Origin of the sequence: Pseudomonas sp. HAR-UPW-AIA-41, assembly GCF_002304225.1 — a bacterium.
In the GTDB taxonomy this organism is placed as follows: Bacteria; Pseudomonadota; Gammaproteobacteria; order Pseudomonadales; family Pseudomonadaceae; genus Aquipseudomonas.
Genome location: NZ_NSLB01000011.1, coordinates 1 through 54308, shown reverse-complemented (window position 1 = coordinate 54308; position 54308 = coordinate 1). Strand labels below are relative to the sequence as shown.

The 54308-nt window shown below is 64.2% G+C and carries 56 protein-coding genes (1 of these 56 running past the window's edge); 29 read left to right on the top strand and 27 right to left on the bottom strand.

Features of this window, described 5'->3' with window-relative positions:
* The 4 genes in view from CK486_RS16065 to CK486_RS16050 are tightly spaced (at most 57 nt apart) and all read left to right on the top strand, a layout consistent with a single transcriptional unit that may run on beyond the window.
* Positions 1-830: the 3' portion of an NAD-dependent epimerase/dehydratase family protein gene (locus CK486_RS16065; protein WP_095941324.1), read on the top strand. The gene continues 121 nt to the left of window position 1, outside the view; the window shows 830 of its 951 coding nt (coding positions 122-951); the start codon falls outside the window, past its left edge; the stop codon is at positions 828-830.
* Positions 823-2601, top strand: a complete 1779-nt coding sequence (locus CK486_RS16060) for a lyase (protein ID WP_095941323.1) — start codon at positions 823-825, stop codon at positions 2599-2601. The genes CK486_RS16065 and CK486_RS16060 overlap by 8 nt, the downstream gene beginning before the upstream one ends.
* A gap of 49 nt (positions 2602-2650) precedes the next feature.
* Complete coding sequence (locus CK486_RS16055; RefSeq protein WP_095941322.1) at positions 2651-3841, top strand: MFS transporter; 1191 nt, start codon at positions 2651-2653, stop codon at positions 3839-3841.
* Positions 3842-3898: 57 nt separating this feature from the next.
* Entirely contained in the window at positions 3899-4684 is a 786-nt protein-coding gene (locus CK486_RS16050; protein WP_095941321.1) for an ABC transporter substrate-binding protein, read from the top strand.
* Here CK486_RS16050 and cysD read toward each other — a convergent pair.
* Genes cysD through CK486_RS16035 form a run of 3 tightly spaced genes read right to left on the bottom strand, consistent with a single transcriptional unit; the run spans position 4675 to position 7877 of the window.
* Complete coding sequence (gene cysD / locus CK486_RS16045) at positions 4675-5595, bottom strand: sulfate adenylyltransferase subunit CysD (protein ID WP_256574448.1); 921 nt, start codon at positions 5593-5595, stop codon at positions 4675-4677. The genes CK486_RS16050 and cysD overlap by 10 nt on opposite strands.
* A gap of 22 nt (positions 5596-5617) precedes the next feature.
* The gene (locus CK486_RS16040) at positions 5618-6427 is read right to left on the bottom strand and encodes a DUF6671 family protein (RefSeq protein ID WP_095941319.1); all 810 of its coding nucleotides are present in this window, start codon (positions 6425-6427) and stop codon (positions 5618-5620) included.
* Positions 6428-6437: 10 nt separating this feature from the next.
* Positions 6438-7877 carry an NADP-dependent isocitrate dehydrogenase gene (locus CK486_RS16035; RefSeq protein ID WP_095941318.1) on the bottom strand — a complete coding sequence of 480 codons (1440 nt, stop codon included), beginning with the start codon at positions 7875-7877 and terminating at the stop codon, positions 6438-6440.
* A gap of 98 nt (positions 7878-7975) precedes the next feature.
* On the opposite strand from CK486_RS16035, the gene CK486_RS16030 reads away from it, so the two are divergent.
* Positions 7976-8896: a LysR family transcriptional regulator gene (locus CK486_RS16030; protein ID WP_095941317.1), complete on the top strand. Its 921-nt coding sequence runs from the start codon at positions 7976-7978 to the stop codon at positions 8894-8896.
* A gap of 78 nt (positions 8897-8974) precedes the next feature.
* On the top strand, positions 8975-9274 hold the full coding sequence (locus tag CK486_RS16025) for a hypothetical protein (protein ID WP_095941316.1): 300 nt from the start codon (positions 8975-8977) through the stop codon (positions 9272-9274).
* Here the strand turns inward: CK486_RS16025 and CK486_RS16020 are convergent, their stop codons facing one another.
* On the bottom strand, positions 9275-10222 hold the full coding sequence (locus CK486_RS16020) for an L-threonylcarbamoyladenylate synthase (protein ID WP_095941315.1): 948 nt from the start codon (positions 10220-10222) through the stop codon (positions 9275-9277). It abuts the gene before it with no gap.
* 202 nt (positions 10223-10424) lie between these two features.
* Here CK486_RS16020 and CK486_RS16015 point away from each other — a divergent pair, with 202 nt between their 5' ends.
* Positions 10425-11429 (top strand): TerC family protein, encoded by a 1005-nt coding sequence (locus CK486_RS16015; RefSeq protein WP_095941314.1) that lies wholly within the window; start codon positions 10425-10427, stop codon positions 11427-11429.
* Positions 11430-11504: 75 nt separating this feature from the next.
* Here the strand turns inward: CK486_RS16015 and CK486_RS16010 are convergent, their stop codons facing one another.
* The 7 genes from CK486_RS16010 to CK486_RS15980 all read right to left on the bottom strand — a co-directional run bounded on the left by CK486_RS16010 (position 11505) and on the right by CK486_RS15980 (position 17177).
* Positions 11505-11864: a type IV secretion protein Rhs gene (locus CK486_RS16010; RefSeq protein WP_095941329.1), complete on the bottom strand. Its 360-nt coding sequence runs from the start codon at positions 11862-11864 to the stop codon at positions 11505-11507.
* A gap of 44 nt (positions 11865-11908) precedes the next feature.
* Entirely contained in the window at positions 11909-12640 is a 732-nt protein-coding gene (locus tag CK486_RS16005; protein ID WP_095941313.1) for a hypothetical protein, read from the bottom strand.
* 50 nt (positions 12641-12690) lie between these two features.
* Positions 12691-13071, bottom strand: coding sequence for a RidA family protein (locus CK486_RS16000; protein ID WP_095941312.1), 381 nt, complete (start codon positions 13069-13071; stop codon positions 12691-12693).
* 80 nt (positions 13072-13151) lie between these two features.
* Positions 13152-15260, bottom strand: a complete 2109-nt coding sequence (gene spoT / locus CK486_RS15995; protein WP_095941311.1) for a bifunctional GTP diphosphokinase/guanosine-3',5'-bis pyrophosphate 3'-pyrophosphohydrolase — start codon at positions 15258-15260, stop codon at positions 13152-13154.
* Positions 15261-15313: 53 nt separating this feature from the next.
* The gene (rpoZ, locus tag CK486_RS15990) at positions 15314-15577 is read right to left on the bottom strand and encodes a DNA-directed RNA polymerase subunit omega (protein WP_095941310.1); all 264 of its coding nucleotides are present in this window, start codon (positions 15575-15577) and stop codon (positions 15314-15316) included.
* An 89-nt stretch (positions 15578-15666) separates the two neighbouring features.
* Complete coding sequence (gmk, locus tag CK486_RS15985) at positions 15667-16281, bottom strand: guanylate kinase (RefSeq protein WP_095941309.1); 615 nt, start codon at positions 16279-16281, stop codon at positions 15667-15669.
* A 32-nt stretch (positions 16282-16313) separates the two neighbouring features.
* The gene (locus CK486_RS15980) at positions 16314-17177 is read right to left on the bottom strand and encodes a YicC/YloC family endoribonuclease (RefSeq protein ID WP_095941308.1); all 864 of its coding nucleotides are present in this window, start codon (positions 17175-17177) and stop codon (positions 16314-16316) included.
* 137 nt (positions 17178-17314) lie between these two features.
* Between CK486_RS15980 and rph the strand changes: the two genes are divergently transcribed.
* Together rph and CK486_RS15970 are read left to right on the top strand one after the other, a co-directional pair.
* The gene (rph, locus tag CK486_RS15975; RefSeq protein ID WP_095941307.1) at positions 17315-18034 is read left to right on the top strand and encodes a ribonuclease PH; all 720 of its coding nucleotides are present in this window, start codon (positions 17315-17317) and stop codon (positions 18032-18034) included.
* Positions 18035-18047: 13 nt separating this feature from the next.
* Positions 18048-18407 carry a DUF4870 domain-containing protein gene (locus tag CK486_RS15970; protein ID WP_095941306.1) on the top strand — a complete coding sequence of 120 codons (360 nt, stop codon included), beginning with the start codon at positions 18048-18050 and terminating at the stop codon, positions 18405-18407.
* Here CK486_RS15970 and CK486_RS15965 read toward each other — a convergent pair whose 3' ends face one another.
* Both CK486_RS15965 and CK486_RS15960 read right to left on the bottom strand, forming a co-directional pair.
* Complete coding sequence (locus tag CK486_RS15965; RefSeq protein ID WP_095941305.1) at positions 18408-19466, bottom strand: TrkA family potassium uptake protein; 1059 nt, start codon at positions 19464-19466, stop codon at positions 18408-18410.
* Positions 19467-19472: 6 nt separating this feature from the next.
* Entirely contained in the window at positions 19473-20252 is a 780-nt protein-coding gene (locus CK486_RS15960) for an exodeoxyribonuclease III (RefSeq protein WP_095941304.1), read from the bottom strand.
* A gap of 82 nt (positions 20253-20334) precedes the next feature.
* On the opposite strand from CK486_RS15960, the gene pyrE reads away from it, so the two are divergent.
* Together pyrE and CK486_RS15950 are read left to right on the top strand one after the other, a co-directional pair.
* Positions 20335-20976 carry an orotate phosphoribosyltransferase gene (pyrE, locus tag CK486_RS15955; protein ID WP_095941303.1) on the top strand — a complete coding sequence of 214 codons (642 nt, stop codon included), beginning with the start codon at positions 20335-20337 and terminating at the stop codon, positions 20974-20976.
* A gap of 18 nt (positions 20977-20994) precedes the next feature.
* On the top strand, positions 20995-21588 hold the full coding sequence (locus CK486_RS15950; RefSeq protein WP_095941302.1) for a DUF4124 domain-containing protein: 594 nt from the start codon (positions 20995-20997) through the stop codon (positions 21586-21588).
* Between the two features lie 66 nt (positions 21589-21654).
* On the opposite strand, the gene argB is transcribed toward CK486_RS15950, so the two are convergent.
* Together argB and algC are read right to left on the bottom strand one after the other, a co-directional pair.
* Entirely contained in the window at positions 21655-22560 is a 906-nt protein-coding gene (argB, locus tag CK486_RS15945; RefSeq protein WP_095941301.1) for an acetylglutamate kinase, read from the bottom strand.
* Between the two features lie 44 nt (positions 22561-22604).
* Complete coding sequence (gene algC, locus CK486_RS18230) at positions 22605-23999, bottom strand: phosphomannomutase/phosphoglucomutase (RefSeq protein ID WP_218192111.1); 1395 nt, start codon at positions 23997-23999, stop codon at positions 22605-22607.
* An 878-nt stretch (positions 24000-24877) separates the two neighbouring features.
* On the opposite strand from algC, the gene CK486_RS18225 reads away from it, so the two are divergent.
* Positions 24878-25102 carry a hypothetical protein gene (locus CK486_RS18225; RefSeq protein WP_218192110.1) on the top strand — a complete coding sequence of 75 codons (225 nt, stop codon included), beginning with the start codon at positions 24878-24880 and terminating at the stop codon, positions 25100-25102.
* 110 nt (positions 25103-25212) lie between these two features.
* On the opposite strand, the gene dut is transcribed toward CK486_RS18225, so the two are convergent.
* Both dut and coaBC read right to left on the bottom strand, forming a co-directional pair.
* Entirely contained in the window at positions 25213-25668 is a 456-nt protein-coding gene (dut, locus tag CK486_RS15935) for a dUTP diphosphatase (protein WP_095941300.1), read from the bottom strand.
* Between the two features lie 2 nt (positions 25669-25670).
* The gene (gene coaBC / locus CK486_RS15930) at positions 25671-26879 is read right to left on the bottom strand and encodes a bifunctional phosphopantothenoylcysteine decarboxylase/phosphopantothenate--cysteine ligase CoaBC (RefSeq protein WP_095941299.1); all 1209 of its coding nucleotides are present in this window, start codon (positions 26877-26879) and stop codon (positions 25671-25673) included.
* A 151-nt stretch (positions 26880-27030) separates the two neighbouring features.
* On the opposite strand from coaBC, the gene radC reads away from it, so the two are divergent.
* From radC to rpmG, 3 genes are all read left to right on the top strand, one after another.
* On the top strand, positions 27031-27705 hold the full coding sequence (gene radC, locus CK486_RS15925) for a DNA repair protein RadC (RefSeq protein ID WP_095941298.1): 675 nt from the start codon (positions 27031-27033) through the stop codon (positions 27703-27705).
* A 256-nt stretch (positions 27706-27961) separates the two neighbouring features.
* The gene (rpmB, locus tag CK486_RS15920) at positions 27962-28198 is read left to right on the top strand and encodes a 50S ribosomal protein L28 (protein WP_095941297.1); all 237 of its coding nucleotides are present in this window, start codon (positions 27962-27964) and stop codon (positions 28196-28198) included.
* 10 nt (positions 28199-28208) lie between these two features.
* Positions 28209-28364 carry a 50S ribosomal protein L33 gene (gene rpmG, locus CK486_RS15915; protein ID WP_014854577.1) on the top strand — a complete coding sequence of 52 codons (156 nt, stop codon included), beginning with the start codon at positions 28209-28211 and terminating at the stop codon, positions 28362-28364.
* A gap of 97 nt (positions 28365-28461) precedes the next feature.
* Here the strand turns inward: rpmG and CK486_RS15910 are convergent, their stop codons facing one another.
* A complete protein-coding gene (locus CK486_RS15910; RefSeq protein ID WP_095941296.1) occupies positions 28462-28821 on the bottom strand; it encodes a cupin domain-containing protein in 360 nt (119 codons plus the stop codon).
* Between the two features lie 286 nt (positions 28822-29107).
* On the opposite strand from CK486_RS15910, the gene CK486_RS15905 reads away from it, so the two are divergent.
* Both CK486_RS15905 and CK486_RS15900 read left to right on the top strand, forming a co-directional pair.
* Positions 29108-30601 (top strand): aldehyde dehydrogenase, encoded by a 1494-nt coding sequence (locus CK486_RS15905; protein ID WP_095941295.1) that lies wholly within the window; start codon positions 29108-29110, stop codon positions 30599-30601.
* A 121-nt stretch (positions 30602-30722) separates the two neighbouring features.
* Positions 30723-31871, top strand: coding sequence for an MFS transporter (locus CK486_RS15900; protein ID WP_095941294.1), 1149 nt, complete (start codon positions 30723-30725; stop codon positions 31869-31871).
* Here CK486_RS15900 and CK486_RS15895 read toward each other — a convergent pair.
* The 4 genes from CK486_RS15895 to CK486_RS15880 all read right to left on the bottom strand — a co-directional run bounded on the left by CK486_RS15895 (position 31868) and on the right by CK486_RS15880 (position 36002).
* Entirely contained in the window at positions 31868-33199 is a 1332-nt protein-coding gene (locus CK486_RS15895) for an ATP-binding protein (protein ID WP_095941293.1), read from the bottom strand. The two genes, CK486_RS15900 and CK486_RS15895, sit on opposite strands and share 4 nt — an antisense overlap.
* Complete coding sequence (locus CK486_RS15890; protein ID WP_095941292.1) at positions 33196-33873, bottom strand: response regulator; 678 nt, start codon at positions 33871-33873, stop codon at positions 33196-33198. The genes CK486_RS15895 and CK486_RS15890 overlap by 4 nt, the downstream gene beginning before the upstream one ends.
* A gap of 61 nt (positions 33874-33934) precedes the next feature.
* Complete coding sequence (locus tag CK486_RS15885; RefSeq protein ID WP_095941291.1) at positions 33935-34540, bottom strand: outer membrane beta-barrel protein; 606 nt, start codon at positions 34538-34540, stop codon at positions 33935-33937.
* Positions 34541-34679: 139 nt separating this feature from the next.
* The gene (locus CK486_RS15880; RefSeq protein WP_095941290.1) at positions 34680-36002 is read right to left on the bottom strand and encodes an FAD-binding oxidoreductase; all 1323 of its coding nucleotides are present in this window, start codon (positions 36000-36002) and stop codon (positions 34680-34682) included.
* 185 nt (positions 36003-36187) lie between these two features.
* Between CK486_RS15880 and CK486_RS15875 the strand changes: the two genes are divergently transcribed.
* Complete coding sequence (locus CK486_RS15875) at positions 36188-36541, top strand: YkgJ family cysteine cluster protein (protein WP_095941289.1); 354 nt, start codon at positions 36188-36190, stop codon at positions 36539-36541.
* Between the two features lies 1 nt (position 36542).
* Here CK486_RS15875 and CK486_RS15870 read toward each other — a convergent pair whose 3' ends face one another.
* The gene (locus tag CK486_RS15870; RefSeq protein ID WP_095941288.1) at positions 36543-37031 is read right to left on the bottom strand and encodes an Lrp/AsnC ligand binding domain-containing protein; all 489 of its coding nucleotides are present in this window, start codon (positions 37029-37031) and stop codon (positions 36543-36545) included.
* A gap of 155 nt (positions 37032-37186) precedes the next feature.
* Between CK486_RS15870 and dadA the strand changes: the two genes are divergently transcribed.
* The 5 genes from dadA (at position 37187) to CK486_RS15845 (ending at position 41210) form a co-directional block, all read left to right on the top strand.
* Positions 37187-38485: a D-amino acid dehydrogenase gene (dadA, locus tag CK486_RS15865; RefSeq protein ID WP_095941287.1), complete on the top strand. Its 1299-nt coding sequence runs from the start codon at positions 37187-37189 to the stop codon at positions 38483-38485.
* Positions 38460-38807, top strand: a complete 348-nt coding sequence (locus tag CK486_RS15860; RefSeq protein WP_095941286.1) for a RidA family protein — start codon at positions 38460-38462, stop codon at positions 38805-38807. The genes dadA and CK486_RS15860 overlap by 26 nt, the downstream gene beginning before the upstream one ends.
* Positions 38808-38920: 113 nt before the next feature.
* Complete coding sequence (gene alr, locus CK486_RS15855) at positions 38921-39994, top strand: alanine racemase (protein WP_095941285.1); 1074 nt, start codon at positions 38921-38923, stop codon at positions 39992-39994.
* A 119-nt stretch (positions 39995-40113) separates the two neighbouring features.
* Positions 40114-40662 carry a cupin domain-containing protein gene (locus tag CK486_RS15850; RefSeq protein WP_095941284.1) on the top strand — a complete coding sequence of 183 codons (549 nt, stop codon included), beginning with the start codon at positions 40114-40116 and terminating at the stop codon, positions 40660-40662.
* Positions 40663-40784: 122 nt separating this feature from the next.
* Positions 40785-41210 carry a cytochrome c5 family protein gene (locus CK486_RS15845; RefSeq protein WP_095941283.1) on the top strand — a complete coding sequence of 142 codons (426 nt, stop codon included), beginning with the start codon at positions 40785-40787 and terminating at the stop codon, positions 41208-41210.
* 66 nt (positions 41211-41276) lie between these two features.
* Here the strand turns inward: CK486_RS15845 and rep are convergent, their stop codons facing one another.
* Positions 41277-43286 (bottom strand): DNA helicase Rep, encoded by a 2010-nt coding sequence (rep, locus tag CK486_RS15840; protein ID WP_095941328.1) that lies wholly within the window; start codon positions 43284-43286, stop codon positions 41277-41279.
* A gap of 304 nt (positions 43287-43590) precedes the next feature.
* Between rep and CK486_RS15835 the strand changes: the two genes are divergently transcribed.
* Positions 43591-45234 carry a bifunctional diguanylate cyclase/phosphodiesterase gene (locus CK486_RS15835; RefSeq protein ID WP_095941282.1) on the top strand — a complete coding sequence of 548 codons (1644 nt, stop codon included), beginning with the start codon at positions 43591-43593 and terminating at the stop codon, positions 45232-45234.
* Between the two features lie 139 nt (positions 45235-45373).
* On the opposite strand, the gene CK486_RS15830 is transcribed toward CK486_RS15835, so the two are convergent.
* Positions 45374-46768, bottom strand: a complete 1395-nt coding sequence (locus tag CK486_RS15830; RefSeq protein ID WP_095941281.1) for a NorM family multidrug efflux MATE transporter — start codon at positions 46766-46768, stop codon at positions 45374-45376.
* A 136-nt stretch (positions 46769-46904) separates the two neighbouring features.
* Between CK486_RS15830 and CK486_RS15825 the strand changes: the two genes are divergently transcribed.
* Positions 46905-47831 carry a LysR substrate-binding domain-containing protein gene (locus CK486_RS15825; RefSeq protein ID WP_095941280.1) on the top strand — a complete coding sequence of 309 codons (927 nt, stop codon included), beginning with the start codon at positions 46905-46907 and terminating at the stop codon, positions 47829-47831.
* 18 nt (positions 47832-47849) lie between these two features.
* Positions 47850-48305 (top strand): SRPBCC family protein, encoded by a 456-nt coding sequence (locus tag CK486_RS15820; protein ID WP_095941279.1) that lies wholly within the window; start codon positions 47850-47852, stop codon positions 48303-48305.
* Here CK486_RS15820 and gcvA read toward each other — a convergent pair.
* Entirely contained in the window at positions 48280-49197 is a 918-nt protein-coding gene (gcvA, locus tag CK486_RS15815) for a transcriptional regulator GcvA (protein ID WP_095941278.1), read from the bottom strand. The two genes, CK486_RS15820 and gcvA, sit on opposite strands and share 26 nt — an antisense overlap.
* 186 nt (positions 49198-49383) lie before the next feature.
* Between gcvA and CK486_RS15810 the strand changes: the two genes are divergently transcribed.
* Entirely contained in the window at positions 49384-50565 is a 1182-nt protein-coding gene (locus CK486_RS15810; RefSeq protein WP_095941277.1) for an acyl-CoA dehydrogenase, read from the top strand.
* A gap of 71 nt (positions 50566-50636) precedes the next feature.
* Positions 50637-51860, top strand: a complete 1224-nt coding sequence (locus tag CK486_RS15805; RefSeq protein WP_095941276.1) for a CaiB/BaiF CoA-transferase family protein — start codon at positions 50637-50639, stop codon at positions 51858-51860.
* Between the two features lie 72 nt (positions 51861-51932).
* Here the strand turns inward: CK486_RS15805 and CK486_RS15800 are convergent, their stop codons facing one another.
* Positions 51933-52790 (bottom strand): metal-dependent hydrolase, encoded by an 858-nt coding sequence (locus CK486_RS15800; protein ID WP_095941275.1) that lies wholly within the window; start codon positions 52788-52790, stop codon positions 51933-51935.
* Positions 52791-52933: 143 nt separating this feature from the next.
* Here CK486_RS15800 and CK486_RS15795 point away from each other — a divergent pair, with 143 nt between their 5' ends.
* Positions 52934-53983: an AraC family transcriptional regulator gene (locus CK486_RS15795; protein ID WP_141248919.1), complete on the top strand. Its 1050-nt coding sequence runs from the start codon at positions 52934-52936 to the stop codon at positions 53981-53983.
* Positions 53984-54308 lie beyond the last annotated feature (325 nt).

The window sequence follows — 54308 nt, the reverse complement described above, 5'->3', positions numbered from 1 at the left end:
ACAACATCCATCCGCTGCACCTGGATATCAGCCAGCGGGCCGAGGTGCACAAGGTCGTGGGCCAGTGCCGTCCGGACGCCATCGTCCACCTGGCCTCGGTGGTCAGCCCGCCGCCGGGCATGAGCGAGGAGACCCTGCACGCCATTGATGTCGGCGGTACCGAGGCCATTGTCGAGGCGGCCGTGGCCAATGGCGTGGGTCAGCTGATCGTCACCAGCTCCGGCGCGGCCTACGGCTACTACCCGGAGAACGCCGAGTGGATCGACGAGCACGACCCGCTGCGTGGCCACGCCCGCTTTGCCTATGCCAAGCACAAGCGCGAGGTCGAGGAGCTGCTGGTGCGCGTGCGGATCAATCACCCGGAGCTGCGTCAGCTGATTCTGCGTCCGGGCACCATCCTCGGCAGACGGGTCAACAACCAGATCACCGACATGTTCAAGAAACGCGCGGTGCTGGGCATTCAGGGCAGCGACAGCCGCTTCGTGTTCATCTGGGATCAGGACGTGGTCAGCATCATCCGCAAAGGGCTGGAGAAAGGTGCCAGTGGCATCTACAACCTGGCCGGCGATGGTGCCCTGAGCCTGCGCGAGATCGCCGAGATCCTGCGCAAGCCCTACCGCCCGCTGCCGGCCGGACTGATCCAGGGCGTGCTGCGCGTGCTCAAGCCACTGCGCCTGTCGCAGTACGGCCCTGAGCAGGTCGATTTCCTGCGTTACCGCCCGGTGCTGGCCAACCGCCGTCTGAAGGAAGAGTTCGGCTACACCCCGCGCTACACCAGCCGCGAAGCCTTTATCGCCTTTCTCGATGCCCAGGGAGTTCCGCATGCGTAATGCCGTTGTTGCCCTCGCCCTCACTGCCGCGGCCCTGCCCGCTCAGGCCCTGCAGGTAAGTATCCGGGATGCCGCCGGTGCGCCTCTGCCGCTGGCCATGGTCACGCTGAAGGCCGAGCGCCCGCTGCGCGCCGCCGGTGACGACAACGGCTATCCACGCGAGCGTACCGAACAGCGCATCAGCCCGGAGATCACCGCCTTCGCCGGTGCCGACGGCCGCGTGCAGGTCGATTACCCGGAAGCCGTGCCGCTGAATCTGCGCGTGCGCGTGCCGGGCTATAAGGACCTGAGCCAGGCCGGTGTCAGCGCCGATGCCACCCTGGAGCTGCGCCTCACTGCCGAGACCGATCCGGCCGCGCTGGCTGCCCAGCAGCCGGCCAACGCCTGGTTTGCCGCGCTGGATTTCGGCGGCGACGCATCGCTGAAGAAAACCGCCATGGAGCAGTGCAGCTTCTGTCATCAGCAGGGCAGCTTCTTCATGCGCCGCGAGCGCAGCGAGGAAGAATGGCAGCAGGTGATGGAACGCATGATCGGCTATGGCGCGCGTCCGTCCAGCGAGCACCAGCCGAAACTCATCGAGGTGTTCCAGAAGGGCTACACCGACCTGCGCCAGCACCCGGAGAAAGTCCTGCGCGCCAAGCCGTGGGAAACCCATCTGGCCGGTGCCCAGGTGCGCGAGTGGCCGATCGGCGACCCCTTCTCGCAGATGCATGACCTGCTGCTGCACAGCAGCGGCAAGATCTATGTCGGCGACAACCTGCAGGACCGCCTGTGGGAGATCGACCCTGGGACCGGCCAGACCGTGGTTTACAAGACGCCGGTGGACGAGGGCGACGAGATCGGCGGGCTGTTCAGCGGCCGGCTGAAGACCTACCCCAAGCTGGAAACCACCGCCGGTATCCACTCCTTCGCCGAGTCGCCGAAGGATGGCCACATCTTCATCACGCCCTCGCTGCAGCAGCGCCTGTTCGAGTTCGACCCGGTCAGTAAGACCTTCACCACCCACTACTTCGATGACGGTCTGTACCCGCACACCGTGCGTATCGATGCGCAGGACAACGTCTGGTTCACCCTGGCGCTGTCCAACCAGGTCGGCCGCTTCGACCGCCAGACCAAGAGCTTCCGCACCTACGGGCTGCCGGCGCGCAGCACCAAGGAGGAAGTGGGTCTGGCGCTCAATGGCGTGGTGCGCAAGCTGATGAACTGGGGCATGCCGATGCACTGGTTGCCGGTGGATAAGCGCGTGACCGGCATGCCGCTGCCCTACGGCATCGACGTGGCGCCGGATGGCCGGGTGTGGTTTGCCCGCCTGCATGCCGACTCCATCGGCGTGATCGATCCCAAGACCGACAGCGTGCAGGTCATCGACACGCCGTTCCAGGGCCCGCGCCGCCTGCGCGCCGATGCCGTGGGCGATGTGTGGATCGCTGCCTTCCCCGAGGCCAAGATCGTCCGCTATCGCCCGGCTGACGGCAGCTTCAAGGATTACCCGCTGCCCACCGCGCTCAATGGCGCCGAGACGCCCTACTCGCTCAACGTCGACCGCGCCCGCCAGCAGGTGTGGGTCACCGGCACCGCTTCGGACAACCTGATGCGTCTGGATATCGCCAGCGGCCAGTGGCGCACCTTCCCCATGCCGCGCAAGGTGACGTTCACCCGCGACATCGAGATCGCCGCCGACGGCCGGGTGTTCACCAGCAACGGCGCCTTCCCCAGCTGGCAGATCGAGGACGGTCAGCCGACCCTGATCGAGCTCAAGCCGGGCCAGTGAGGCCTTCGCGGCGGCCTGCCCCGGGCCGCCGCCTTCCGGAGTACCTGTCTTGTCTGCATCTCCCTACAGCCGCTGGGACCTGATCCGTTTCTTCGTGGCCTGTCTGGCCGGCTTTCTCGCCGGTCACCTGACCAACTACACGGTGATCCTCTACGCCCAGGACGTCTGGGGGCGCGATGCCCTGGCCGGCGCCGGCTTTGCCCTGTGCTTCGGCGTGCCGCTGCTGCTCGGCTGGCCGGCCGGTGCCTGGTGCGATCAGCATTCGCCGCAGCGCATCGCGCAGATCGCCCACGGCGCCTTTCTCGCCGCCCTGCTCTGGCTGGTGGCGGCCAGCCGCAGCGAGCACTGGGGCGTGGGCTTCTATCTGCTCGGTGCCACCTGTGCCGGTATTGGCTGGTCGCTGTTGGCGCCGGCGCGCATGGCTCTGCTCGGTCGGCTGGCCGGTGAGCGTCAGGCCAAGCTGGCGGTGCTGTTCAATGCCCTCGTGATGCTCGGTTTCGGCCTGGCGCCGCTGCTGCTGGCACTGGCCCGCACCCAGGGCGGCTGGCCGGCGGTGCAGGCCAGCGGTCTGGCGCTGTTCATGCTCGCCAGCGCGCTGCTGCTGGGCCTCAGGGTGCCGGCGCTGGGCGGGGAGGGCCATGTGCTGGCGCGTATCCGCCAGGGATTCGCCTACGCCCTGGGTACGCCGCTGCTGGCGCAGGCGCTGCTCACGGCGGTGCTGATCTATCTGGCCATGGGGCCGATTCAGGTGATGCTGCCGCGCTTTGCCCAGCAGACGCTGATGCTGTCCGAGATGGGCCGCGGTCTGTTTCTCGGTGCGCTGGCGCTGGCGCTGCTGCTCGGTGGCGCGCTGGCGCTGCCGCTGGCGCGGCGCTTCGGTCAGGGTCGCAGCCTGTTGGTCGCTGCCGTGCTCAGTGGCGTTGCCCTGAGCCTGTTGGGGCTGCAGGAGAGCCTGCTTGGCGCCCTGCTCTGCCTCGGCGCCAACGGCATGGGCGCGGGCCTGGCGGTCAGCCTGATCGTGGCGCTGCTGCAGCATGAAAGCGAGCCAGCCCTGCGCGGCCGTCTGCTGAGCCTGTACACCGTGACCAGTCAGGTGATTCCGGCCGCCGGCGGGCTCGGCGCCGGGCTGCTGCTGGAGCTGCTGCCGGCCAGTACCGGCCTGCTGCTCTGCGGCGCCAGCCTGACCCTGCTGTTCACTCTGGCGGCCTGGCGATTGGTCCGTCTGCGCGCCTATGGCTGAGCGGCATCCTGCGCCTTAGCACCTATGCTGTAGGCGTTACAGTGGAGGGATTCCGCGATGCGCCTGTGTTTTTTTATCCTCATGGTTCTGTGCACTTTACAGGTACAGGCCGAGCCCTGGCGTTTTGTCACCGAGGATTTTCCGCCGTTCACCTATCCGCTGGAGGGACAGCGGGTTGCACTGGATGGGCCGGCGGCTCAGGGTGCCGGACCTTTCGTGGAGATCATCGAGCTTGCCTGCCAGCGTCTGAAGCAGGCCTGCAGCGTCGAGGTGTTGCCCTGGCGCCGGGCCTTGAGTCTGGCCGAGGAGGGTAAGGTCGAGGGTATCTTCACTGTGGTCGATAACCCTCAGCGCCAGTATTACTTTCATATCAGCCGCATGCTGGTGACGGCGCACTACAGCCTGTTTACCGGGCAGGACAGTGCGTTGGTCTACCGCCAGGCGACGGATCTTAAGGGCTATCACATCGGAGTTTACGGCCCCTCGGGTACGGCCATGATTCTCGAGGAGCTGCTCAAGAAGGCCGAAGATGCCACGATGGAGATGGAAACCGACAATCCCCGCGTCCTGCGCAAGCTGGCGGCCGGACGCTACGGCGCGCGCGGAGCGGTGCTGATGAACCGTGACGTGGCGCTGTACCTCCAGCAGCAGCTGCAGCTGGAGAATGTCCGCGAAGCGGGCACGGTACAGCCCATTCACTATGGGATCGGCCTGTCGCGGGCGCGGGTCAGCCGGGATGCCTTCGAGGCCTTCGACCGGGCCCTCGGCGAGCTGCAGCGCCGTGGCGAGGTCGCCGCCATTCTGACCCGCTACGGTTTACAGCCGGCCCAGGCTCAGAAATAGCCCTCGATCTTTTTCTTCTCCATCGAGCCGTCCTGATCGTGGTCGATGATCCGCCCCTGACGTTCCGAGGTGCGGGTCATCAGCATTTCCTGAATGATCTGCGGCACATCGGTGGCGGTGGACTCCACGGCGCCCGTCAGCGGGTAGCAGCCCAGCGTGCGGAAACGCACCCAGCGTTTGCGGATGCCGGCGCGCTGGGCGGCGGTCAGGTGCGGCACGATGCGTTCGTCGTCGATGCAGATCAGTGTGCCCTCATGCTCCACCACCGGCCGCTCGGCGGCGCGGTAGAGGTCGACGATCTCGATGTTCTCCAGATGGATGTACTGCCAGATATCCAGCTCGGTCCAGTTCGACAGGGGGAACACGCGCAGGCTTTCCCCCGGCTGCACGCGGGTGTTGTACAGCTGCCAGAGCTCCGGGCGTTGCTGCTTCGGGTCCCAGCGGTAGCGGTTGTCGCGGAAGGAGCAGACGCGCTCCTTGGCCCGGGACTTTTCCTCGTCGCGCCGCGCGCCACCGAAGCAGGCATCGAAACCGTACTGGTCCAGCGCCTGCTTGAGCGCTTCGGTCTTCATCACATCGGTGTACTTGGCCGAGCCCACCGAGAAGGGCGTGATGTTCAGACGCGCGCCGTCCGGGTTGATGTGCACGCGCATATCCAGTTTCAGCTTTTCCGCCAGGCGGTCACGGAACACGGCCATCTCGCCGAACTCCCAGCCGGTATCCACATGCAGCAACGGGAAAGGCACCGGCCCCGGGAAGAAGGCCTTGCGGGCCAGGTGCAGCAGGACGGTGGAGTCCTTGCCGATGGAGTAGAACAGGCAGGGGTTGCGCATCACCGCCACCACCTCGCGCAGGATGTGGATGGATTCGGCCTCCAGGGCACGCAGGTGGGTCATGCGGTCGGGATGCATCATCGGGTTGGCTGTCATGGCTTCAGGGATTGCAGCTGGGGCAGTGGATGGGGTCGGCCTGTTTGGGTCGCTCATGGGTGTCGCTGTGTCCGCAGGCCGGACACAGCCAGTGTTCGCGGGCAGCCTGCCCGGTCGGCGTGGTGCAGGCCTGACAGGGCAGGCCATGTTCCAGATGGTCGATGCCATAGCCCGGTGCCTGGCAGGCCGGGCAGTGCTGGCTCAGGCGATCGGCCAGGCGTTGTGCGGCCCGGCGGATGACCGCCTGGCGACGTGGATTGAAGTGGGCGCGCATGTCCGACTCGATCCACACGCTGGGTTGCGTGGCGAGCACCTCGCGCAGCAGACCTTCGAAGGTTTCGTCGTGCTGCAGGCCCTTGCGGAACCAGGGCTCGCCGGGACGGCCGAGAATCAGCCCGTGCTCGGGGAAGCCGGCGGCACGGGCGAAGGCCTGCCCTTCTTCCAGACTGCGCACCTCGCGGTGGGCGTAGTTGGTGTCGCTGGAACCCTGACTGGCATACACCGCATAGCCGCGCTCATGGTCCCACCAGCACAGCAGTTCGCTGTTCCAGGCCAGCATGCCCAGGTAGGGGTCGCGGCCGAAGCTGCCTTCGCTGCCCAGACCATAGCGGGTGCCGGCGTGGTCGGCGGCCAGTCTGGCCTTGGCCAGTGCGGTTTCATGCGCACTGCCGCGGCGCTCGAACTCCCGGCTGAAGGTGCCGAAGCGGTCGGTGTTCAGGCTGTCGAGGGTTTCGACGCTGAAGCCGCTGCCGGCCAGCGCCGCCTCCACCAGCGGCGCCTTGTGATGGCAGGTGAGAAACGTCAGGCGTTTCATGGGAGCCTCCTCAGCCGTGTACCGAGGCGTAGCCGGGCTCGCCGTCGAAGGTGTAGAGGTTCTCGGTCTTGATCGGCTCGAAGCCGGCCAGGTTCAGGCGTGTCTGCAGGGCCAGCAGATCGGCGAAGTCCACCGACTGCCCGGCCGGTGCCAGGAAGCGACAGCGCCAGTGATCGACGCAGGTGGTTTCGGCGAAGCCGTTGGGCCACACCTTGACCCCGCGGTTGGTGATCACCGACAGCGGCAGGCCCGGGCTGGCCAGCGTCTGCAGCCGGTTGCCCAGTTCGGCGGCCGGCCGTTCGCGCTGGTGCAGGAACACATCGACGCCGACCAGTTGCTTGTGCGCCGGCGGGCGCTCGGGCAGCGGCCGCTGTGGCAGGCGGCTGTCGGCCGGGTAGTCCACCGCGCGCAGCTGCTCCGGGCGCTGGCCGAGGCGGGCGATCACGGCGTCGGCGAATTCGCGGGTGCCCAGTTTCTGGCGGCTGTGGGCCGGGTCGAAGATGTCGTAGGTGTGCAGCCCCTCCTCGAGGGTGCGCAGCCAGGCGTTCTGCACCCGGCTGGCCACCTCGCCCTGGCCGATGTGCAGCAGCATCTGCACGGCGCCCTGCAGCAGGCCCGACGGGTTGGCCAGGTTCTGCCCGGCGCGCCGCGGCGCCGAGCCGTGGATGGCCTCGAACATGGCGCACTGCTCGCCGATGTTGGCCGAGCCGGCCATGCCGACGCTGCCGGCGATCTGCGCGGCCACGTCGGAGAGGATGTCGCCGTAGAGGTTGGGCATCACCACCACGTCGAACTGCTCCGGGGTGTCGGCCAGCTTGGCCGCGCCGATGTCGACGATCCAGGTTTCCTGCTCGAGGTCCGGGTAGTCGCGGCCTATTTCATCGAATACCTGATGGAACAGACCGTCGGTGAATTTCATGATGTTGTCTTTGACGAAGCAGCTGACCTTGCGCCGGCCCTGCTGGCGGGCGTAGTCGAAGGCGTAGCGGACGATGCGCTCGCAGCCGGGGCGGCTGATCAGCTTGAGGCATTGGAACACCTCGTCGGTCTGGCGGTGCTCGATACCGGCGTAGAGGTCCTCCTCGTTCTCGCGCACGATCACCAGGTCCATGGTCGGGTGCCTGGTCTGCACGAAGGGGGCGTAGGCCACGCAGGGGCGGACGTTGGCGTAGAGGCCGAGCGCCTTGCGGGTGGTCACGTTGAGGCTCTTGTAGCCGCCACCCTGCGGGGTGGTGATCGGCGCCTTGAGGAAGACCTTGGTGCGGCGCAAGGATTCCCAGGCCTCGGGAGCGATGCCGGCCAGCTCGCCGCGCTTGTACACGGCTTCGCCGACTTCGATCACCTCCGGCGCAATGGCGGCGCCGGCGGCATCGAGGATGCGCAGGGTGGCTTCCATGATTTCCGGGCCGATGCCGTCGCCGTAGGCCACGGTGATAGGAGTCTTGTGCATGATGCGCCTCGTCAGTGCGGTGGGTTCGAGGCTATTCTGGTTAGCAAGATCGATTGTTGATAATAGAATTTAATCGGCTGGAGCATTGCTGAAAGACGATGGATAGATCCCGTTTCCACACCCGCCAGACCACCTTCCGCCAGCTGGAAATCTTCCGCGAGGTGGCCGAGCGGCTGAGCGTCACCGAGGCAGCGCATGCCCTGCACCTGGCCCAGCCGTCGGTGTCGACCCAGCTCGGCAAGCTGGAGCAGGCGCTGGGGCTTAGTCTGTTCGAGCAGATCGGCAAGCGCCTGCACCTGACCGATGCCGGCCGCGAGGTGCTGCAGGGCACCCGCGAGCTGTTCGATGCCCTAGACCGTCTGGAAATGCGCCTGGGCCAGTTGCGCGGGCTGACGGCCGGCCAGTTGCGGCTGGGCGTGGTGACCACGGCCAAGTATCTGGTGCCGCGCCTGCTCGGGCCTTTCTGCCGCAGCTACCCGCAGGTCGAGGTGCAGTTCAACATCGCCAACCGTTCCGAGGTGATCCGCCGTCTGCAGGACAATCTCGATGATCTCTATGTGTTCAGCCAGCCGCCGCAGCACCTGGACATCGTCGCCACGCCGCTGGCCGACAATCCGCTGGTGGTGATCGCTCCGGCCGCGCATCGCCTGGCCGGCAAACGACTGCGCTGGGAGGACCTGGCCGAGGAGCCGTTCATCAGTCGGGAAACCGGTTCGGGCACCCGCCGGGCCATCGAAGAGCACTTTGCCCGCTTCGGCTGGAGCCTGCGACCGCGCATGACCATCGAGAGCAACGAGGCGATCAAGGAGTCGGTGGCGGCCGGACTGGGCATTGCCATCGTGTCGCGGCATACCCTGGTGCATACCGCGCCGGGCAATCTGGTGGAGCTGGAGGTGGAGCAGTTCCCCATCCCCAACCGCTGGTATCTGGTGCGCTGGCGGGGCAAGGCGCTGTCGCCGGTGGCCGCGGCCTTCAGTGAGTTCGTCCGTGAAGGTGATTCATTGCTGATCAGCAATTGATCCGATGGCATAAAACCATTGGTCTGCCGGGGCTGATTTCGTCAGTCTGAGGTTGTGCAAGAACCAAGGAGCCATGCCATGAAAACCGTTCACAAGCATGTGATTCCCACCGGCCCTGACGGGCTGGAGCTGCAACTGCCGCAGGGCTTTCGCCTGCTCAAGGCCGAGTACCTGCTGGTCAGCAAGCAGGTGTGCTGCTGGATCGAGGTGCCGACCGATCCGCGACTTCCTCTCAGTGCCCTGCAGTTGCGCCTGTTCCGCAGCGGGGATGGCATCCCGGCGGCCTATGCCTACGTGGATACGGCCATCGACGCGCTGGCGCCGGAGGCCTGGCATCTCTATGCCCGCCAGCAGGAGGCCAGTCGTCAGGTGGCCTGATCAGTCCAGCGGTCGGCTGGCGCGGGCCAGGCGGTCGTGCACCGCGGCCCAGGCCTCGCCCTCGGGTGGGTTCTGGATCAGCAGGCGGTCGAGGCCCAGGTTGTCCAGCTCGTAGAGGGCCGCATACAGACCTTGGGCATAACGCTCGGGGTCGTTGCCCAGATTCAGTGCCGGCCCCGCGCTCGGTTGCGCGTCGCCACACCAGAGCCAGGCGCAGCGGGGGTCCTGCAGCGCGCTGGACGGAGCCTGCTGGAAGCGCTGAGTCGGGGTGCCCGGGGCGTAATGCCGGTGATGCTGGCCGGGCACGCGCAGCTCGCCGGCTTCCCCGCGGGCCAGTGGTTCGCCCAGTACCGTTTCGATCTGGCTGGCGGTGAGCATGCCCTCGCGCAGCAGGCGCGGCGGCTCGCCCGGCAACAGGCCGGCGATGGTCGATTCCAGCCCGACCGCGCAGGGCCCTCCATCGAGGATCAGCAGGTCGCTGTCTTCGAACTGTTGCCGGACGTGGGCCGGGCTGGTCGGGCTGATCGACATGTAGCGGTTGGCCGAGGGCGCCACCAGGCCGCCGCCGAAGCGTTGCAGCAGCTCGCGCGCCAGCGGGTGGGCCGGTACCCGCAGGGCCACGCTGTCCTGTCCGGCAGTCACCGCGCGGGAGATATCATCACGGGCCGGCAGCACCAGAGTCAGCGGGCCGGGCCAGAAAGCCTCCATCAGCCGGCGTGCCGCCTGCGGTATCTCGGCGGCCCAGTCAGTGGCCTGCGCCGCCTCGGCCAGATGCACGATCAGCGGGTTGCTGCTGGGCCGGCCCTTGAGGGCGAACACCTTGGCCACGGCCGCATCGTTGCGCGCGTCTGCCGCCAGTCCGTAGACCGTCTCGGTCGGCAGGGCCAGCAGCTCGCCGGTTCTGAGGCGGTCACAGGCGAGGTCGAGGTCGGTGGTGAATGTCGGCATGCTTGATTACGCTTATTGCAAAGTTGGCTATTGTCGCTTAGCCAGCTGGAGACGCCAGAGGTAATACTTTGCAAAAGCTGAAAACTTGAGCGTTTTGCTGGGTATCAATATCCTGTGCGGCGTGACACCGGGCCCCTCTGGCGGTTATTACCGCGATGTCGGAGTCACAGTCTGTACAACTTCGACTGTAAGGAGGGGCTCCATGACTGCCCTAGAAACGTTTCTCTTCGCCGACTTCCTCGGCACGGCCACTTGGTTGTGGCTGGTCTTCCTCGGTGTAGTGATTACCCTGCTGGCCTTCGATCTCGGTGTCCTCCATCGCGACAACCATGAGATCGGCATCAAAGAAAGCCTGCTGCTTTCGGCGGGTTATATCTCCATGGGTCTGTTGTTCGCCGTCTGGGTGTTCTTCCAGAAAGGCGGAGACGCCAGCATGGATTACCTCACCGGTTTCCTGATCGAGAAATCGTTGTCCATGGACAACGTGTTCGTCATGGCGCTGATCTTCAGCTTCCTGGCCATCCCGCGGCAGTACCAGCACAAGGTGCTGTTCTGGGGCATCATGGGCGTGATCGTGCTGCGCGCGATCATGATTGGTCTGGGTGCAGCGCTGGTCACCGAGTTCAGCTGGATTCTCTACGTGTTCGGTGCCTTCCTGGTGCTGACCGGTGTGAAGATGCTGTTTTCCAAGGTGGATGACCATCCGGATCTGGAAAACAACAAGTTCGTGCAATGGCTGCGTCGTCACCTGCGGGTTACCGATCGTCTGCATGAAGAGCGCTTCTTCGTGCGCCAGCCGGATGCTTCGGGCAAGACCGTGCTGTGGGTGACCCCGTTGTTCCTGGCGCTGATCCTGATCGAGTGTGCTGACCTGGTGTTTGCCGTGGACAGCGTGCCGGCGATCTTCGCCATCACCCAGGACCCGTTCATCGTCTACACCTCGAACATCTTCGCGATCCTGGGTCTGCGCGCCCTGTACTTTGCCCTGGCTGCGCTGATCCACCGTTTTGCCTACCTGAAATACGCGCTGGCACTGATTCTGGTGTTCGTCGGCTCGAAGATCTTCCTGGTGGGTATCATCGGCAAGATCCCGGCGGCTGTGTCGCTGAGCGTGACCATTGGCCTGCTGGTGGGTGGTGTACTGCTCTCGCTGTACAAGACCCGCGGTGAGGCTGCAGCTGTCAGTCACGACAAGCCCGCCGCGTAACGGGTAGAGGGTAAAAAACAAGGGCCGCGATAGCGGCCCTTGTTCGTTCTGGGCACCGGCTATGTCCGTCCGGACTCAGTCGTCACTGCGCCCGGTGTAGCGGCCGCTGTCGTCGTACTGGCGACCGTCGTCGTCTTCACGGCCCAGGTAGCGCCCGCTGGAGTCGTAGCGCCGGCCATCGCCGTCCGCGCGGCCGGTGTAGCGGCCACTGGCATCGTACTGGCGGCCGTCCTGATCTTCACGTCCGATATAGCGACCGCTGTCGTCGTAGCGACGTCCATCGCTGTCCTGCCGCCCGACATAGCGGCCGCTGTTGTCGTAGGAGCGCCCGTCATCGTCGGTGCGTCCCAGATAGCGTCCGCTGTCATCGTAGTGGCGTTGTTCGGCGTGAGCGGCGAAGCTGAGCAGCAGGCAGCACAACAGTGGCAGGCGCATGAGGCGGTTCTCGCGGCAGTTATGACCGATATGACCGCGAGGCGTCAATCGCGTTCCAGCAGCCAGCGGCGTGCGCCGGGACGGTAGTTGGGCTTCTCGTCGGGCGCAGCGAAGTTGATGGCCTCGAACAGGCTGAGTTCATCGCCTTCCAGACGGAACAGCCACTCGCGGCCCTGATCGCCCAGTTGCAGCCACAGGCTGTCGTGTTCACCGGCCATATCGGCGCAGTCACCGGCCAGACACAGGGCATAGCGCTCGCTGCCGGGCAGGCCTTCGACCTGACCATCGGGGTGGAAGTGCACCAAGCCGCCCTGCCCCGGGCCCTCGATGATCTGCCACTGGCCGCCGAGCACGGCGGCATACAGGCTGCGCTCAAAGCTGCTGCCCAGCGGTGCGGCAGGTTCGACCTTGATGGTCGGGCGGGCAAACATCTGCTTGGGGAAGAAGTCGCTGGCGCCCTGCTCCAGCTGCGCGCCACGCGGGTACAGGAACTGATGCTGTTCTTCGCTCAGGTCGAAGCGCCAGCTACCGTCCTTCTCCTGCCGCAGCGAGCCTTCGGCGATCTCGAAACCATTGCCGAAGCGCGCCCGGTTGAGCGAGCTGTCGAGTTGCCATTCCAGGTTGGGGCCGTAGGCAAGGATGGCTTCGCGCAGCTTGCCGCTCTGCTGGGCGGCACGGATGGCATCCTGGTTGATCCAGATGCCGTCGGGGGAGCGGGACTGGCTGCAGCCGCCGAGCAGCAGGCTGATGGTCAGCAGGCTGAGGGCTATGCGCATGATCGGCACCTCTTAAGTGCAGCGGGCGCCCTGAGGCGCCCGCGCAAGCATCAGGACAGAACCAGGATGCCGTCCATCTCGACCATGGCGCCACGCGGCAGCGCGGCGACACCGATGGCGGCACGGGCCGGGTACGGCTGCTGGAAGTAGCGGCCCATGATCTCGTTGACCTTGGCGAAGTGGCTGAGGTCGGTGAGGAAAATGTTCAGCTTGACCACGTCCTGGAAGCTGCCGCCGGCGGCTTCGATCACGGACTTGAGGTTCTCGAAGACCTGCACGGTCTGCTCCTCGAAGCCTTCCACCAGTTCCATGGTCTTGGGGTCCAGCGGAATCTGCCCGGACAGGTAGACGGTGTTGCCCGCCTTGATCGCCTGGGAGTAGGTGCCGATGGCGGCCGGGGCGTTCGGCGAGGTGATGACGGTCTTGCTCATGCAATGCTCCTTCTGGGGCTGCGTGGACGCAGCGGAAATCAAATCAGTGTAGGGCCGGCTCGCGGTTTGGCGAGCGGGTGTCAGGCGCGCACGCGGGTGATGCGAATCACGCCCTTGAGTGTGCGCAGCTTCTTGATGACGCGCGCCAGGTGCGCGCGGTCATGCACGCTGACCAACAATTGCACGACGCTGATACGGCCGTCGCGCTCATCCATGCCGATCTTCTCGATATTGCCGTCGGCGGAGGCAACGCTGCCGGCCAGTGTGGCGATCAGGCCGCGCTGGTGTTCCAGCTCGACGCGCAGCTCGACATTGAACTCGCCGGTGACATCCTTGGCCCAGGACAGCGCGATGCACTTTTCCGGGTTGTGGCGGATGTCGCTGATGTTCTTGCAGCTTTCCAGGTGCACCACCATGCCTTTGCCCGCCGACAGATGGCCGACGATGGGGTCGCCGGGGATCGGTGTGCAGCACTTGGCGTAGTTCAGCACCAGCCCTTCGGTGCCGCGGATGGCCAGCGGGCCATCACTTTGCGCGCGACTCTCGCCACCCTCGCTGTGCAGGCGGCGAGCCACGACGAAGGCCATGCGGTTGCCCAGACCGATCTCTTCAAGCAGGTCTTCGCGAAGCTCCAGCTGGTACTCGGCGAGGATCTGCTGGATGCGTTCTTCGGAAATCTTGTCCAGGTGGCTGTCGAAGCCGGCCAGCACCTTGTTCAGCATGCGCTCGCCGAGGCTGATCGATTCCGAGCGGCGCTGCAGCTTGAGGGCATGGCGGATGTGCGTGCGGGCCTTGCCGGTGACCACGAAGTTGAGCCAGGCCGGATTGGGCCGGGCGCCCGGCGCGCTGACAATTTCCACGGTGGAGCCGCTCTGCAGCGGTTCGGACAGCGGCGCCAGGCGGCGGTTGATGCGGCAGGCGATGCAGCTGTTGCCGACATCGGTGTGTACGGCGTAGGCGAAGTCGACCGCAGTGGAGCCTTTGGGCAGCTCCATGATGCGGCCCTTGGGCGTGAACACGTAGACCTCGTCCGGGAACAGGTCGATCTTCACGCTCTCGATGAATTCCAGCGAGTTGCCGGCGCGCTGCTGCAGTTCGAGGATGCCCTTGACCCACTGGCGCGCGCGGGCGTGGCTGCCCTTGGGCTGCTCGTCCTCGGCGGACTTGTACAGCCAGTGCGCGGCGATGCCGTGGTTGGCCAGCTCTTCCATCTCGCGGGTGCGGATCTGGATCTCGATGGGCACCCCGTGCATGCCGAACAGCGTGGTGTGCAGCGACTGGTAGCCGTTGGCCTTGGGAATCGCGATGTAGTCCTTGAAGCGGCCGGGCAGCGGCTTGTACAGATTGTGCACGGCGCCCAGCACGCGGTAGCAGGTGTCGACCTTGTCGACCACGATGCGGAAGGCATAGACGTCCATGATCTCGTTGAACGCCCGGCGCTTGCCGCGCATCTTCTGGTAGATGCTGTACAGGTGCTTCTCGCGGCCGCTGATTTCGCCGTGCATGCCTTCACGTTCGAGGCAGTTGACCAGCGATTCCTGCAACTTGTTCAGGATTTCCTTGCGGTTGCCGCGCGCCTTGCGCACCGCGCCACGGATGCGTTCGGAGCGCATCGGGTGCATGGCTTTGAAGCCCAGGTCCTCGAACTCCACGTACATGCTGTGCATGCCCAGCCGGTTGGCGATGGGGGCGTAGATTTCCAGGGTTTCCTTGGCAATGCGCCGGCGCTTTTCGCCGGCCAGCACTTCCAGGGTGCGCATGTTGTGCAGGCGGTCGGCCAGCTTGACCAGGATCACGCGGATATCGCGGGCCATGGCCATGGCCATCTTCTGGAAGTTCTCGGCTTGCGCCTCGGCCTTGGTCTGGAAGTCCATCTGGGTCAGCTTGCTGACGCCGTCGACCAGCTCGGCCACGGTTTCACCGAACTGCCCGGCGAGGGCTTCCTTGGGAATGCCGGTGTCCTCGATCACGTCGTGCAGCATCGCGGCCATCAGGCTCTGATGGTCCATGTGCATGTCGGCGAGGATGCTGGCCACGGCCAGCGGGTGGGTCACGTAGGGCTCACCGCTGCGGCGGCGTTGCCCGTCGTGCGCCTGTTCGGCGTAGTAGAACGCCCGGCGGACCAGGTTGACCTGGTCCGGGCCGAGGTAGGTCGAAAGTCGTTCGGCGAGACTATCTATGCTCGGCATGGGATTTCTCCCTGCTCGTCGCGTGACAGCGCCAGACTTCGGCCCGTCATCGCTTACAGGTCCTCGGCGGACCCTTCCTCGAAGGCGGCGAACAGCGGCTCTTCTTCAACCAGCTCTTCTTCGGCGATGACGTCGTAGTTCACCAGGCCGCTGGCGATTTCACGCAGGGCCACCACGGTCGGCTTGTCGTTTTCCCAGGCTACTTTCGGCTCTTTGCCGCCGGTGGCCAGTTGACGGGCGCGCTTGGTGGCCAGCATGACCAGCTCGAAGCGGTTATCGACGTTGTCCAGGCAATCTTCAACGGTGACGCGGGCCATGGTGTTCCTCTAACTCTTGACGGTGTGCCCGGGCGGGCAAGCGGACTGAATAGTCTAAAAAATCACCAGCCCTAAGGGAAGCATTGTTTTCAGGCGAGCAGCTCGCTGAGCAGCCCGCCATGGCGCATTTGCTGTGGCGCCTGCAGCAGCTGGTTGGCGCGGAAGATCGCTTTTAGGTCTTCCAGCGCGTGGCCGAAGTCGTCGTTGATCACCAGATAGTCGAATTCGACGTAGTGGCTCATTTCACTGACGGCATCGCGCATGCGGCGCTCGATGATCTCCCCGCTGTCCTGGCCGCGGTTGGTCAGGCGGTGACGCAGGGCTTCCTGGGTCGGCGGCAGGATGAAGATCGACTTGGCCTGCGGCAGCAGGCGGCGCACCTGCTGGGCGCCCTGCCAGTCGATCTCGAGGATCAGGTCGTAGCCTTCGGCCAGGGTCTGCTCGACCCAGTGCTGCGAGGTGCCGTAGAAGTTGTCGAACACCTGGGCATGTTCGAGAAAGGCATCCTGCTCAAGCATGGCGGTGAACTGCTCGCGGGTAACGAAGTGGTAGTTGACCCCGTCGACCTCGCCCGGGCGCATGGCGCGGGTGGTGTGCGAGACGGAGACGCGCACCCGCGGCTCGGCTTCCAGCAGAGCCTTGACCAGGCTGGTCTTGCCGGCGCCGGAGGGGGCGGAAACGATGTAGAGATTACCGATGCTCATGGCTGTTCCTGCGGAGTCGGGCGGCGAGCCGCTTATTCAATGTTCTGCACTTGTTCGCGCATCTGCTCGATCAACACCTTGAGGTTGACCGCCGCCTGGGTCGAGCGCGGATCGAAGGCCTTGGAGCCGAGCGTGTTGGCTTCGCGGTTGAGCTCCTGCATCAGGAAGTCCAGACGCCGTCCGGCGGCGCCGCCGGCCTTGAGTACGCGGCGTACTTCGCTGATGTGGGTGGCGAGGCGATCCAGTTCCTCGGCCACATCGCTCTTCTGCGCCAGCAGCACAAGCTCCTGTTCCAGGCGCTGCGGCTCCAGCTCGACCTTCATCTCGGCGCAGCGCGTCTCGATCTTCTGCCGCTGGTTGGCCAGCATCTGCGGAATCAGTTCGCGCAGCTGCAGCACTTCATCCTGCATGGCGTCCAGGCGCTCGTTGAGCAGGCGGGCCAGTTCGGCGCCTTCGCGGGCGCGACCGTTCTTCAGTTCATTCAGGCCTTCATTGAACAGCGCCACGGCTGCGGCATTCAGTGCCTGAGGGTCGGCGGCATCGGCCACCAGTACGCCCGGCCAAGCCAGCACTTCCAGCGGATTGAGTGGCGCCGGCTGCTGGATCAGGGCTGCCACGCTCTCGGCGGCGGCAATCAGCTGGGCGGCGCGTTCGCGGTCAACCTGCAGCGGCTTGCCGCTGCTGTCTTCGGTCAGGCGCAGGGTGCATTCCAGTTTGCCGCGCGACAGGCCCTGGCGCAGCGCCTCGCGCACCGCGCCTTCGAGGTCGCGGAAGGTTTCCGGCAGGCGCAGATGCGGTTCGAGGTAGCGCGAATTGACCGAGCGCAGCTCCCAGCTGAGGGTGCCGTAAGGGCCGCTGCGCTCGACGCGGGCGAAGGCGGTCATGCTGTGCACCATGCAGGTGTCCTCGCAAAGAGTGGGCGAAAAGCGGGCAATTGTAGCGCAGCCCGGCGGCCGGCCCAATCTGGCTCTGTCGGCCCGGCCGGATGGCCCTATAATGCCGAGGACATAAACCTGCCGTACAGGAACACCCCATGAAGCGTCCCAGTGGCCGCGCCGCCGATCAGCTGCGCCCGATCCGTATCACCCGCAACTACACCAAGCATGCCGAAGGCTCGGTGCTGGTGGAGTTTGGCGACACCAAGGTGATCTGCACCGTCAGCGCCGAGAGCGGCGTGCCGCGCTTCCTCAAAGGGCAGGGCCAGGGCTGGCTGACCGCCGAATACGGCATGCTGCCGCGCGCCACCGGTGATCGCACCCAGCGCGAAGCCAGCCGCGGCAAGCAGGGCGGTCGTACCCTGGAAATTCAGCGCCTGATCGGTCGCTCCCTGCGCGCCGCGCTGGACATGACCAAGCTGGGCGAGAACACCCTGTACGTCGACTGCGACGTGATCCAGGCCGACGGTGGCACCCGCACAGCCTCGATCACCGGTGCCATGGTGGCCCTGGTCGATGCGCTGAAGGTGCTGAAGAAGCGTGGCGCGCTCAAGGGCGAGCCGCTCAAGCAGATGGTTGCCGCGGTGTCCGTGGGCATCTACGAAGGTGTGCCGGTGCTCGACCTGGACTACCCGGAAGACTCCGCCGCCGAAACCGACCTGAACGTGGTGATGACCAGCGCCGGCGGCTTCATCGAGGTGCAGGGCACCGCCGAGGGCGCGCCGTTCCAGCCGGAAGAGCTCAATGCCATGCTGGCCCTGGCGCGTCAGGGGCTGGAAGAACTGTTTGACCTGCAGCGCGCGTCGCTGGCCGACTGATCAGGAGAGTGCCATGAGTGAGCAGAACAACATCCCGAACCAGGAAGTCCGTCAGTGGGCGATGTTCTGCCACTTTGCGGCCTTTCTGGGGCTGGTTTTCCCGTTCGGCAACCTGCTGGGGCCGCTGATTGTCTGGCAGATCAAGAAGGAGCTGGATCCTTTCGTCGACGAGCAGGGCAAGGAAGCGCTGAACTTCCAGATCAGCGTGACTCTGGCGATGCTGCTGTGCTTCCTGCTGATGGTAGTGGTGATCGGCTTCCCGCTGCTGGCGCTGGTATCCATCGGTGCGCTGGTGCTGACCATCATCGCCGGCATCAAGGTCAACGAAGGCCAGGCCTATCGCTATCCTTTCAGCTGGCGCCTGCTCAAGTAGTCAGCTGAGCGCGGCCTGCAGTTCGCTGCGCCCCTGCGGCGGCAGCATCACGATCAACACCTGGCCCGGGCTCAGCATGAGCTCGTCGCCGGGGTTGAACTGAAAGTCCTCGCCACTCTTCAGCGCCACGATCACGCAGCCGGGGCAGCGCGCGCGCAGCTCGCCGATGCTGCACAGCTGGTGATGCTCCTCCAGGCGCAACTCTTCCAGGCGGATCTTCTGTTCCGAGCGCAGCATTTCGTCGAGGAAGTTGACCACGTGCGGGCGGATCATCGACGAAGCGATGCGCATGCCGCCGGTAAAGTCCGGTGAAATCACCACGTCGGCGCCGGCCTTCTTCACCTTGGCCACGTTACGGATTTCGTGACAGCGGGCGACGATGCGGATGTCCGGGTTCAGCTGGCGCGCGGTGATGGTGATCATCAGGTTGCGGCTGTCGTCGCCGGTCACGGCAAACACACCGGCAGCGTCAGCAATGTCGGCGGCCAGCAGCAGGTCGTCATCACTGGCGTCGCCGTTGAGGTAGAGCAGCTCGGGGAAGTGTTCGAGCTGGGCCAGCAGCTGGTGCTCGTCCATGTCGATGGCGACGAACTGGCGCTTGGTGTGCACCAGTTCGTGGGCCACGTTGCGCCCCACCCGACCGAAACCACAGAGGATGTAGTGGCCCTTGAGTTTCTTGATTGCCTTTTCCATACGTCGCCTGCGCAGGGTGTAGTCCAGGTCGGCCTCGAGGAAAAAGGCCGCCAGGCTGGTGAAGAGGAAGGTCAGGGTGCCGAAGCCGGCGATGGCGATCAGGCCGGCGAACAGTCGCTCGCCGATGCTTTTGAGTTCGACCGCTTCGCCATAGCCGACAGTAGTGATGGTAATCAGGGCCATGTAGAACGCGTCCGACAGGCTGGCCGGTGCGTTGTCCATGATGTAGAAACCGATGGTTCCGAGCAGCTGCATGAGCAGCAACAGGAGCCAGGCGGCATGGATGCGTTTGCGGATGCGCGGCAGCTGCGTCGCCCGCATGGGGATGCGGGCTGGACGTGGCGAGCGGCGCAACGGGCTGCGCATCGCGGCTTAGATGCTCAGGGTCCAGTCGTAATCGACCAGCAGCGGTGCGTGCTGGGAGAAGCGCGGCTGGCGCACCAGACGGGCGCTGCGTACCGAGCGGCGCATGCCCGGGGTGAGAATCTGGTAGTCGAAGCGGTAGCCCAGGTTGAGCAGTTCGGCCTGTTCGCTGTCCGGCCACCAGCTGAACTGGTCGCCTTCTCGACTCACTTCGCGTAGCGCGTCAACGTAGCCCAGGTTGCCGAATACTTCATCCAGCCAGGCCCGTTCCGGCGCGAGGAAGCCCGGTGCCTGCTGGCAGTCGCGCCAGTTCTTCACATCCAGCTTCTGCTGAGCAACGTACAGCGAGCCGCAGTAGATGTACTCGCGGCGCTTGCGGCGCTGTTTGTTCAGGTAGTGGGTGAAGTCGTCGATGAACTTGAACTTCTGGTTCAGGTCTTCGTCGCCCTTCATCCCGCTGGGCAGCAGCAGGCTGGCGATGCTGACTTTGTCGAAGTCGGCCTGCAGGTAGCGTCCGTAACGATCGGCGCCCTCGAAGCCCAGGCCGCTGATCACGGCTTTGGGTTGTTGGCGCGAATAGAGGGCTACGCCCCCCTGGCTGGGGACTTCGGCATCACAGCAGTAAAGGAAGTAGCCATCCAGCTGGAAGGCGGGGTCGTCCATCTCGAAAACGGAGGCGCGGGTATCCTGCAGGCAGATCACGTCGGCATTCTGGGCTTGCAGCCAGGCGAACAACCCGCGCTCGACTGCAGCCTGAATACCATTCACGTTCACACTGATGATCCGCATAAATGGCCCCCAAAAAAGCGTGCGTGTATGATACCCGAGCTCATTCCAATTAGCTAAATCCGTGCCTTTCAGGGCTTTTTACATGCAGGCTTATCAGCGCGATTTCATCCGTTTTGCCATCGAACGCGGCGTGCTGCGTTTCGGTGAGTTCAAACTCAAGTCCGGGCGCACCAGTCCGTACTTCTTCAATGCCGGTCTGTTCAACAGCGGCCTGGCTCTGGCTCAGCTGGGCCGGTTCTATGCTTCGGCCATCGTCGACAGCGGCGTCGATTTCGATGTGCTGTTCGGCCCGGCCTACAAGGGCATCCCCCTGGCGGCGACCACTGCCGTGGCTCTGGCCGAGCAACATCAGCGCGACCTACCCTGGTGCTTCAACCGCAAGGAAGCCAAGGATCATGGCGAGGGTGGCACCCTGGTCGGTGCGCCGCTGACCGGCCGCGTGCTGATCGTCGATGACGTGATTACCGCCGGCACCGCGATCCGCGAGGTGATGCAGATCATCCAGGCCCAGGGCGCACAAGCAGCCGGCGTGCTGATCGCCTTGAACCGCCAGGAGCGCGGTCAGGGTGAGTTGTCGGCGATCCAGGAGGTCGAGCGCGACTTCGCCATGCCGGTCATCAGTATTGTGTCGCTGGAGCAGGTGCTGGAATATCTGGCCGGTGATGCTGAACTGAAACAACACCTGCCGGCGGTGGAGGCCTACCGCGCGCAGTACGGTATCTGACCCAAGGACAGGTTTTACATGACCCGACTCTCTGCTCTGCCGTTGTTGCTGTTGCTCAGCGCCGTGCCTTCCCTGGCTGGCGCCGCAGAGCTGTACCGCTATGTCAACGACAAGGGTGTGACCGTGCTGGACCGGCTCGGCGTGCCGCCGCAGTTCATCAGCAAGGGTTATGAGGTGCTCAACGAGCAGGGGCGGGTGGTCAAGGTGGTTCCGCCGGCACCCAGTGAGGCCGAGCGCAAGCGGCTGGCCGAAGAGAAGGCCATGGCCAGCTCGGATGCCCAGCTGCAACGGCTGTATAGCACCGTGGATGACGTTGAGCGTGCCCGCGTGCGCAAGCTTGAGGAAATCGACGGTCAGACTAGTGTGGCCCGGGCCAATCAGCAGTCCTTGCGCACCCAGCAGGCGGCACTGCAGGCTCAGGCGGCCGACATCGAGCGGGCAGGTCGCCAGGTGCCGGAGCATCTGCTGGTGCAGATCGACAACCTGCGGGCCGAACAAGGCAACCTGGACAAGGAAATCCAGCGCTATGCCGAGATGCGCAAGCAGATTGATGCATCCTTCCAGGCTGACAAGCAGCGCATGAAATACCTTCTCGAACGCCAGCCGCAGTGATCCGGTGCCGGAAAACATGACCCACAAAAAAGCCCGCGATTGCGGGCTTTTTTGTTCGGGTCGGGATCAGCGTGGCTTGCTGTTGCTGATCAGGGTGCCGACACCGCTGTCGGTGAAGATTTCCAGCAGCACCGCATTCGGCACGCGGCCGTCGATGATGTGCGAGCTGGTCACGCCGGCCTGTACCGCTTCCAGGGCGCAGCGGATTTTCGGCAGCATGCCGCCGTAGATGGTGCCGTCGGCGATCAGGCCGTCGACCTGCTCGGTGGTGAGACCGGTCAGCACATTGCCCTGCTTGTCCATCAGGCCGGCGATGTTGGTCAGCAGCATCAGCTTCTCGGCCTTCAGGGCTTCCGCCACCTTGCCGGCCACCAGATCGGCGTTGATGTTGTAGGACTCGCCGCCCTCGCCCACGCCGATCGGCGCAATCACCGGGATGAAGTCGCCCTGCACCAGCATGTTGAGCAGGTCGGTGTTGACGTCGGTGACTTCGCCGACATGGCCGATATCGATGATCTCCGGCTGTGTCATTTCCGGGGTCTGACGGGTCACGGTGAGCTTCTTGGCGCGGATCAGGCCGGCGTCTTTACCGGTCAGGCCGATGGCGCTGCCACCGTGCTGGTTGATCAGGTTGACGATGCTCTTGTTGACCTGGCCGCCCAGGACCATTTCCACCACATCCATGGTGGCGGTGTCGGTGACGCGCATGCCGTCGATGAAATGGCTTTCGATGGACAGGCGCTTGAGCAGATCGCCGATCTGCGGTCCGCCGCCGTGCACCACCACCGGATTGATGCCGACGGCCTTCATCAGCACGATGTCGCGGGCAAAGCCTTCCTTGAGCTCATCGCTTTCCATGGCGTTGCCGCCGTATTTGATCACCAGGGTCTTGCCGACGAAACGGCGGATGTAGGGCAGCGCCTCGGACAACACCTGGGCGACTTGGACGGCAGCGTCACGGCTGAGGGTCATGCGGAACTCCAGTAACGGGGGCGCTCCCGGGGGAGCGCCATCTCTCAAAAGGGCAGTTTCAGGTCAGGGGCGATGGCATTGAGCTGGCCGCGGAACACATCCTGGATACGCGCGAGCTCGTCCTCGGTGTCGGCCTCGAAGCGCAGTACCAGCACCGGGGTGGTGTTGGAGGCACGGATCAGGCCCCAGCCCTTGGCGTAGTCGACGCGCACGCCGTCCAGGGTGGTCAGGTTGGCATCGCCCCACTGGGCATCGCGCTGCAGGCTGTCGATCAGCTGGAACTTGCGCTCGTCGGTGACCTGAATGTTGATCTCGGGGGTCGACAGACTGGTCGGGAAGGCAGCGAACACATGTTCGGCATCGCGCTCTTCCAGGCTGAGGATTTCCAGAAGGCGCACGGCGCTGTAGATGCCGTCGTCGAAACCGTACCAGCGCTCCTTGAAGAAAATGTGGCCGCTCATCTCGCCTGCCAGCAGGGCGCCGGTTTCCTTCATCTTGGCCTTGATCAGCGAGTGGCCGGTTTTCCACATCACCGGGCGACCGCCATAGCCGCTGATCAGCGCCGGCAGACGGCGGGTGCACTTGACGTCGAAGATGATGTCGGCACCCGGGTTGCGCGATACCACGTCCTTGGCGAACAGCATCATTAGGCGGTCCGGGTAGATCATGTGGCCGGTATTGGTCACCACGCCAACGCGGTCGCCATCGCCGTCGAAAGCCAGGCCTAGGTCAGCTTTCTCTGCCTTGACCCTGGCGATCAGATCGACCAGATTCTCCGGCTTGCCCGGATCAGGGTGGTGGTTGGGGAAGGTGCCGTCTACATCGCAGTACAGCGGAATCACGCTGCAACCCAGGGCTTCTACCAGTTTCGGGGCGATTACGCCGGCAACACCGTTGCCGCAGTCGACCACCACGCGCATGGGTTTGGCCAGCGCAATGTCATCACGGATGCGTTGGAAGTAGCGGTCGAGGATTTCCACCTGCTCGACGTTGCCGACGCCACTGGCCAGATCGTTCTGCTGGATGCGGGTGAGCAGGGCGGTGATGCGCTCGTTGGACAGGGTCTCGCCGGCCACCACAATCTTGAAACCGTTGTAGTCAGGCGGGTTGTGGCTGCCGGTGACCATCACCCCGGAGCGGGCTTCCAGGACGTTGGTGGCGTAGTAGAGCACCGGGGTCGGCACCATGCCGACGTCAGTTACCTGGCAGCCGCAGTCGAGCAGACCCTGGATCAGCGCTCCGGCCAGCTCTGGGCCGGACAGGCGGCCATCGCGGCCTACCACCACGCCGGATTCGCCGCGTGCCAGGCTCTCTGAACCGATGGCGCGACCAATCCAGTAGGCATAGTCGGTGGTCAGGGTGTCACCTACCACACCACGGATATCGTAGGCGCGGAAGATGCTGGCGGGCAGTTGTGGGGCCTGTTGCGTACTGCTCATTGCGGGTTGTTGCTCCTGGGTGTTGAGACCGAAGGGGTCCTGATCTTCGTCGAGAATGTCGATGTCCAGGATGTCGGCATCCTGAAACAGGGGTTCATTGCCTTCCTCCACCTGCATGATGGGGGCTGCGGGGATGGCTTTGGGGGCTGGGTTGTTGGCCGCATTCTCGCTTTTGCGTTTGGGCAGCCGGGTCAGGGCCTGGGCCAGTGCATCCAGTGGAGCGAGGCTGAGGGTGAAGGATTTCACGGCCTTGCCTGCGGCAATTTCCTGGATCATCTGTCCGAGTTGCGACACATCGGCATGCAGACGGCTCTGCAGGCGGGTTTGCAGCAGGTACAGGCCGATCAGGCTGCCGAGCAGGGTCAGTACGCCGGCCAGTGCCAGTAGCAGGGGATCCGGACTGCCTGCTGGCAAGGGCGCGCCGGTTAGGGTCAGGCTCCAGTTGGGGTTGCCGACCTCAAAGCTGCGGCTTTCCTCGCTGTTGCTGCTGCCTTGGCTGAACAGAACCTGCGCTGGTGTGCTGCCAAAACGCTGGCTGAGCTGCAGCTGGCCGCTACCATCTGGTAGTGGCGGAAGAGCAGCCAGTAGGCGCTGCAGGTCGAAGGCCAGCAGCAGACTTCCGCTGCCTAGATCCTTTGCCGACAGACGCAGCAGCGCGGGACTGTAAAGGAGCCAGCGGCCGTCGACTTTATAGGCTTCAGGTGCGGGGTTCTGGCCGCTTTCCATGCGTCGAATAAGATCGAGAGCCGCAAAGTTCATTGGCGCAGCGCGTTGGCTGTTCTGCTGGGCCTGGCCGGGCAGGTTGAGGTGGGCGTCGACCACGCCATCCCAATAGCCAAGGCTGGCTTCGGCCTCTCGGATCCGTTGGGAGTCCCGGCTTGTACGGCAGCCAGGAGTGCGGGGTTTTCGGCGGCACGTTGTGTGTCAGCCTGAATCTCAGCCAAGGCTTGCCGCAGAGCGCCTGCCTGGCTCTGGCCAATCAGCTCAGTCAGCTGTGCACTGTTCTTCTGGTCGGCATTTTGCTGGCTGAACCAGAGCAGGGCGCCGCCCAGCAGCAAGCCAGCAATGGCAAGGCCGAGGGAGGGTGCGAGTTGGCTCGCTGAGCCTTGGCTGACAGGCTGGCTGGCGGCGATTTCCGGTAACTGCTCGGCGTTTTCGCTGGTTTTGCGCTTCAACAGTTTCATCAAGCCTCTCCTGGCTGAAGGGGTACCGCTCAGTGGCTGCCGGTATGACCGAAACCGCCCGCGCCGCGTTCGCTGGCGTGGAACTCGTCGACCAGTTCGAAGTGCGCTTGCACCACTGGTACCAGTACCAGTTGGGCGATGCGCTCGCCGATCTCGATGGTGAAAGGGGTCTGTCCGCGGTTCCAGCAGGACACCATCAGCTCGCCCTGGTAGTCAGAGTCGATCAGGCCGACCAGATTGCCGAGGACGATGCCGTGTTTATGGCCGAGGCCCGAGCGCGGCAGGATCAGGGCGGCAAGGCCGGGGTCGGCGACATGGATTGCCAGACCGGTGGGGATCAGGATGGTCTGGCCAGGCTCCAGGGTGACTGCCTGCTGCAGCATGGCGCGCAGATCGAGTCCGGCGGAGCCCGGGGTGGCGTAGGTCGGCAGGGGAAATTCAGTGCCCAGGCGGGCGTCGAGAATCTTGGCTTGCAGGCTGTGCATGGTCAGGCGCGCTTCACTCGGTCGGCGATAAAGGCAATCAGCTGGCGGGCAATCTTGCCCTTGCTGCTCTGGGCGAAACTGGTGGGGTGCAGTTCGCGGTCAATGATGGTGATGGCATTTTCTTCGCTGTTGAAGCCGATGCTCGGATTAGCCACGTCATTGGCGACAATCAGGTCGAGATTCTTGTCTTTCAGCTTGCGCGCGGCATAGTCCAGCAGGTTCTGCGTCTCGGCAGCGAAGCCGACGCTGAACGGGCGGTCGGTACGGCCGGCAAGTGTGGCGAGGATGTCCGGGTTGCGCACCAGCTGCAGCAGCAGACCATCACCGCTGCTCGGGTCTTTCTTCATCTTGTGCTCGGCTACCACTTCGGGGCGGTAGTCGGCCACGGCGGCGGCGGCGATGAGCACGTCGCAGGGCATTGCGGCCTCGCAGGCGGCGAGCATGTCGCGGGCGCTGGTGACGTTGATGCGCTGCACGCGCTCCGGGGTGCGCAGATGCACCGGCCCGCTGACCAGCGTCACCTGGGCGCCAGCTTCAGCGGCGGCCTCGGCCAGGGCAAAGCCCATCTTCCCCGAGCTGTGGTTGGTGATGTAGCGCACCGGATCGATGTTTTCCTGGGTCGGGCCGGCGGTGATCAGCACGCGCAAACCGGTCAGGCTCCTGAATTCAAAGCAGTCGGCGGCGCACTGGGCCAGCTCTTCGGCTTCAAGCATGCGCCCCAAACCGACATCGCCGCAGGCCTGGCTGCCGGCGGCCGGGCCGAACAAGCGGAAGCCGCGGCTGGCGAGCAGCTCGGCGTTCGCCTGGGTGGCCGGGTCGCGCCACATGGCCTGGTTCATGGCCGGGGCCAGCGCAACAGGCGCATCGGTGGCCAGTACCAGGGCGGTGAGCAGGTCATCGGCCACGCCCTGCGCCAGGCGCGCCATCAGGTCGGCAGTGGCTGGTGCAATCAATACCAGGTCGGCCCACTTGGCCAGCTCGATATGGCCCATGGCCGCTTCGGCGGCGGGGTCGAGCAGGTCAAGGTGCACGGGGTTGCCGGAGAGGGCCTGCAGGGTCAGGGGTGTGATGAACTCACGACCGCCACGGGTCATCACCACATGTACTTCGGCACCCTGATCACGCAGACGTCGGACCAGTTCGGCGCTCTTATAAGCAGCAATGCCGCCGCCGACGCCGAGCACGATGCGTTTACCAAACAGCCGCTGCATAGGCCTGCCTTATTTGAATAACGGAGCTTGCGTCCGGCACCGCTCGCCTCCCCAGGCCAAGTGCCGCGCAAAAGTTTGGCTACGATATCACAGAGGCCGCCCGGGAACAGCGGCGGCGGGGCTTGTAGCCCGACTCACCAGGGAGAGGTGCATGAGTATTCGTGACTGGCCGGCGGCCGAACGGCCGCGGGAAAAACTGCTGGAACAGGGTGCCTTGGCGTTGTCCGATGCCGAGTTGCTGGCGATCTTTCTCCGTACCGGGGTGGCTGGCCTGTCGGCGGTCGATCTGGCGCGACAGCTGCTGAGTGATTTTGGCGGGCTGCGGCCCCTGCTGGAGGCCGATCTGCCCGGGTTCTCGGCGCGCCTCGGGCTGGGGCCGGCAAAGTATGCGCAGCTGCAGGCGGTGCTGGAGATGGGGCGCCGTCATCTGGCTGAGACGCTGAAGCGCGAATCGGCGCTGGAAAGCCCGCAGGCGGTGCGTGACTACCTCAAGGCGCGTCTGCGCCATGAGCCGCATGAGGTGTTCGGCTGCCTGTTCCTCGACAGCAAGCACCGGGTGTTGGCCTATGAGAACCTGTTCCACGGCAGTATTGATGGTGCCTCGGTGTATCCCCGTCAGGTGGTCAAGCGCGCCCTCGCGCATAATGCCGCGGCGCTGATACTCACCCACAACCACCCTTCCGGGGTGGCGGAGCCCAGCCAGGCCGACCGCTTGCTGACTCAGCAACTGAAGTCGGCACTGGCACTGGTCGAGGTGCGCGTGCTCGACCATTTCATCATTGGCGATGGCGAGCCCTTGTCGCTGGCCGAGCATGGCTGGTTGTGAGCCGACGAGTGGCTGGGTGGGCTGAGCCCAGCGCTAAAGGCGGTCGGCTGTCGCGGGCTGTGGGTAAGTGGCTCTCGGCCTTGCGACGCCTGGGGTCTTCTGGTATAAAGCAGCGCTCTTTTCTGGGGGCCCGGTTCCTGCAGTGGCAGAGATGCCCGGTAAGACCCCGACAAGATCGGCGCGCTGCGCCAAACTTCGAGAAAGTTCAAGCGGCCAACCCATGCCGGGTTGGGCATGTGGTTTAGAGGGCTGAGGTATGTCGAGAGTCTGTCAAGTGACCGGTAAGGGTCCGGCTGTGGGGAACAACATCTCCCACGCGAACAACAAAACCCGTCGTCGTTTTCTGCCGAACCTGCAGTACCATCGTTTCTGGGTTGAATCCGAGAAGCGTTTCGTGCGTCTGCGCGTTTCTGCCAAGGGCATGCGTGTCATCGACAAGCGTGGTATTGATGTAGTGCTGGCTGAGCTGCGCGCTCGCGGCGAAAAGTTCTAAGGAGTCCATCATGCGTGACCTGATCCGTCTGGTGTCGAGTGCCGGTACCGGCCATTTCTACACCACCGACAAGAACAAGCGCACCACCCCGGACAAGATCGAGATCAAGAAATACGATCCGGTCGTCCGTAAGCACGTGATCTACAAGGAAGCCAAGATCAAGTAATTGATCCGGCCCTTGTGAAAAAACCCGCTTCGGCGGGTTTTTTCTTGTCCATGAAAAAAGGCCCGCTGTTGAGCGGGCCTTTTTGCGTGATGGCAGCTTACTTCTGCTCGAACATCACGTAGACCTTGCGGCAGGTCTCCAGCACTTCCCAGGTGCCGACCAGGCCGGCTGGAATCACGAAGCGGTCGCCGGCGCGGACGGTCTTGGCATTGCCCTGCTCGTCACGGATCACCGAAACGCCCTGCAGGATCTCGCAGTACTCATGCTCGGTGTAGCGGATGGTCCACTGGCCGGGCTCGCCTTCCCAGACGCCGGCGTGGAACTGGCTGCAGGGGCTGCTGTAGTGGTTGGTCACGCTCTGTGCCGGGTCGCCCTTGAGGACTTTTTCCGGTGCCGGGCGGTAGTGCTCCGGAGTGGCGGTGCTGTTGGCGAAATCGATGATGTTCTCGATGCTCATGGGGCTTCCCGTCGGTTAGCTGCGGCGCTGTATGCGCGACTGTGGATTGTTCTATGCGGGTGCCTGGCGTGCTCGCACGTGAAGGCGTGTGAACGGCGGGGCGTTGGGCAGTCTATGTTTAATAAAACGAACGTGACAACCGCTCAATCCTAATTCTGTAAAAAATATTGAAATGCCGGCTGCCTCTGGTTTAGGGTGGCAGCCAGCATTGGCCTGGTATGGGCTTGCAGAATATTTGACAGGCGCGCCACGGGCGGCCACCACAGCAAAATAAGAGGAAACCTCCATGAGCACCCTGACCCGCGCTGACTGGGAAGCCCGCGCCAAGGCCCTGAAAATCGAAGGCCGCGCCCTGATCCATGGCGAGCACTGTAATGCTGTCAGCGGCGAGACCTTCGACTGCATCAGCCCGGTCGATGGGCGCTTCCTGACAAAGGTTGCCAGCTGTGATGCAGCCGACGCCGAACTCGCCGTACGTGATGCCCGCGCCACTTTCGAGTCAGGTGTTTGGTCGCGCATGACTCCGGTCGAGCGCAAAAAGATCATGATCCGCTTTGCTGATCTGATGGATGCGCATGCCGAGGAGTTGGCTCTGCTGGAAACCCTCGATATGGGCAAGCCGATTAGCGATGCCCTGAATGTCGACGTGCCGGGCGCCTCGCGTGCGATCCGCTGGAGCGGCGAGGCGATCGACAAGATCTACGACGAAGTAGCCGCCACCCCGCACAACGAACTGGGCCTGGTGACCCGCGAGCCTGTTGGCGTGGTTGCCGCTATCGTGCCGTGGAACTTCCCGATGATCATGACCTGCTGGAAGCTCGGCCCTGCGCTGGCGACCGGTAACTCGGTGATCGTCAAACCGTCCGAGAAGTCGCCGCTGACGGCCATTCGTATGGCTCAGCTGGCGCTGGAAGCCGGCATCCCGGCCGGCGTGCTGAACATCCTGCCGGGCTTTGGTCACACCGTGGGCAAGGCGCTGGCCCTGCACATGGATGTCGATACCCTGGTGTTCACCGGTTCGACCAAGATCGCCAAGCAACTGATGATCTATGCCGGCGAATCCAACATGAAGCGCGTTTGGCTGGAAGCCGGTGGCAAGAGCGCCAACATCGTCTTCGCCGATGCGCCGAACCTGCAGGACGCAGCCGAAGCCGCGGCAGCGGCCATCTGCTTCAACCAGGGTGAGATGTGCACTGCTGGTTCGCGTCTGCTGGTCGAGCGTTCGATCAAAGACCAGTTCATGCCGATGGTGCTGGAAGCCATGAAGGGCTGGAAAGCCGGTTATGCCCTGGACCCGGAAACCAAGGTCGGCGCTCTGGTCGATGGTGGTCACCTGAACACTGTGCTGTCCTATATCGAAGCCGGTCACGCTGATAATGCCAAGCTGCTCTGCGGCGGCAAGCGCACTCTGGAAGAGACTGGCGGCGTCTATGTCGAGCCGACCATCTTCGACGACGCGCACAACGATATGCGTATCGCCAAGGAGGAAATCTTTGGTCCGGTGCTGACTGTGATTCCGTTTGACACCACCGAGGAAGCTATCGCCATTGCCAACGACAGCATTTACGGCCTGGCGGCAGCCATCTGGACCAGCAATCTGTCCAAGGCCCATCTGGCGGCCAAGGCGCTTCGTGTGGGCAGCATGTGGGTGAACCAGTACGACGGCGGTGACATGACCGCGCCATTTGGCGGCTTCAAGCAGTCGGGTAACGGCCGTGATAAGTCGCTGCACGCCTTCGACAAGTACACCGAGCTGAAGGCAACCTGGATCAAGCTGTAATCGCACCCGGGCGCGGCCCCGGGCCGCTCCCAAGGTCGGCCTGTTGAGGCCACGCCTGCGGCCGGGCTCCCGAAAGGGGGTCCGGCCGTTGTCTATTGACGTCAGCCGCAAGGAGTCAGCGATGCGTTGGGGTACCTATTTCGCCGTGTGTGGCGCGGTGATCAGCATTGGTCTGGCGCTTGGCCTGACACTGCCGCTGGTGTCGCTACGGTTGGAAAGCTGGGGTTACGGCAGCTTCGCGATTGGCGTGATGGCGGCGACCCCGGCCGTGGGTGTGCTGCTGGGCGCCAGCGTCACCGGCCGTCTGGCCAGCCGTTTCGGTTCCCCGCAGTTGATGCGTGCCTGCCTGCTGTTCGGGGCGCTGTCGGTGGCCCTGCTGGCGCTGCTGCCGAGCTATCCGCTATGGGTGTTGCTGCGCCTGTTGCTGGGCATGGCCCTGACCATGGTCTTCGTCCTCGGTGAAAGCTGGATCAACCAACTGGCTCCGGATGCCTGGCGTGGCCGGCTGGTGGCGCTATATGGCACCGGTTATGCCCTTAGCCAGTTGTCCGGCCCGCTGTTGCTCACGGCCTTGGGTTCGCAGGGGGATCAGGGTTTTTGGGCGGGGGTCGGCCTGCTGCTGTTTGGCGTGGTGTTGCTTGTTGGCCGCAGCGGTGCGCCGAAGGTCGATGCCGAGAGCGCTTCTGGGCGTGGTCTGCTGGGCTTCTGTCAGCGGTTGCCGGCGATTGCCTGGGCGGTGGTGCTGTTTGCCGCCTTCGAGAGCATGGTGCTGACGCTGTTGCCGGTCTATGGGCTGCGCCAGGGTTTCAGCGAGGAGCAGGCCCTGCTGATGGCCAGTGTGGTGGTAGTCGGTGATGCGGCGTTGCAGCTGCCGATCGGCTGGCTGGCTGATCAGATTTCCCGTCGTGTGCTGTTTGCCGGCTGCGGCGTGGTGCTGCTGTTGTCGAGTCTGGCGATTCCGCCGCTGTTGCACGGAATGGCGATCTGGCCGGTGCTGGTGTTGTTCGGCGCCAGTGCTGGCGGGCTTTTCACCCTGGCGCTGATCCTGCTGGGCGAGCGCTTTCGTGATGACGAGCTGGTTCGTGCCAACGCGCATGTGGCTCAGTTGTGGGGTGTCGGTTGCCTGCTCGGGCCGCTGCTGACCGGTGCTGCCAGCCAGTGGCTGACGGGGCATGCCTTGCCGATGTTGTTGGCGCTGGGAGCGCTGGGCTTTCTGTTGGTGGTCTGGCGCCGGCCTCCGTTTGCCGGACAGTCGGGCGGGTTGACCTAGCTAGGCAGACGCAGGCGGAAACGCGCCCCCCCCAGTGGCGAATCGTCCAGCTCCAGGCTGCCACCGTAGCTCTCGAGAATATCCACTACCACAGCGGTACCTATGCCTTGGCCGGGGTGCTGGGCATCGAGCCTTTCCCCGCGCTGCAGGATGCGTTCGCGCTGGGCCGGTGGCACGCCGGGGCCATCATCTTCGACAACCAGCACGCAGCCCTCTGCTTCCTCGCGCGCACTGACGCTAATGTGTCCCAGACACAGGCGATAGGCATTTTCCAGCAGGTTGCCGAGCAGCTCGAACAGCGCACCTCGCTCCATCGGAACATGCAGCGCAGGCGGAATATCACGTGTCAGCGTAACGCGTTTGTCCCGGTAGACTTTGTCCAGCGCGGCACAGAGGGTGTCGAGTACCGATTCCAGCGGCTCGCGGTGGCGCACCAGGCCGCTCTTGCGCAGGCTGGCACGTTGCAGCTGGTAATCCACCTGTTGGCTCATGCGCTCGACCTGGCTTTGCAGCACCTGTGCCTGTTCGCGGTCGGTCATGCCGTCACCGACCCCCTGCAGCACAGCCAGCGGGGTTTTCAGGCTGTGCGCCAGATCGCCCAGAGAGTCTCGGTAGCGTTCACGCTGGCGGCGTTCGCCATCGAGCAGGTGGTTAAGCGAGTCGGTCAGGCGCAGAAGCTCCTGTGGATGTTCGCGGCTGAGGTGCTGCCGGTGACCGCTTTCCACCTCGTCCAGTTCGCGGCTGAGCGCCCGCAGCGAGGCGAACCCCCAGGTCAGGCCAAGCCAGAGCAGGCTCAGCAACACCAGCAGGGCACCACCGAGCCATAGGTGCAGTTGCCGGTCGAGACCGTCGAGCAGCAGCTGGTATTCGCCGACAGGCTGGAGAGTAACGATGCTGTAGGCGGCGGCTTGGCCGCGCAGCAGATCGACTTCCAGGTCGTAGACGAAGAAGGCTTCGCCGCGCTCATCAAGCACACGATCAAAGTCGTGACCCTGGCCGTCATAGCGCGGCCGGTATTCGATTTGCTCATCGCGGCTTGAGGGTGAGCGCCATAGCAGTTTGCCGTCGCGGTCATAGATGAATCCCAGCAGGCGCGACTCAAGCAGGTTGAACTCTTCATCCGGCAGGCGCTCGGGCATGCTCAGGCGACCGTTTTCGATGCGCGCGGCGGAGATGAGCGTGGCGGCATCGGCGGCCAGCCGTTGCTCGACAAGATTCTCAAGGGCCAGGCGGAAAGCGCTTTGCAGTACAGGTAGCAGCGCCAGAATGAACAGGATGGCCAGCAGCGAGGCGCCCAGGGTCAGGCGGGTGCGCAGGGAGCGGATCATCGGCAGCGCTCGGTGAACAGGTAGCCCTGGCCGCGTATGGTGTCGATGGGTTTCAGTGCGCAGGCCGTTTCCAGCTTGCGTCGCAGTCGGCCGACGAGAACCTCGATGACGTTGGGGTCACGTTCGTCGTCATCGGGGTATAGCTGTTCCATCAGGCGGTCTTTGGAAACAACCTGCTGGGCGTGCAGCATCAGGTATTCGAGGATGCGATACTCGAAGGCGGTCAGTGCCAGCGGCTGACTGTCCACCAGGGCCTGCTTGCGGTTTAGCTCCAGGGTCAGTGGCCCAAGTGAAATATTGGCCTGAACCACGCCGACGGAGCGTCGGAGCAGGGCATGCAGGCGAGCTTCAAGTTCCTCGAACTGAAAGGGTTTGACCAGGTAATCATCAGCGCCCGCCGCCAGGCCTTCGACTTTGTCCTGCCAGTTGCCGCGTGCGGTAAGAATCAGGATTGGCAGGCTCTTGCCCTGACCGCGCAGCTCACGAATCAGATCCAGCCCGCTCATGCCGGGAAGGCCCAGGTCGATAATAGCCAGGTCGTGGTGGAATTCCCGCGCGCGGTACAGTGCTTCTTCGGCGTCTGGGACTGTGTCAACGACCATGCCCTGTTCGCCGAGACGGGTTGCCAGGTGATGACGCAGCAGGGTTTCGTCCTCGACCAGTAGTATCTTCATGGTGTGGCTCCTGGCCTGCTGGTGGCGGGCCGGACGGTTGCCCGGCCCTGTGCGGTTTTCATCAGAACTTGTAGCTGGCGCCCAGGTAGGCCTGGCTGCTGCTGTGCAGGTCCAGCGAGCCGAGCTTGCTGCCACCGTGTGGTGCGATTTCGGTGCTGGCGTTGGTGCGCAGGTAGCGGTAGCCCGCTTCGATCGAGGCGTTTTTATTCAGGTTTTGCAGAATACCGACCTGCAGCCCGGCTGCGTAGCCGATATCGCTGTCACGTTTGGCGCCCGAACTTTCCTGCTCCAGTTTGACCAGGCCGAGAGTACCACCGGCGAAAAGCTGGGTGCCGTTTTCGCCCAGTGGGAAGAACACATCGTAGCTGCCGAGCAGGTTCTGCTGGCGCAGCTTGTAGCCGCTGTCGGTGTCCGAGAGATTTTCGTAGGTCACGTAGTAGCGACCATCCTGATCGGCCTGGCCGGCGCGAACGCCCCAGGTACCGGTACCGTCAATCACCTTGTCCAGATTGGGGTTGTCGAGGTTGCGGTTGAGCGCACCAGACTTCTGGATGTTGTTGTCGGTCTGGCCCCAGGTCAGACCGACGAAGTTATCGGCAGCCTGAACGGTGAGGGTGGCCATGCCCAGTGCAGTGGCGAGAGCGAATTTGTTCAGTTGGTTTTTCATGGTGTAGCTCCGAAGGTTGTTGTTGAACTCGGAGCCAATGTTGCCGGGGTGCAACTGAACGGTAGCTGTACCCCGGCTGAACCAACGCTGAACGAAGTGTGGATACCGGCACCGCCCTGGTAGCGGTGCCGGTTGGAGCTCAGGCCAGTCCGACAGCTTCCTTCAGGCGATACCAGCCCATGCCCAGGGCCAGTAGCGGCGAGCGCAGGTATTTGCCGCCGGGGAAGGTCATGTGCGGTACCTGAGCGAACAGCTCGAAGCCGCGACTTTCGCGCAGGGCGATGGCCTCGCCGAGCAGCTTGCCGGCCAGGTGAGTGGCGTTCACCCCATGGCCGGAGTAGGCCTGGGCATAGAACACGTTGGGTTGGTCCTTGAGTTTGCCGATCTGCGGCAGGCGGTTGGCGCCGATGCCGATCATGCCGCCCCACTGGAAGTCGATGCGCACATCGGCCAGCTCCGGGAACACCGCCAGCATCTTCGGTCGCATGTAGGCGGCAATGTCTGCCGGGTCACGGCCCGAGTAATGGCAGGCGCCGCCGAACAGCAGGCGGTGGTCGGCGGACAGGCGGTAGTAGTCCAGTGCGACGCGCTGGTCGCACAGGGCCATGTTCTGCGGAATCAGCTTGCGTGCGCGTTCGGCGCCCAGTGGCTCAGTGGCGATCACGTAGCTGCCGGCGGGCAGCACCTTGCCGCCCAGAGTCGGGTTGAGGTCCTTGATGTAGGCGTTGCAGCCGATCACCAGGGTGTTGGCCAGCACGTGGCCGCGCTCGGTATGAACCTTGACCTGCGGGCCGTAGTCGATGCGGGTGACCGCTGAATGCTCGAACAGCTTCACGCCCAGCGCCTGAGCGGCGGCGGCTTCGCCCAAGGCCAGGTTGAGCGGGTGCAGGTGGCCCGAGCCCATGTCGATCATGCCACCGCAATAGCGGTCGGAGCCGACCACTTCGTGCATCCGGTCGGGCTGGACCAGGCGCATCTCATGCTGGTAGCCGAGGGCCATGAGTTCGGCCATGTCTTCCTGGAAACCTTCGAAGTGCGCCGGCTTGTTGGCCAGATCGCAGTAGCCCCAGGTCAGGTCGCAGTCGATGTTGTACTTGGCGACGCGGTTGCGTACCAGCTCGACGGCCTCCAGGCCCATCAGCTTGAGTTCGCGCACGCCGTCCTTGCCTATGACCGGCTCGAACTGCTCGACGCCATGCCCGACGCCACGGATCAGCTGGCCGCCATTGCGACCGCTTGCGCCCCAGCCGATCTGATGCGCTTCCAGCAGTGCAACGGAAAGACCACGTTCAGCCAGCTCGATAGCGGTGTTCAGACCCGAGAACCCGCCACCGATCACGCACACATCGACCTGTACCTCACCTCCCAGAGGCGGGTATTGCAGCTGGCGGTTGGCGCTGGCGGCGTAGTAGGACGGGGCGTGGTTGGTGCTGTGCACCGGTGGGTGAACGCGGGCGTTCATGTGTGATTTCCTGATTGTTGTGTGTGAAAAAATCAACGGCAGAATAAGCGCGGCCCCGTCGTCCGCCAAGGGGGCAATGGCGAAAAAATCACCAGGCAGTTGCTCATTTGTCGTTCAAGTCGGACTTTGTTGGTGCCAGGCCTTACCCTTGTTGCCCGTGGGAATACCAACGAGTTGTAACCTTGATGAGTTGTAACGACGACAAGATCGATGACCTGCGCCGGCAGATCCCGCGCTTTGCCTGTGTGCCCGGCTGTCATGACTGCTGCGGGCCGGTCACCGCGTCGTCCGAGGAGCTGCTGCGTCTGCCGGTCAGGAGTGTGGCCGAGCATGACGCTGCGCTGGCCGAGCTCAACTGTGTGCACCTCGGCCCGGATGGCTGTCAGGTGTATGACCAGCGCCCGCTGATCTGCCGCCTGTTCGGTACCACGCCACGCCTGCCCTGCCCGCGCGGCCGGGGACCGGAGGTGCCGGTTGATGAGCGGGTCGAACGTCAGGTGCACCAGCTAATCGCCAGCACCCGCCAGCGCCTGGTCTGATTCAGTCGGCGACGGGCAGGCTGAGGGTCTCCTTGACCTCCTCCATCACGATGTAGCTCTTCGATTCGCGCACATGGGGCAGGCGTAGCAGGATGTCGCCCAGCAGCTTGCGGTAGCTGGCCATCTCGCTGATGCGCGCCTTGACCAGGTAATCGAAGTCGCCGGACACCAGATGGCATTCCAGTACGTGCGGCAGCTTGAGCACCGCGCGGCGGAACTCGTCGAAGATGTCGCCGGACTTGGCCGCCAGGCTGATTTCGACGAACACCAGCAGGCCGGCCTTGAGGAACTGCGGATTGAGCCGGGCGTGATAACCCTGAATGAAGCCCTCGCGCTCCAGCCGGCGCACGCGCTCGGTGCAGGGGGTGGTGGACAGCCCAACACGGTCGCCCAACTCGGTGAACGATATGCGTCCTTCGTCTTGCAGGATGCGTAAGATATTCCGATCGATTTTATCCAGCTCGCGCCGGCTCTGGTGCTGGGTTCTCATGGTGGATACGCCTTTGCAATAAGCGGTTTTGCCAAGATTTATCGCCAAATATAGCTTTCTAATCAGTGAAAAACACTGCTTTGGCCTGCCTATACTCCGCAGCATCTCTGATCAAAATAACAAACGTCTGGCCAGGCCAGATGTGGGAGGCGGCAATGCGTGTTCTGGTCCTTGGCAGCGGTGTGATTGGTACGGCCAGTGCCTATTACCTGGCGCGGGCCGGTTTCGAGGTGGTGGTGGTTGACCGGCAGAACGGTCCCGCCCTGGAAACCAGCTTTGCCAACGCCGGTCAGGTCTCGCCGGGCTACGCCTCGCCCTGGGCCGCTCCGGGCATCCCGCTGAAAGCCATGAAGTGGCTGCTGCAGAAGCACGCGCCGCTGGCGATCAAGCTCACCGGCGAGGCTGACCAGTACTTCTGGATGCTGCAGATGCTGCGCAACTGCACCGCCGCGCGCTATGCGGTGAACAAGGAGCGCATGGTGCGCCTGTCCGAGTACAGCCGCGACTGCCTCGACGAACTGCGCGCCGAAACCGGCATCAGCTATGAAGGCCGTCAGCTGGGCACCACCCAGCTGTTCCGCACCCAGGCTCAGCTGGATGGCGCCGCCAAGGATATCGCCGTGCTGGAGCAATCCGGCGTGCCGTTCGAACTGCTGGACCGTGCCGGTATCGCCCGTGTCGAGCCGGCTCTGGCCGGTGTCACCGACAAGCTGGCCGGCGCCCTGCGTCTGCCCAACGACCAGACCGGTGACTGCCAGATGTTCACCAGCAAGCTGGCCGAGATGGCCAAGCAGCTGGGCGTGGAATTCCGCTTTGGCCAGAACATCCAGCGTCTGGATGCCGTGGGTGACCGTATCAACGGCGTGTGGATCGACGGCAAGCTGGAAACCGCCGATCACTACGTTCTGGCACTGGGCAGCTACAGTCCGCAACTGCTCAAGCCGCTGGGAATCAAGGCGCCGCTCTACCCGCTCAAGGGCTACTCACTGACCGTGCCGATCATCAACGCGGCGATGGCGCCGACCTCGACCATTCTCGACGAGACCTACAAGGTCGCCATCACCCGTTTCGATAACCGTATCCGCGTTGGCGGCATGGCCGAAATCGCCGGGTTCGATCTGTCGCTCAACCCGCGCCGGCGCGAAACGCTGGAGATGATCACCGGCGATCTGTACCCGCAGGGCGGTGACCTCAAGCAGGCCGAGTTCTGGACCGGTCTGCGTCCGGCGACCCCGGACGGCACCCCGATCGTCGGCGCCACCAGCTACCGCAACCTGTTCCTCAACACCGGACACGGTACCCTTGGCTGGACCATGGCCTGCGGCTCCGGTCGCCTGCTCGCCGATCTGATGGCGAAGAAGCGTCCGCAGATCAGCCCGGAAGGCCTGGATATTTCCCGCTACCGTCCGTCCAAGGAGAGTCACAAGCATGTCCATCCAGCGCCTGCACACTGAGTCGCGCTACAGCGAAGTTGTCATCCACAACGGTACGGTCTACCTGGCCGGCCAACTGGCGGATGACTACCGCGGCGACATTCGGCAGCAGACCCGCGAGACGCTGGCGAGCATCGACCGTTTTCTCGCCGAGGCCGGTACCGACAAGAGCAGGATTCTCTCGGTGACCATCTACCTCAAGGACATGGCCGACTATGCCGGCATGAATGCCGAGTGGGATGCCTGGGTCGTGCCGGGCGCCACGCCGGCCCGCGCTACCGTCGAGGCAAAGCTTTATGACGCGCAGGTACTGGTGGAAATGTCGGTGATTGCTGCGCTCTGAATGTCATAGCGCTGTCCATTTGAAGTATGCAGGTGGGTGTTTGGCAGAACACACCCTTGTTTTGCCCGGCACTAGCCGGGCTTTTTTTTAACCGTGACCAAGAAGTAATCACCATGCGTCCCGCCCGTGCCCTGATCGACCTCGCCGCCCTGCGGCACAACTACCAACTGGCCCGCGAGGCTACCGGTGCCCGTGCGCTGGCCGTGATCAAGGCCGATGCCTATGGCCATGGCGCGGTGCGCTGCGCCGAGGCGCTGGCCGGCCTGGCCGATGGTTACGCGGTGGCCTGTATCGAGGAGGCGCTGGAGCTGCGCGCCGCGGGTGTGCAGGGGCCGATTCTGCTGCTGGAAGGTTTTTTCGAAGCCGCGGAGCTGGCGCTGATCGAGCAGCATCAGCTGTGGTGCGTGGTGCATTCGGTCTGGCAGGTTGATGTCATCGAGCGCGCCTCGCTGAAAACTCCGCTGACCCTGTGGCTGAAGATGGATTCCGGTATGCACCGGGTCGGCCTGCATCCGGCGGAATACCAGGCGGCTTACCGCCGTCTGCTGGCCAGCGGACAGGTCGGCAAGATCGTGCTGATGAGCCACTTCGCCCGCGCCGATGAGCTGGACTGTCCGCGCAGCGCCGAACAGGTGGCGGTGTTCCAGGCGGCCCGCGGCGAGCTGCAGGCTGAAGTCAGCTTGCGCAACTCGCCGGCGATTCTCGGCTGGCCGTCCATCCCCAGCGACTGGGTACGCCCCGGCATCATGCTTTACGGCGCCACGCCTTTTGCCGAGGCTCATCCGCTGGCTGCGCAGCTGCAGCCGGTGATGACGCTGGAGTCCAGGGTCATCAGCGTGCGTGAACTGCCTGCCGGTGAACCGGTGGGCTACGCCGCGCGTTTCATTACCGAGCGGCCGACCCGCGTGGGTGTGGTGGCCATGGGGTACGCCGACGGCTACCCACGGCATGCCCCGACCGGCACGCCGGTGGCGGTGGATGGGCAGCTCACGCGGATCATCGGCCGGGTGTCCATGGACATGCTGACCGTCGATCTGACCGATCTGCCGCAGGCCGGACTGGGCAGCCGGGTCGAACTGTGGGGGCGGCAGGTGCTGGCCAGCACGGTGGCGCAGCATGCCGACACCATCCCCTATCAGATTTTCTGCAACCTCAAGCGCGTGCCCCGGGAATACCCGGGTTCATGAATGCAGGCCCGTGAAACGGGCGTTTGAGGCGTTTGGGAAAACAAAGTGTTGTAAATTCTGAACGTCGTTGACAAACTACGCCGACAACATATCGCTCCCCTTTAAGGAGGACACCCGCATTGGACGTCGGCGTTCGTTTGCAAGGCATTCGCAAACTCAAAGGTCTTTCTCAGCGTGAGCTCGCCAAGCGGGCAGGCGTGACCAACAGCACCATCTCCATGATCGAGAAAAACAGCGTGAGCCCCTCGATCAGCTCGCTGAAGAAGGTGCTTTCCGGCATCCCGATGTCCCTGGTGGAGTTCTTCTCCCTCGATATGGACGAAGAGAACACCACCCAGGTGGTGTACAAGGCCGACGAACTGCTCAGCATGAGCAGCGGGGAGGTGGCCTTCAAGCTGGTGGGCAAGGCTCACCCCAACCGGGCCCTGGCCTTCCTCGACGAAACCTACCCGCCGGGCGCCGATACCGGTGAGGACATGTACAGCCACGATGGCGAAGAAGCCGGCATGCTGATCGAGGGCAGCCTGGAGCTGACCGTGGGCAGCGAAGTGTTTCTTCTGGAGCCGGGCGACAGCTACTACTTCGACAGTGGCAAGCCGCATCGCTTCCGCAACCCGGGCGACAAGCCGGCGCGACTGATCAGCGCCACCACCCCGGCGAACTTCTAACTTATGGTCTAAGCCCCTGCGACACCTTGGGTTATTTCGGTGATGCAGGCTTGCCGCTATACTGACGCCCGCTCGCGAGACCCGTGGTCGCGGGCGTGACCAGCCACGATGAGGGTGTAAGCGTGAACCTGATTAAAAAAATGCTGGCAGCCAATGCTGCCGTGTTGGCCCTGTGGGCTGTTAACGCCCAGGCCGATAACGATGCGGCGGTGATTGCCGAGCGTCTGAAGCCAGTTGGCCAAGTCTGCGTGCAGGGCGAAGAGTGCAAGGGCGTTGGCGCCGTTGCCGCTGCTGCCGGCGGTGGTGCCAAGTCTCCGGACGACGTAATCGCTGCTCACTGCGGCGCCTGCCACACACCTGGCGTTCTGGGCGCACCGAAAATTGGTGATGCTGCTGCCTGGAAAGCCCGTGCCAGTGCCAAGGGCGGTGTCGACGGTCTGCTGAAATCGGCTATCGCCGGTATCAACGCCATGCCGCCGAAAGGCACCTGCGCCACCTGCTCGGACGACGAGCTGAAGGGCGCTATCAAGAAGATGTCCGGTCTGTAAGATCGCGCTTCGCTGAAAAACCGCCTGCGGGCGGTTTTTTTGTGGCCGGCAGATTTCCGCTGGCGACTACTTTTTCAGCATCGCTCGGATATCGGCCAGCGCCGACTTGCCGGTGGCGGCCTTGACCTCCTGCGGAGCGTCCTCGAGGTTTTCCCACTGCAGGTCTTCGGGCGGCAGTTCGTCGAGGAAGCGGCTCGGCGTGCACTCGACGATCTCGCCGTACTGCTTGCGCTTGGCGGCGAAGGTGATGGCCAGATTCTGCCGTGCGCGGGTGATGCCCACGTAGGCCAGGCGGCGCTCTTCCTCGACCGTGTCGGCCTCGATGCTGGAGCGGTGCGGAAGGATTTCCTCCTCCATGCCCATGATGAACACGTAGGGGAACTCCAGGCCCTTGCTGGCATGCAGGGTCATCATCTGCACGCCTTCGGCGCCTTCCTCTTCCTCCTGCTGGCGTTCGAGCATGTCGCGCAGCACCAGCTTGCCGATAGCGTCCTCGACGGTCATGCCGCCGTCCTCGTCCTTCTCCAGGGTGTTCTTCAGCGCATCGATGAGGAACCAGACGTTGCCCATGCGGAAGTCCGCGGCCTTGTCGCTGGAGCTGTTGGTGCGGATCCAGTTCTCGTAGTCGATGTCCATCACCATGCTCCGCAGCGCGGCGATCGGGTCGTTCTGCGCGCACTGCTGGCGCAGGTTGTCCATGTAGCGCTTGAAGCGCGACAGGCGCTCGGTATAGCGGTTGTCCAGATGCTCGGACAGGCCCAGCTCGTCGCAGGCCGCGTACATGCTGATCTTGCGCTCGGTGGCGTAATTGCCGAGTTTTTCCAGCGTGGTCGAGCCAATCTCCCGGCGCGGCACGTTGATCACGCGCAGGAAGGCGTTGTCGTCGTCCGGGTTGACCAGCAGGCGGAAGTAGCTCATCAGGTCCTTCACCTCCTGACGGGCGAAGAAGCTGGTGCCGCCGGACAGGCGATAGGGAATCTGATGGTGCTGCAGTTTCAGCTCCATCAGCTTGGCCTGGTAGTTGCCCCGGTAGAGGATGGCGAACTCACTGTACGGGCGCTGGGTGCGCAGGTGCAGCGTGAGGATTTCCAGGGCGATGCGCTCGGCTTCGGCTTCCTCGTTGCGGCAGCGGATGATGCGGATCGGGTCGCCATGGCCCATCTCCGACCACAGCTGCTTCTCGAACACGTGCGGGTTGTTGGCGATCAGCACGTTGGCGCACTTGAGGATGCGGCTGGTGGAGCGGTAGTTCTGCTCCAGCATCACCACCTTGAGCGAGGGGAAGTCCTCCTTCAGCTGCATCAGGTTTTCCGGCCGCGCCCCGCGCCAGGCATAGATCGACTGGTCATCGTCGCCGACCACGGTGAACTGGGCGCGGTCCTGCACCAGCATCTTCACCAGCAGGTACTGGCTGGCGTTGGTGTCCTGGTATTCGTCGACCAGCATGTAGCGCACACGGAACTGCCATTTTTCCAGGATGTCCGGGTGCTCCTGAAACAGCTTTACCGGCAGCAGAATCAGGTCGTCGAAATCCACCGCGTTGTACGCCTTGAGCGTGCGCTGGTAGTGCAGGTAGACGATGGCGGCGGTCTGCTCCTTGGGGTTGCGCGCCTTGGCCAGCGCCTCGTCGGGCAGGATCAGGTCGTTCTTCCAGCCGCCGATGTAGTTCTTGATCTCGTCCACGCCGTCATCGCCGGCGTATTCCTTCTGCATGATGTCGGTGAGCAGAGCCTTGATGTCGCCCTCGTCGAAGATCGAGAAGCCTGGCTTGTAGCCCAGACGCGCATGCTCCTTGCGGATGATGTTCAGGCCCAGATTGTGGAAGGTCGATACCGTCAGGCCTTTGCCTTCGCCGCCGCGCAGCAGGCTGCTGACGCGTTCTTTCATCTCGCGCGCGGCCTTGTTGGTGAAGGTCACCGCGACAATGTTCTGTGCCCGGATGCCACACTGCTGGATCAGGTAGGCGATCTTGCGCGTGATCACGCTGGTCTTGCCGGAGCCGGCACCGGCGAGCACAAGCATGGGGCCGCCGATGTAGTTCACGGCTTCCTGCTGGCGGGGGTTGAGACGAGACATGGACATGAGACTGCAAGTAAACGGAGCGGCATTTTAGCAGGGCCTGAGTGTTGTGCCGGCGCATTCCTATGGATGTGACCAAATGCAGATCGCGATGCACTTGGCTTGGCAAGTCACAATAAATCAGTACCCTTAGCTGACGATCGGTCATTGTCTGACGCAAGCGCGGGCTGCAGAGTCTGCGCTGGCCAGAAAGGCCCACAGGGAAAAGTGCACGTATAACGCCCGGAAGGCTTTAGCAGTCGCGGCTCCATGCCGTGTAGAGGTTGGCCGGGGAGGTCATTTGCGCGCGTTTGTAGAATCCATGCGCTTGTTGTTGCTGGCAGATTCGCCCGCCTGGGCCGAGCTGCTGCGTGAGCGCCTGGAGCAGCTTGATGCTACCGCGGCGCTGATCACCGCGCCTTCTTGGTCTGCTGCGAGCGGTCTGTTTGATGAGCAGCCCGGTACGTTGGTATTAGCCACGCCGGCCTGTTTGCCTGCACCCGGCTGTTGCCCCTTCCCGTTGATCCTGCTGCTGGAAGATGAGCCCGAGCAGCGCCCCGAGGGGGTTAGTGATTGGCTCAGTCGCGCCGAGCTGAGCCCGGCCATGCTATGCCGCACATTGCGCCATGCCGCTGACTACGCCGCCCTGCAGGGGGCCGTGCGGCGTCTGGCCGAGCAGGATGCGCTGACCGGTATCGCCAATCGCCAGGGCTTCCAGACCCTGCTGGCCGCACGCCTGGCCGAGTTCACCGGCCATGGCCTGGCACTCGGCCACCTCGATCTGGACAACTTCAAGCACGTCAACGATGCCCTCGGGCATCAGGGCGGTGATCGTCTGATCCTGCAGGTGGTGGCGCGTCTGCGCGGCCAGCTGGAGGCCGGCGACATGCTTGCCCGCTTGGGCAGCGACGAATTTGCCCTGTTGCTGGATACCCGCCGCGACAGTTCGCGGGCGGAAAAGCTGGCCGAGCGCATCACCGAAGTGCTGGCCGAACCCTACTGGGTGGATGGCGAAAGCCTGCTGCTGGGCTGCAGTCTGGGCCTGGCCCATGCCCGCGCGGGTGATGATGCCGACCCGCTGCTGTGGCACGCGCACATCGCCATGCAGCAGGCCAAGAGTCAGCAGGGCTGTACCTTCCACGTCTACGACGAGCGCATCAACCGCAGCGCGCGCTGCATGGCTGATCTGGAAAGTGAGCTGCGTCGGGCCCTGCGCCGTGATGAGCTGGAGCTGCACTACCAGCCGCGCCTGAGTCTCAAGACGGGCGAGATCGTCGGGCTGGAAGCACTGGTGCGCTGGAATCACCGCGAGCGCGGACTGCTCACGCCCAACGAATTCGTGCCACTGGCCGAAGAAAGCGGGCTGATTGTGCCGCTCGGTTACTGGGTGATCAGTCGTGCCCTGCGCGATATGCAGTGGCTGCGTGGTCGCGGCCTGCCGGACCTGCACATGGCAGTGAACCTGTCGTTCCGCCAGTTCCAGGACAGTCAGTTGCTACCGACCCTGCAGCGCCTGATCGACGAGCGTGGCGTGGACGGGCACTGGCTGGAGTTCGAGCTGACCGAAACCGCAGTGATGCGCCGCAGCGATCAGGTGCGCCTGACCATGGATGCGCTCAGCGAACTGGGCGTGCGCTTCTCCCTGGACGACTTCGGCACCGGTTTCTCCTCCTTCGTCCACCTGTCCAGTCTGCCGATCACCCTGCTGAAGATCGACAAGAGCTTCGTTGCCGAGATGCACCAGCGCGGCGATGGTCCGCAGCTGGTCAAGGCCATGGTCAACATGGCGCACAACCTTCATCTTGAGGTGGTGGCCGAGGGGGTCGAAGAACCGGAGCAACTGCGCCAGCTGCGCGAGTTCGGCTGCGATCAGGTGCAGGGCTACTTCATCAGCAAGCCGTTGCCGCTCACCGAGCTGGCGCGCTTTCTCGTCTTTGGTCAGCGTCAGGCCCTGCTGGCGGATTGACTGGCTGTTGAAAACGTTGGCGAGGCCGCCAGCGCAAGGCGAAAACAGGCGAAGAAGCGCAGTTTACGAGTGGTAAATGAGCATTCTGAGCCTGTTTTTAACGCTGCGATGGCAACGCAGGTAGTTTTCCAACTGCCAGTCAGTCTTCGCCACCCAGGCATACCCGCTGAGTCACCGGCAAAGGCTGCAGGTGACGCCCGGTGCGCCATTCGAAAGCGGCGATCAGGCCGCACGCGGCGCAGGCCAGCCCGATGGCCAGCCCCCACCAGACGCCCGCCGCGCCGAAGCCCAGCGGCATGGCCAGGCCCCAGGCCATGGGCGCGCCAATGCCCCAGTAGCAGAGCAGGCCGACGTAGAAAGTAGTGCGAGCATCCTTGAGGCCACGGATGGCGCCCATGGCGATGGTCTGCAGGCCGTCGAACAGCTCGAACCAGGCGGCGATGGCCAGCAGACTGACCGCCAGCTCGATCACCGCGCGGTGCTGGGCATCTTCGGCATCGAGGAACAGCTCGATCACCCAGTGCGGCGCCAGCCAGAACAGCAGGGCAAAGCCAAGCATGCACAGCGCGCCCAGACCGATGGCCAGCCGGCCGGTCTGCCGTGCCTCGTGCCAGCGCCCGGCGCCATAGTGCTGACCGATACGAAAGCTGGCCGCGTAGGAAATGCCCACCGGCACCATGAAGGCCACGTAGACCGCCTGAATGGCGATCTGATGTGCCGCCAGCTCCGTGCTGCCCAGCGCGCCCATGCACAGCGCGGCGACGAAGAACAAACCGGATTCGACGATGTAGGTGCCGCCGATCGGCAGGCCCAGACGCAGGTTCTCGCGGATGTCCGCCCAGCGCACGGCGAACAGGCCGGGCAGCAGTGGCCAGGGCTGGTAGAACGGCTGCCGGCGCAGGTAAAGGGCCAGCAGCAGCGCCATGGCGGTCTGCACCAGTGCGGTGACCAGGCCGATGCCGGCCAGGCCGATCTTCGGCAGGCCGAACAGGCCGTGGATCAGCACATAGTTGAGAACGAAGTTGGCCGCCGCGCCGCCGAGGCTGATGGCCAGCACCGGCCCCGGCTTGCCCAGTGCACTGGTGAAGCCGCGCAGGCTCATGAACAGCAGGTAGCCGGGCAGGGCGAATACCAGCGTCTGCAGGAAGCTCATGGCGCCGGCGATGTTGGCTTCCTCCTGCCCGGCCAGACGCAGGAAGGGCGCCGCGTTCCACAGCAGCAGCATCGACAGCAGGGCCAGCGCCAGAGCCACCCAGATACCGGCCTGGGTCATCAGCCGCACGCCCCGGGCATCGCCGGCGCCATGGCGGATGGCAACCAGGTTGCCCACCGCAGCGGTGACGCCGACGCAGAAGATCGACACCAGGTTGTAGGCCGCCGCGCCCAGGCCACCGGCGGCCAGTGCCTCGGGGCCGAGCTTGCCCATCATCACGGTGTCGGTGAACACCATCAGCACATGGGCCAGCTGTGCGGCGATCAGCGGGCCGGCCAGGCGCAGCAGGGCGAAGAGTTCGGCGCGGGTGGCTTGTGGCATGAGTCAGACTCGGGAAAGCAAATTGGCGATACGGTCAGCATTGACCGAGAATGACGCTATTCTCCTGGCGCCTGAGCAGGCTGCACAAAAGGAAAGAACTGATGCCTGATATGACTAAAACTCATGGATTAGAAGCGTGAGCGAGCGTTTGCCACCACTCTATGCGCTGCGCGCCTTCGAGGCGGCGGCGCGGCACCTGTCCTTTACCCGTGCCGCTGCCGAGCTGGCCATTACCCAGAGCGCGGTCAGCCGGCATATCCGCACCCTGGAGGCCGACTTCGGCTGCCGCCTGTTCGAGCGCGAAGGGCGCGGTCTGCGCCTGACCGAACCCGGCCGGCTGCTGTTGCCGGGTTTGCAGCAGGGTTTTGCCGCGCTGGAAAGCGCCTGCGCCAGTCTGCGCAGCGAGGAGGGCGTGCTGCGTCTGAAGGCGCCCTCGACCCTGACCATGCGCTGGCTGCTGGCGAGGTTGTCGCGCCTGCGCCTGCAGCAACCGGATTTCGAGGTGCAGCTGACCGCGGCGTGGATGGATGTCGACAAGGTCGACTTCGAGCGTGAGCCCTTCGACTGCGCGGTACTGCTCAATGACGGGCAGTTTCCGCCGGACTGGGAGGTGTGCAAGCTGTTCGAGGAGTGGCTGATTCCCGTTTGCGCGCCGGAGGATGCGGCGGCCGGCCCGTGGGATCTGGCGCGTCTGCAGCAGGCTGAGCAGTTGCACCCGACGCCGGACCGCCGCGACTGGCGCCAGTGGCTGGCGGCCATGGGCCTGGCCGAGCAGGTGCCGCTCAAGGCCGGTCAGGTGTTCGACATGCTGGAACTGGGCATCGTTGCCGCCGCGCGCGGCTACGGGGTGTCGATCGGCGATCTGGCGCTTGTGGCCGAGGATGTTGGCGCGGGGCGCCTTGGCCTGCCCTGGCCCAGCGCGGTATTCAGTGGTTGCAGCTACTATCTGGTCTGGCCGAAGGCGCGGCGAGGCCAGGAACGCTTTCATGTCTTGCGCGATTATCTGCAGCAAGAGGTGGCGGCCCTGCAGTTGCCGTCGGTCGAGCGAGTCCCTATCCAATAAGAACAACAAGGAACCACCATGCCTGCACAGATGCAGCACAGCATCGATATCGCCCGTAGCCCTGCCGAGGTCTACGCCTTCATCACCCAGCCGTGGCACTGGCACCACTGGCACCCCAGTTCGCGCTCGGCCAGGGCGCTGGTCAGTGAGCTGGCGGTGGGTGACAGCTTCGACGAAGAGATTGTCGTGCAGCCGCTGGCGCCTCTGCCGCCGAGTCTGCACCGTGAAACGCACTATCAGGTGCTGGCCGCCGCGCCGGGGCAGCACTGGCTGTGCCGCGGGCAGATGCGCGACGGCTGGCTGGAGATTCGTTACCAGCTGCAGCCCTCGGTGGTCGGCACCCGGCTGACGCGGACCCTGACCTTCGACGTCGGCGGCATCACCCGTCTGATGATGCCGCTGCTGCGCCGCCGTCAGCGCCTGCTGTCGCCAGTGGCGCTGAGCAATCTCAAGAGTCTGCTGGAGGCCGGCTAGTGGCGCGGTAGCGCTCGGCGGTGCTCAGCAGCCAGTCGCGGAAGGCACGCAGGGCGGCGGACTCGGCCTTGCGCTCGGGAATCACCAGGTAATAGCCCTTGTCGTTCTCGGCGCTGACCGGCAGCGGGCAGACCAGCCGGCCTTCGGCCAGTTCGCGCTCGATCATGAAGGGCGGGATGAGCGCTGCGCCCATGCCCTCGCCGGCGGCCATGGCCAGCATGGAAAAGAGCTCCAGGCGCGGGCCGTTGAGGTCGTGGCCGACATTCAGGCCCTGGCTGGCGAACCACTGGCGCCAGGCATAGGGGCGGGTGCTCTGCTGCAGCAGCGGCAGTTGCGCCAGTTCGGTGGCGGTCAGCGTGGTTCGGCCCTGCAGCAGGACCGGGCTGCACACCGGCTGGGCATTCTCGGCCATCAGAAAATGCGCCTGGCTGCCAGGCCAGTCGGCATCACCGTAATAGATGGCGGCGTCGAAGTCGGTCTCGGCGAACAGGAAGGGCCGTGTGCGGCTGGACAGGTTCACCGTGACACCGGGGTGCTGGCGCTGGAACTCGCTCAGGCGCGGCAGCAGCCACTGGGTGCCGAAGGTCGGCACCACCGCCAGCTCCAGGGTCTGTGCGCTCTGCTGGCCCATCACCGCCAGGGTGTCGCGCTCCACGGCATCCAGTTGCAGGGCCACCCGGCGGCTGTAGGCCATGCCGGCCTCGGTCAGCTTGACCCCGCGCCGCGAGCGGCGGAACAGCTCGACGCCGAGAAACTCCTCGAGGCTGGCGATCTGCCGGCAGATGGCGCTCTGGGTCAGCAGCAGTTCATCGGCCGCGCGGGTGAAGCTCTGGTGGCGGGCGGCCGACTCGAAGGCGATCAGTGCGGCTGTGCTGGGGATCTTGCGGCGCATAAGTGCACTAGGCTCACATTAATGTATAAATAATCGCCATGTAGGCTATTTCGAAGTGAGTTATTTGCACAAGTGAGTGCGAATAACTCGTTTGCCGGATCAGCAAAGCGGGCCTAGGATCAATCCCACGCCAACCGAGAGCAGATCGACACTGCTCCTGTCGCAACCCACACCGAGGATTTCTTCATGGCCGGCAAAGCACAATTCAACTGGGAAGACCCGCTGCTGCTCGATCAGCAGCTCACCGAAGAAGAGCGCATGGTGCGTGACAGCGCCCAGCAGTTTGCTGCCGACAAGCTGGCCCCGCGCGTGCTGGAGGCCTTCCGCCATGAGCAGACCGACCCGAAGATCTTCCGAGAAATGGGTGAGACCGGCCTGCTCGGCGCGACCATCCCGGAAGCGTACGGTGGCAGCGGCCTGAATTACGTGTGCTATGGCCTGATCGCCCGTGAAGTGGAGCGCATCGACTCCGGCTACCGCTCGATGATGAGCGTGCAGTCCTCCCTGGTGATGGTGCCGATCAACGAGTTCGGCAGCGAAGCGACCAAGCAGAAGTACCTGCCCAAACTGGCCAGCGGCGAATACATCGGCTGCTTCGGCCTGACCGAGCCGAATCATGGCTCCGACCCGGGTTCGATGATCACCCGCGCCAAGAAGGTCGAGGGCGGCTACCGCCTGACCGGCGCCAAGATGTGGATCACCAACAGCCCGATTGCCGACGTGTTCGTGGTCTGGGCCAAGGACGATGCCGGCGAGATCCGCGGCTTCGTGCTGGAGAAGGGCTGGGAAGGTCTGTCCGCGCCGGCCATCCATGGCAAGGTCGGCCTACGTGCGTCGATCACCGGCGAGATCGTCATGGACAACGTATTCTGCCCGGAAGAGAACGCCTTTCCGGACGTGCGGGGTCTGCGCGGCCCGTTCACCTGTCTGAACTCCGCCCGCTACGGCATCAGCTGGGGCGCACTGGGAGCCGCCGAAGCCTGCTGGCACACCGCCCGCCAGTACACCCTGGACCGCCAGCAGTTCGGCCGCCCGCTGGCCGCCAACCAGCTGATCCAGAAGAAACTGGCTGATATGCAGACCGAGATCACCCTGGCTCTGCAAGGCTGCCTGCGCCTGGGGCGCATGAAGGACGAGGGCACCGCCGCGGTGGAAATCACCTCGATCATGAAGCGCAACAGCTGCGGCAAGGCTCTGGATATCGCCCGCATGGCGCGTGACATGCTCGGCGGCAACGGCATCTCCGACGAGTTCGGCGTGGCCCGCCACCTGGTCAACCTCGAGGTGGTTAACACCTACGAAGGAACCCACGACGTCCACGCGCTGATCCTCGGTCGCGCCCAGACCGGCATCCAGGCGTTCTTCTAAGCCTGCCTGCGGCGGGGCCATCCGGCCCCGCCCGCTGTGACCCTGCTGTCTTGTTCGAAGGAGGTCCCGTCATGTCCGGTGCGCTCTCGCATATCCGCGTCCTCGATTTGTCCCGTGTGCTGGCCGGTCCCTGGGCCGGGCAGACCCTGGCCGATCTCGGCGCCGAGGTGATCAAGGTTGAACGCCCCGGCAGCGGTGACGATACCCGTCACTGGGGCCCGCCCTACGTGAAGGACGCCGAGGGCAACGACACCCGCGAGGCGGCCTACTTCCAGAGCGCCAACCGCAACAAGCAGTCGCTGACCGTGGACTTCACCCAGGCCGAGGGTCAGCGCCTGATCCGCGAGCTGGCGGCGCAGTGCGACGTGGTGCTGGAGAACTTCAAGGTCGGTGGCCTCAAGGCCTACGGTCTCGATTACGAATCGCTGAAAGCGGTGAACCCGCGACTGATCTACTGCTCCATCACCGGCTTCGGGCAGGACGGGCCCTACGCCAAGCGAGCAGGCTACGACTTCATGATCCAGGGTCTCGGAGGCTTGATGAGCCTCACCGGGCGCTCGGAAGGTGAAGCGGGCGCCGGCCCCATGAAGGTCGGCGTGGCGCTCACCGATATCCTCACCGGGTTATACGCCACGGTCGGGGTGCTGGCCGCGCTCAATCAGCGTGAACAGTCGGGTCTGGGCCAGCATATCGATGTGGCCCTGCTCGACGTGCAGGTGGCCTGCCTGGCCAATCAGGCCATGAATTACCTGTGCACCGGGCGCTCGCCCAAGCGCCTGGGCAATGCCCACCCGAACATCGTGCCCTACCAGGATTTCCCCAGCGCCGACGGCGACTTCATTCTGGCGGTGGGCAACGACAGTCAGTTCGGCAAGTTTTGCGAGGTCGCCGGCCTTACGGCTTTGGCCGGTGACTCGCGCTTTTCCACCAACAAGGCTCGCGTGGCCAATCGCGACGAGCTGATTCCGCTGATCCGCCAAGCTACGGTGTTCAAGACCACCGCCGAATGGGTGCAACTGCTGGAGGCGGCCGGCGTGCCCTGCGGGCCGATCAATGACCTGGCCGAGGTCTTCGCTGATCCGCAGGTGCAGGCCCGTGGCCTGCGCGTGGACATGCCCAACAGCTACGGCGGCGTCACCCCGCAGGTGGCCAGTCCGCTGCGCCTGTCGGCGACGCCGGTGCAATACCGCAACGCGCCACCGACGCTGGGTGAGCACACCGCCGAGGTGCTGCAGCGTCTGCTGGGACTGGATAGCGCCGCTCAGGCTCAGTTGCGTGAGCAGGGCGTGATCTGATTCGACGAGTCAAACGGGGCGGATCGAGCTGCACAATGGCTTGCGCCAGCACGGTTCGCCCCGTTTCCTTTTTCAAACCGCCGCGACCGCTGCCGCATTGCCCGGTTGCGGCAGGATTTCCTTCCAGCGCGCGATCATCGAACTGTTGTCTTCCTGCCAGGGGTGAAAGCCCGGGCGGAAGTACTGCAGATAGTCCGGGATCACCCCGCTGACGATGCCGTTCCAGCCGAACAGGCGCCACAGGCCTCGGACCAGCACCTTCGGGTTGGTGTGCAGGCCGTCGGCCTTGAGGAAGGCCCAGGTGTAGCGCACGCAGTAGCCGAGCAGGCCGGTGGAGCCGGCCAGCAGCAGGCGCACCCGACCCCAGTAGCTGCCGACCACGTCCTGATATAGGTCGAAGGCCACCGCCTTGTGCTCGATTTCCTCGATGGCATGCCAGACCCACAACGCGCGCACCGACGGATCCAGACCCTCGATCAGCTTGGGGTCGCGCAGCATGCGCTGGGCGAGGATGGCGGTGATGTGCTCCAGGCCCGCGGTGGCGCCGAGCATCTGCTTGGGGGTGAGCATCGTGCGGGCGCGGGCAAGGAGGAAGCGGGTCAGCTTCAGCGCCGGCTCTATCACCGGGCCATAACCCTGGCCTTCGAGCATCTGGTTGAAGGTCTCGTGCTCCTTGGAGTGCATCGCCTCCTGGCCGATGAAACCGGAGATTTCCTTCTGTCGGGCCTTGTCCTCGACGCGGTCACGCAGGGCGCGCACCGAGTCGACGAAGAAGCGTTCGCCATCCGGGAAGGTCAGCGACAGCGCATTGAGGAAGTGGGTGCATACCGGGTCCTTCAGCGCCCAGTAGCGGGGAATGTCGGTAAATGCGAAGTCCATGCGCCGTACGCTGATATCGACCTGGGCAGGCTTCTGGTGATTACGGGCCATCTGCGGACTCTCCTTTCGGCCGGTGAGCGGCCGCGCTGCTGCTGCTTATATCTGTTTGTCCCCTATGTCTCGGGGGAGAACCGGGTGTGCTGCAGTGTGGCGTGCCTCGTATCAGCAGTCTGGTCGGAGGGGGTCTAACTTTGGTGGAAACGGGCCAGGTGCCGGTACAGGAAGCCTTTCAGGGGGTGCCGGGCATCTATCTATTGCTGCTGTGCGATGTGGTCCGGCGTCTCGGACATGATGAGCAGCAGGTGATCGAGGGGCTGGGCGTGACGCGTGCGGGCCTGCTGCAGCCGGATAGCCGCATTTCCCTGCTCACCGGCTTTCAGGCGGCACAGCGGGCTGTGGCGCTGGCGGGCGATCAGGGGTTGGGGCTGATCTATGCGCGGGCCATGAATGTCACCATGCACGGTTCGCTGGGCATGCTTGCGCTGGCCAGCCCCAATATTGGTGAGGCGCTGCAGGCGGCCATGCGCTTCATGGCCCTGCGCGTGCCCTTCCTGCGCGCAGAGTTGCAGCGAGGCAGTACCCAGTGGCGGATCGTCTTCAGTCCCCGCGTGGCGTTGGGTGAGCCAGAGGTGTTTGTCATGGAGGCTGTGCTGGTGGGTTTGGCTTATGTGGCGGAGCAACTGCTGGGGCGGCCGCTGCAGGGGGGGCGCATCCATATGCCTGGCCCGCAGCCTGCTTACTGGGCGCAGTTCCGGGCGAGCCTGCCTGCGCCGATCCGGTATGAGTCGGGAGAGTGGGCGTTGTTACTGCCGGTGGGTCTTTCCGAGGCGCGGCCGCGTCTGGCTGATCCCGTTGCCGCTGGCTTTGCCCGGGAGCAGTGTGAGCAGGAATACCGGCAATTGGTGGCGCTGCGCAGCAGTGTGCGCCAGCAGGTCGAGGAACACTTGCGTATGAGTGATGCAGCGCAGGCGCTGCCAACCCTCGAAGAGATGGCGCAGCGTGTGCACCTGTCGCCGCGCACATTGAAGCGTCGCCTCCAGGAGCAGGGCGCGAGCTACCGCCTGCTGTTGGATGCCGAATTACGCCAGCGCTGCTGCCGCCTGCTGGAAAACCGGCACCTGTCTATCAGTGAAGTGGCCTGGCAGCTCGGCTTTGCCGATGTTTCCAACTTCACCCGCACCTTCCGCCGCCTCACCGGCTACCCACCGCGAGCCTGGCGAGCTGAGCAACAGGCAGCTATATAGGAAGGAACAGAGAATATTCACCTTTTTCGCTGTAGGGGGTTTACAGGGGAATTGGTATCTGTAGAATGCGCCCCTCGCTGACGCGTACCTAGGTAAGCAGATGCGGCAAGTGATTGAAATAGAAAGAAATTTTCTAAATCGCGCTTGACAGTAACCGGGCTCGCTGTAAGATGCGCGCCTCGCTGAAGCGAAGTAGAAAGCGCGAAGCGGCAAGTGACTGAAGTAGAAAGAAATTTTCGAAAAAGAGCTTGACGGGTTGAAGAGGTGCTGTAGAATGCGCGCCTCGGTTGAGACGAAGGCTTAACCAAACGCTCTTTAACAAGTT

Bases quoted from the DNA above. Each gene is read 5' to 3' on its own strand.
- CK486_RS15895 (WP_095941293.1), bottom strand. From the start codon at position 33,199: ATGATCCGCTCCCTGCGCACCCGCCTGACCCTGGGCGCCTCGCTGCTG.
- CK486_RS16040 (WP_095941319.1), bottom strand. From the start codon at position 6,427: ATGAAACGCCTGACGTTTCTCACCTGCCATCACAAGGCGCCGCTGGTG.
- CK486_RS15875 (WP_095941289.1), top strand. From the start codon at position 36,188: ATGAGTTGTAACGACGACAAGATCGATGACCTGCGCCGGCAGATCCCG.
- CK486_RS15950 (WP_095941302.1), top strand. From the start codon at position 20,995: ATGACCCGACTCTCTGCTCTGCCGTTGTTGCTGTTGCTCAGCGCCGTG.
- dut (WP_095941300.1), bottom strand. From the start codon at position 25,668: ATGCACAGCCTGCAAGCCAAGATTCTCGACGCCCGCCTGGGCACTGAA.
- CK486_RS16030 (WP_095941317.1), top strand. From the start codon at position 7,976: ATGGATAGATCCCGTTTCCACACCCGCCAGACCACCTTCCGCCAGCTG.
- CK486_RS15870 (WP_095941288.1), bottom strand. From the start codon at position 37,031: ATGAGAACCCAGCACCAGAGCCGGCGCGAGCTGGATAAAATCGATCGG.
- CK486_RS15830 (WP_095941281.1), bottom strand. From the start codon at position 46,768: ATGCCACAAGCCACCCGCGCCGAACTCTTCGCCCTGCTGCGCCTGGCC.
- CK486_RS16000 (WP_095941312.1), bottom strand. From the start codon at position 13,071: ATGAGCAAGACCGTCATCACCTCGCCGAACGCCCCGGCCGCCATCGGC.
- CK486_RS15800 (WP_095941275.1), bottom strand. From the start codon at position 52,790: ATGGCCCGTAATCACCAGAAGCCTGCCCAGGTCGATATCAGCGTACGG.
- alr (WP_095941285.1), top strand. From the start codon at position 38,921: ATGCGTCCCGCCCGTGCCCTGATCGACCTCGCCGCCCTGCGGCACAAC.
- CK486_RS16035 (WP_095941318.1), bottom strand. From the start codon at position 7,877: ATGCACAAGACTCCTATCACCGTGGCCTACGGCGACGGCATCGGCCCG.
- argB (WP_095941301.1), bottom strand. From the start codon at position 22,560: ATGACCCTCAGCCGTGACGCTGCCGTCCAAGTCGCCCAGGTGTTGTCC.
- CK486_RS16050 (WP_095941321.1), top strand. From the start codon at position 3,899: ATGCGCCTGTGTTTTTTTATCCTCATGGTTCTGTGCACTTTACAGGTA.
- radC (WP_095941298.1), top strand. From the start codon at position 27,031: ATGAGTATTCGTGACTGGCCGGCGGCCGAACGGCCGCGGGAAAAACTG.
- cysD (WP_256574448.1), bottom strand. From the start codon at position 5,595: ATGCATCCCGACCGCATGACCCACCTGCGTGCCCTGGAGGCCGAATCC.
- CK486_RS16005 (WP_095941313.1), bottom strand. From the start codon at position 12,640: ATGCGCATAGCCCTCAGCCTGCTGACCATCAGCCTGCTGCTCGGCGGC.
- CK486_RS16015 (WP_095941314.1), top strand. From the start codon at position 10,425: ATGACTGCCCTAGAAACGTTTCTCTTCGCCGACTTCCTCGGCACGGCC.
- CK486_RS15805 (WP_095941276.1), top strand. From the start codon at position 50,637: ATGTCCGGTGCGCTCTCGCATATCCGCGTCCTCGATTTGTCCCGTGTG.
- pyrE (WP_095941303.1), top strand. From the start codon at position 20,335: ATGCAGGCTTATCAGCGCGATTTCATCCGTTTTGCCATCGAACGCGGC.
- coaBC (WP_095941299.1), bottom strand. From the start codon at position 26,879: ATGCAGCGGCTGTTTGGTAAACGCATCGTGCTCGGCGTCGGCGGCGGC.
- CK486_RS15905 (WP_095941295.1), top strand. From the start codon at position 29,108: ATGAGCACCCTGACCCGCGCTGACTGGGAAGCCCGCGCCAAGGCCCTG.
- rpmB (WP_095941297.1), top strand. From the start codon at position 27,962: ATGTCGAGAGTCTGTCAAGTGACCGGTAAGGGTCCGGCTGTGGGGAAC.
- CK486_RS15835 (WP_095941282.1), top strand. From the start codon at position 43,591: ATGCGCTTGTTGTTGCTGGCAGATTCGCCCGCCTGGGCCGAGCTGCTG.
- CK486_RS15980 (WP_095941308.1), bottom strand. From the start codon at position 17,177: ATGGTGCACAGCATGACCGCCTTCGCCCGCGTCGAGCGCAGCGGCCCT.
- algC (WP_218192111.1), bottom strand. From the start codon at position 23,999: ATGAGCAGTACGCAACAGGCCCCACAACTGCCCGCCAGCATCTTCCGC.
- CK486_RS16025 (WP_095941316.1), top strand. From the start codon at position 8,975: ATGAAAACCGTTCACAAGCATGTGATTCCCACCGGCCCTGACGGGCTG.
- CK486_RS15880 (WP_095941290.1), bottom strand. From the start codon at position 36,002: ATGAACGCCCGCGTTCACCCACCGGTGCACAGCACCAACCACGCCCCG.
- CK486_RS16010 (WP_095941329.1), bottom strand. From the start codon at position 11,864: ATGCGCCTGCCACTGTTGTGCTGCCTGCTGCTCAGCTTCGCCGCTCAC.
- CK486_RS15810 (WP_095941277.1), top strand. From the start codon at position 49,384: ATGGCCGGCAAAGCACAATTCAACTGGGAAGACCCGCTGCTGCTCGAT.
- rpmG (WP_014854577.1), top strand. From the start codon at position 28,209: ATGCGTGACCTGATCCGTCTGGTGTCGAGTGCCGGTACCGGCCATTTC.
- dadA (WP_095941287.1), top strand. From the start codon at position 37,187: ATGCGTGTTCTGGTCCTTGGCAGCGGTGTGATTGGTACGGCCAGTGCC.
- CK486_RS15890 (WP_095941292.1), bottom strand. From the start codon at position 33,873: ATGAAGATACTACTGGTCGAGGACGAAACCCTGCTGCGTCATCACCTG.
- rpoZ (WP_095941310.1), bottom strand. From the start codon at position 15,577: ATGGCCCGCGTCACCGTTGAAGATTGCCTGGACAACGTCGATAACCGC.
- CK486_RS15860 (WP_095941286.1), top strand. From the start codon at position 38,460: ATGTCCATCCAGCGCCTGCACACTGAGTCGCGCTACAGCGAAGTTGTC.
- CK486_RS15900 (WP_095941294.1), top strand. From the start codon at position 30,723: ATGCGTTGGGGTACCTATTTCGCCGTGTGTGGCGCGGTGATCAGCATT.
- rph (WP_095941307.1), top strand. From the start codon at position 17,315: ATGAAGCGTCCCAGTGGCCGCGCCGCCGATCAGCTGCGCCCGATCCGT.
- CK486_RS16020 (WP_095941315.1), bottom strand. From the start codon at position 10,222: ATGCCGACATTCACCACCGACCTCGACCTCGCCTGTGACCGCCTCAGA.
- CK486_RS15960 (WP_095941304.1), bottom strand. From the start codon at position 20,252: ATGCGGATCATCAGTGTGAACGTGAATGGTATTCAGGCTGCAGTCGAG.
- gmk (WP_095941309.1), bottom strand. From the start codon at position 16,281: ATGAGCATCGGTAATCTCTACATCGTTTCCGCCCCCTCCGGCGCCGGC.
- CK486_RS15970 (WP_095941306.1), top strand. From the start codon at position 18,048: ATGAGTGAGCAGAACAACATCCCGAACCAGGAAGTCCGTCAGTGGGCG.
- rep (WP_095941328.1), bottom strand. From the start codon at position 43,286: ATGTCTCGTCTCAACCCCCGCCAGCAGGAAGCCGTGAACTACATCGGC.
- gcvA (WP_095941278.1), bottom strand. From the start codon at position 49,197: ATGCGCCGCAAGATCCCCAGCACAGCCGCACTGATCGCCTTCGAGTCG.
- CK486_RS15885 (WP_095941291.1), bottom strand. From the start codon at position 34,540: ATGAAAAACCAACTGAACAAATTCGCTCTCGCCACTGCACTGGGCATG.
- CK486_RS15910 (WP_095941296.1), bottom strand. From the start codon at position 28,821: ATGAGCATCGAGAACATCATCGATTTCGCCAACAGCACCGCCACTCCG.
- spoT (WP_095941311.1), bottom strand. From the start codon at position 15,260: ATGCCGAGCATAGATAGTCTCGCCGAACGACTTTCGACCTACCTCGGC.
- CK486_RS16060 (WP_095941323.1), top strand. From the start codon at position 823: ATGCGTAATGCCGTTGTTGCCCTCGCCCTCACTGCCGCGGCCCTGCCC.
- CK486_RS15820 (WP_095941279.1), top strand. From the start codon at position 47,850: ATGCCTGCACAGATGCAGCACAGCATCGATATCGCCCGTAGCCCTGCC.
- CK486_RS15965 (WP_095941305.1), bottom strand. From the start codon at position 19,466: ATGCGCAGCCCGTTGCGCCGCTCGCCACGTCCAGCCCGCATCCCCATG.